This is a genomic window from Amycolatopsis sp. La24 (genome assembly GCF_029087445.1).
In the GTDB taxonomy this organism is placed as follows: Bacteria; Actinomycetota; Actinomycetes; order Mycobacteriales; family Pseudonocardiaceae; genus Amycolatopsis; species Amycolatopsis nivea.
Window position 1 is genome coordinate 113,251 of the sequence record NZ_JARACH010000012.1, and the last position, 43,750, is coordinate 157,000.

Genomic DNA, 43,750 nt, shown 5'->3' on the forward strand with positions numbered 1-43,750 from the left:
CGGATCCGGCGCACGTCAAGGATTTGGCCGCTTTGCTGGCGGTCCCGGAGGAAACCGTTGAGCCGTTGCTCGAGTATTCGGTCAGCGACAAGCTGATCCGCCGGGACAACGACACCGTCGCGGCGCTTCCCCGCCCACCACTGCGGCATGAGCCAGTGCCCCTCGTCCGAATGGTTCGCGAAGAGGAACCTCCGACTGTGGCCGGTCCTCCGCCGCGAGCCGGGTTCGTTTCCGGCGACGGCACGGTCGGCGTATGGCGCGGGGGAGAACTGGCGATCCTCGGCCGGGTCGAGAGTGACTATCGGTATCGCGCGTTCGAGACCCTGGCCGGGATTTACGTCGCCGCATCCGGCGGGCAGGGACAGCTGATCGACTGGTCGGGCACGGCCCGGCAGCTTCCGGTGGACCTGGACATCCGGCCCGTCCGCAGTGCGGACGGACGCTACCTGGCGGGCGTGCAGACCCATATCGGCCGACGGACGTGGGACCAGGTGCATTTGTACGATGTGACCACGGAAGAAGCGTGGAGCCTTCCCCCATCGCCTGAGATGACCCGGAGCGTCCTGGGCATCCACGACGGTGCTGTCTACTTCACGACGGATTCGGGAGCCCTCGTCGCTTTCCGCTGGACACCGGGTGCGGAACCGGTGGACCTCGCCTCACCTGTCCATCGGCTCGATCCGTTGTCCGGGGCGCAATTGCGCGAAGAAGCCGGGGGACTGGCGGTATTCACCGCGTCCGGGGAACGGCGGGAAGTCCCGGAACCCCACCGCTGGCGGTTCGTGCCGGGCGGCACGCGGATGTGTTCGTTCGGGTACGACCCGCCCGTCGCGCAGCTGCTCGACCTTGCCACCAGGACCATCGGCGAACACCCGCTTCCCGACGGCTGCGAGTCCGGCGAAGCCGTGCCGTCCGCGCCGGTCTGGGAAACCCCCGACACCCTGGTCTTCTCCCAGCCGCACCGCGGACTGACTCGCCGCGTCGTCCGATGGCACGTGCGGCGCAACGAGTTCGAGCATTTCGACCTGCCCGACCTCGCGGGACACCGCCCGTTCCTGATCGAACCGATTCTCGCCGGAGAGCCGGACGCTCCGGGCCGCCGTCTTAGCGACGGCGACCCGGAGCGGGTGCCCGGTCCTGGCGCTGGAAGTCAGGGTCAGCGATGAGCCGCCGCGACCGCCAGCTTCCACACCGCGTAGCCGATCGCGTCGGAGTTCTTCTCCAGCGGCGTGTCCGGGATGTTCGACGTCGTGTCGCAGGCGCGGTGGTAGCAGTTGTCGAACGCCGCGCCCGGCGTGCCGCCCCACTTCTCGGCCTGTTCGTAGCTCTTGATGTCGCCGGCGCCCGTCGCGAGGCCGCCGACCGGGATGCCCGCGCGCTTGAACGACGCGTGGTCGGACCGTCCGTCGCCTTCGGTGTCGCCCTCGGTCTCGATGTTGATGGAGGCGAAGTACTCGTCGAACACGGCCTTGACGGAAGCGACGTCGTCGTAGACGAAGTAGCCCCAGTTCTTCGAGCCGATCATGTCGAAGTTGAGGTAGGTGGTGATCTTCGCGCGCTCGGCGCTCGACAGCGTGCTCACGTAGTACCGCGAGCCGACCATGCCGGACTCCTCGTCGGCCCACCACGCGAACCGGACGCGCTTGGCCATCGCCGGGTTGGTGCGGGCCAGCGTCAGCGCGACCTCGAGGATCGACGCGCTGCCGGAACCGTTGTCGTTGATGCCGGGGCCTGCGCTCACCGAGTCGAGGTGCGCGCCGAGCATCAGAACCTGGTTCGCGTCGCCCTGCGGCCATTCCGCGATCAGGTTCTGCGACCGGCCGGTGCAGCTCGTGCAGGTCTGGCGCTTCGTGGTGTAGCCCGCGTTCTTGAGCAGGTTTTCCACATAGGACACCGACGCCGCGTATCCGCCGCCGCGCGGCGAGCGCGTGCCGCCGTTGTTGCGGGCGATGGCCTGGAACTGGTTGAGGTGGGTCTTGATGTTGGCCAGCGAGATGTCCGGGGCCGCGAGCGCCGAGGCGGGCGCGGCGGTGGCCGCGGGCACGCTGACGACGCCCAGTACCGCCACCAGGGCGGTGACCCCGGCGCCGATTCTTGTCTTCCACTTCATGACGGTGCGTTCCTTCGGTTGGGGTGGGGAGAGCGGGTGTTCTCGGGGGATTGGCCGGGCAGGCCGGGTCCCGTCGCGCGGCGGCGAGCGGGACCCGGCCGCGTCAGGTCAGCGCGTGGTGCGCGTCGTGCAGGTCGGCTCGCCGGACACCGCGGGGACGGAGACGGCGTTCCAAGCTGCCTTGGTGGCGTTGAACTCGGTGCAGCTGCCCGGGTAGAGCGCGATCGCGGCCTGGAGCGTCGCCTTGCGGGCCGCCTTGTGGTTCCACGACGAGGTCTTCTTCAGCAGGCCGTTGTAGAAGATCTTGGCGGCCTTCTGGATGCCGATCCCGGTGACGCTGCTGTTGTTGCAGGTCGGGCTGGCCGGCTTGCCGCCGCCCGGGTTCGAGCCCTCGGCGAGCAGGTAGAACCAGTGGTTCTGCGGACCGGCCGCGGCGTGCACCTCGGTGCTCGGGATCGACGACGAGTAGCAGTTCGGGTCGCCGACCTTCGACGGGTTGTACATGTAGCGGATCGGGCCCTGGCCGACCAGGTTGACGCCTTCGCCGACCTCGTAGTCGGGCCGGTCCTTCGCGTTGTTCGCGTATGCCTCGGTCATCGCGCCGAAGATGTCGCCGGTCGACTCGTTCAAGCCGCCGTTCTCGTTGCCGGAACCCGCGCCGCCCGGCGTGGTCTGGAAGATGCCGTGCCCGAACTCGTGGCCGACGACGTCCATCGACGTGGCCTGGCGCCGGTTGTCCTGAGAGTGCCCGAAGTGGGTCGAAGAGCCGTCCCAGTAAGCGTTGACGTCGTTCAGGCCGACGGACGCCGGGTAGCCGCGCCCGCTGCCGTTGATGCCGTTGCGGCCCAGCCAGTCCTTCAGCATCTTCCATTCGGTCTGGACGCTGAAAAGGGTGTCGACGCAGCCGGTCTCGAGGTTCGTCCCGGAACCGTTGCCCCAGCTGTTGTCCGGTCCACTGTAGACAGACCCGCCCTCGCGGCCGCAGCTGATGCCAGGGCGGCCCGGGTCGCGCATCGAGTACGAGCTGCCGGATCCGGTGGTGTCGATGGAGACGGTGCCGACGTAGTAGCTGTTGCCGGTGCCCGCCGCGTTCACCGCGTTCGGCCGCGCCTGGGACTTGGCCCCGGAGCTGAAGGTCTTGATGTCGTCCCGCTGGTCGAGCACCGCGCCGGTGGCGGCGTCGACGAACACGTGCAGCCTGCTCGGTGCCGTGGCCGTGCGCCCGGTGACGACGACCTCGTACGCCAGTTTCGGATTCGCCCCGGCCAGCACCACCTTTTCGGGCGTGCTCACACTGTCCACAGTGGGCAGTTGGGCGCGTGCCGTGGAAGCGGCCTTCGCGGCGTCGAGAACGGCTTGCGTCCCGACGGCGATGGGCGCGGTTTCCGCGGCGCTGGTGTCCCGGACGTTGCCGGCCCCGTCCGCGACGACGACCGCGTCCCCGCCGACGACCCGCAGGCCTTGGTAGGTGCGCTCGTAGGCGCTGTAGAAGAGCCCGGCGTCGCCCGCGGTCTGGCCGACGCGCCGGAACGCCTCCGCCGGGCCGCGGCTGAGTCCGCCGAGCCCGGAGGCGACCGCCTGGTCGGCAGCGCGAGCGGCGGCCACGTCCGGGGAAACGGGCTGGGCTGGGGAGGCCGCGCTCGCCGGGACCGACGGCAACGCGAGGGACAGGGCGAGACCGGCGGCGGCCGCCAGGCCCGTGGTGAGTCCGCGATGGGGCATCGAGGTCTTCCTTCCCTGAAGGCAGGACGATGGGTGCGGGGAGAGGGAACGCGCCCGGCTGCTCACGGTGGGTATGCGGCCGAGCACAGTCGAGTAAAGGATCGGCGCCCGGGAGCGTCAATGCTCCAAACGGACCAACGGAATGTTCCGGATTTAGCGGTCAATTCGTATATGCGTTGCCGGTGCTGGGATTTTTCGCGTTTTCGGGCCCTGGGCGACTTTCGTAGGGAATGTCCCGGGTGCCGTACGAATGTCGGAAGCGTCCGGACAGCGGAAAGGCCGGACCAGCGGGAGGTCGTTCCCCCGCGGGGACGGCGAGCGCGAGTGCGGCGCTGCCCGCCGCGGGTCGGCGAAGCATTGCTGCCAGGCGAACTCGACGCGTTCGCATGCCTCGGACCAGAGGCTGGGTTCGCGGCGGCGCGCTGCCGGACCAGAGAGCCGCCCGGCGTGGCCCGGTCGGGCTCGTTAGGGGCTGGACTTACGGCGCTGCGCTGCCGGGCCGGAGGTCCGCCTGGCTTGATCCGGACGGGCTCGTTACGGGCTGGGCTCGCGGCGGTGCGCTGCCAGGCCAGAGCGCCACCCGGCTTGATCCGGACGGGCTCGCCGATCGCGCCGTGTCGCCGCGCACCCGGCACGCCTCGGGTGCCCGGACCTCGCTGCCTCAGCGACGTCCGGAAAGGGATCCCTCCGGCCCGGTCATGGCCGCGCATACTTCGGCGGCCGCCGTCCACAGTCCTAAGTGGCCGGTCGCGACGGTCCGGCATTCCATGCCCAGCTTCCGAGCGCGGGCAGACATAACCGAGAAAGGAGAGTGCTCGCCGAAAAGAACGTAGCGGCCAGGCGGCCGCGTGGCCGAGGACGGCGGCAGGGGTTCTTCGTGGCTGGCGAGGTCGATCGGCCGCAGCCGGGACACCACGGCGGGGTCGGTGAATCCGAGCGCGTCGAGCCCGAACGGCGGAACGGCCCGGCCCGACGGGTCGTGAGACTGCGCCGCTTCGGTGAACAGCCGACGCAGAACCGGCATGAGGTCGAAGGCGGATTCGCCGGGCGAGGGAAGGAAAGCATCGAGATAGATCGCTTCGCGCACCTGCTCCGGATGCGCGTCCGCGAGCCCGGCGACGACCATCCCGCCGTAACTGTGGCCGACGAGGACGACCTGGTCTTCGAGCAGTTGCCCGACTTCGTCGAGGTGCTGCCGCAACCCGAGGCCGGTGAGCGTGGGCGCGGCGACAGTGTGCCCTTGCTCGGACAGCCGCGCCGCGATCCGGTCCCATATCCAGCCGCCGCACCACGAGCCGTGCACCAGGACGTAGTGGCTCATGGCGCGGGCACCTTCGCGACGACGTCGACCTCGACCAGCACGTCGGGGGCGAACAGCGCGGCCACTCCGACCAGGGTGCTCGCCGGAGCCGCGGGCACTCCTTCGCGCAGTGCGGCGAAGAGTCCGGAGATCAGCTCGGGGCGATAGTCCACGACGTAAACGGTTTCCTTGACGATGTCCTCGCGTCCGCAGCCGACGGCGGCGAGCGCGACGTCGAGGTTGTGCGCGATCCGCCGCATCTGGGTCGCGTGGTCGTCGCCGCAGAGGTTTCCGTGCTCGTCCCAGGCGACTTGCCCGGAAAGGAAAACGAGGTCGGCGACGCGCACGACCGGGGTGAAGGCCCCGGGGATGCGGTGCAGCCCGGGAGGCGTCAGGTACTCGGTCATCGCCGCGCCGCCGTTCCGGCCCAGGCGGTGATCGCGGCTTCCCGGAGCGCGGCGTCCGGCGGATCGGTTTCGCGGCGGACCCATGCGATGTGACCGTCCGGCCGGACGAGGAGTTCGCTGAGGTTCTCGGGTCGGGTGCCGGTCGCCGTGATCCGGTCTTTCCAGCCTTCGGCGACCTGCTCCACGCCGTCTCCGAAGTAGCCGAAAGTGCCGCCGTGCAACAGATTCGCGCCTTGCGACCCGAGCATCCGGCTGGGCACGCGGGTGCCGACGAGCGGGTCGTCGTCGGGTGCTGGATAGGACGTCGACAGGGCGGACACCAGACCGGCCAGCCGGGCGTTGACCTCGGGGATTTCGAGCAACGAATCCAGCAGTCCGCGCAGCGCGGCGACTGGGTGCTGGTAGTCGGGGACCAGGGTGAGTTCCAGCAGCAGTGTCTGGGCCTGGGTGTTGTCGGCGACCAGTTGTCCCACCGGGAAACGCTCCGCGTGGTAGGTGTCGAGCAGGCCCGGCGGTGCCCAGCCGTTGAGGTCGGCGGCGAGTTTCCAGCCGAGGTTCATCGCGTCCTGCAGGCCGGTGTTGAGGCCCTGGCCCGCCGCCGGGAAATGGATGTGCGCCGCGTGGCCCGCGAGGAAAACGCGGCCGGACCGGTAATTCTCGGCCAGCCGGGTGGCGTTGCCGAACCGCGAAAGCCAGCGCGGCTCCGCGATGCCGAAGGAGGTGCCCGTCAGCTCCACCAGGGTGGCGCGGAACTCCTCGAATGTCACGGGTTCCGTTGCCGGGACGCGCATGCGCTCCGGACTGGTGACGACGATGCGGGTCAGTCCTCCGGAAAGCGGGGCGATCAGCAGCGGAACGCGCCCGGCCGCCGCGATCGCCTCCTGGTCGACGACCGCGAAGTCGCCGAGCATCGAGCTCATCGTGCCGTCCGAGCCCGGGAATCCGATGCCCGCGGACTCCCGGACCCTGCTCCGGCCGCCGTCGCAGCCCACGAGATACGCGGCGCGAAGCCGGAAGTCCCCGTCCGGCCCGATGCCCGCGACGTCGACCCCGTCGTCGTCCTGGGCGAGCGACACGACTTCGTGTCCGTAGGAGATTTCGACGCCGAGTTCCCGTACGCGTTCTTCGAGCAGCTGCTCGGTCCGCGCCTGCTCCAGGAACAGCGTGTAGCCGTGCCGGGTGTCCAGCGCGGAGAAGTCGAGCTTCCGCGAGAGCCCGGCGAAATGCCAGCTCGGGACGGTGCGGCCCTGGGCGAGAAACCGGTCGGCGATGCCGCGCAGTTCGAGGATCTCGATGCTGCGCGGATGCAGCGTGAGCGCGCGGGACTGGCCGTGCCGCGCCTGCTGCCGTTCGAGGATCCGGACCCGCACCCCGGCCAGCGCCAGTTCCGCGCCGAGCAGCAGCCCCGTCGGGCCCGCCCCGCTGATCACGACCTCGGTGTCCACAACCGCCTCCTCTATTTTCCGAACAACGTTCATTTAAACCTGCCGCCAGTGTCCTGAGGAGGCGCGAAGCTGTCAAACACGCTGCTAGGCTGGCCACGCCATGACCGCGCACCAGCCCCGCACCCGAGGACGCCCGCCCGCCGCCGACCGGGCCCACGTCACCGCCGCCGCGCTCCGGCTGCTCGACGAAGAGGGCCTCGACGCGCTCACCATGCGGAAACTGGCCACCGCGGTCGGCGTCCAGGTGGGGACGCTTTACGGCTACTTCCCGACCAAAACGGCCTTGCTGACCGCCATGGCCGAGTCGATGCTGGACGGCTGCCGCGCCGCCGCCGACGGAATCGCCGAGCCGCGCGAACGGGTGCTGGCCCTGATGAGAAGCCTGCGCACCGCACTTCTGTCCTATCGCGACGGTGCGCGGGTGTACGCGGGCACGCACGCCGTCGGTCCGAACACCCTGGGCTTCGCCGAAGCCCTCAACGGCGCGCTGCGGGAAACCGGCCTCGACGCCGCGTCGGCGATGAAAACCGCGCTGCTGGTACTGCACTTCGCAACCGGCCACGCCCTCGAAGAACAAGCAGCAATCCAGTCCGGCCCGGACCTGCCCGCCGACATCGGCTACCTGCGCGAAGCAATCCAGGCCGGCGACTACCCGCACCTCGCCGAGGCCCAGGACCACCTGACCGGAACCGATCTGACCGACCTCTTCGAACAGGGCCTGCGCCTGCTCACCGCCGACCTGCCCTGACGGCCGGGTTTCACCGTGCGGCCAATGGCACCGGCGCGTTGCGGGCTGAGCGGTAAGCGCGCGGCGAGGTGCTCTGGCGGACGGGTTTCACCGTGCGTCCGGCGGCTTCGGCGCGCGGCGGCCTGCTCTGTCGGGCCGGGTTTTACTGTGCGGCCGATGGCACCGGCGCATCGCGGGCCAGGCGGTAAGCGAGTGGCGATCTGCTCTGGTGGGGAGGTCTCACCGTGAGGCCGACAGCTCCGGCGCGTTGCGGGCTGAGCGGCGAGCGAGCGGCGAGGTGCTCTGGCAGACCGGTTTCACCGTGCGGCCGATGGCTCCGGTGTGTTGCAGACACGGCAGTAGGCGAGTGGCGGCTCGCCCTGACGGACCGGTTTCACCGTGCGCCCAACGGTTCCGGTGCGTTATGCGCCCGTCGGTAAGCCAGCGGCGACATCCCCAGGTTCGCGTAGAAATGCTTCCGCAGCGCGACCGGATCGCCGAAACCGCAGGCAGTCGCGATTCGCGCGACCGGCAGGGCGGTCGACTCCAGCAGCAGGCGGGCGTGCGCAATCCGTTGCTGTGCAAGCCATTTCAGCGGACTGCTCCCGACCTCGCTGCGGAACCGCCGGGTGAAGGTGCGGGCACTCATGTGTGAATGCCGGGCCATGTCGTCGAGGGTGATCGGGTCGGCGAGCCGGTCCAGGGCCCACTGGCGGGTCGCCAACGTGGAGCGGTCGGTGTCGTGCGGGACCGGGTGTTCGATGAACTGTGCCTGCCCGCCCTCGCGCCACGGGGCCACCACGCATCGCCGGGCGGCGGCTGATGCGATTGCCGCGCCGTGGTCTCGGCGGACCAGGTGCAGGCATAAGTCGATACCGGCCGCTCCGCCGGCGGAGGTGAGGATGCGGCCGTTGTCGACGAACAGCACGTCTGGGTCGACTTCGACCTGGGGGAACAGCTGCGCCAGCGCGTCGCACAGTGCCCAGTGTGTGGTGGCTCGCTCGCCGTCCAGCAGGCCGGCTGCTGCGAGCAGGAACGCCGAGGTGCACAGGCTGACGATGCGGGTCCGCGGCCCGATCCGGTCCAGTGCGGCGGCGACGTCCCTGGGAAGTTCGCCGGTCGCCAGCAGGTGTGCGCCGGGTTCCTGGGTGGCGAGCACGACGGTGTCCGCGGTCTCCAGCGCCGATTCGTCGTGCTCGACAACGATCCGGTAGTCCTCGTGCGTGCGCACCGGGCGGCCGCCGAGCGAGCAGGTCGTGACCGAGTACAGCCGGGTCCCGTCCGGTTCGCAGGCCTCGTTGAACACCCGCGCCGGGATGCCCAGGTCCAGCGGCAGGACCCCGTCCAGGGCGAGAACGGCGACACGATGCGGCATGGCTGGAATAGTACGATAGGTGTCTTCCCGGCCACTCACTCCGCTCCGCGAACGCGGGCCACTCTGGTCTCGCGCCGCAGTCCCGGCGCGAGCAGAGCGAGACAAGGAATGAGCGAGAACACCATGAGCGAGCACATGCGGGCGGTCACCATCCGGGAGTTCGGCGGGCCGGAGGTGCTGACCGCCGAGCAGGTCGCGCGACCCGAGCCGCTGCCGACCGAGGTGCTGGTCCGCGTGCACGCCGCCGGGATCAACCCGGTGGACTGGAAGACCCGCGAAGGCCAGGGGATGGCGGGGATGCAGACGTTCCCGCTGGTCCTGGGCTGGGACGTCTCCGGCGTCGTCGAGGAGGTCGGCTTCGGCGTCACCACTCTCGCACCGGGCGACGAGGTCTATGCCATGCCCTGGTTCCCGCGCGCCGCGGGTGGTTACGCCGAGTACGTCACGGCCCCGGCCCGTCAGTGGGCTCGCAAGCCGGTCAGCCTTGACCACGTGCACGCGGCTGCCGTGCCGCTGGCGGCACTGACCGCGTGGCAAGCGCTGGTCGACACCGCCCACGTGCAGCCCGGACAGCGAGTCCTGATCACGGCCGCCGCCGGCGGGGTGGGCCACTTTGCGGTTCAGTTCGCGCGGCATCTCGGCGCCCACGTGCTCGCCACCGCCAGCGCTGCCCGGCACGCGTGGCTCAAGGAACTCGGTGCCGACGAGACCATCGACTACACCACGACCCGCTTCGAGGACGTCGCCACCGAGGTCGACGTGGTGATCGACCTGGTCGGCGACGCGCAGGACCAGACCAGCACCCGTTCGCTCAAGGCCTTGCGCCCCGGCGGCTTGCTGGTCGCCGTTCCCTCGGGTGTCTCGCCGGATCTGGCCGAAGCTGCCAAAGTCGCAGGTGCGCGCGTCACGCCGTTCCTCGTCGAGCCGGACGGCGCCGCGCTGACGACGATCGCGGGCCTGATCGACGCTGGTGAGGTCGCCGTCGAGGTGGAGGAGACCTTCCCGCTCGAGCAGGCAGCGGAGGCGCACGCCCGCGGTTCGGCCGGGCGTACCCGCGGCAAGCTCGTCCTCACTGTCCCGGAGTAGGGAATCCGGCGCTCGCTAGAGTTCGCGCATGGCGGTGCTGGAGATCTCCGATCTGGTGGCGGAGTGGGATCCGTCGACCGGGGAACGGCTTCCGGTCCTGCGGGCCGAGGCGGTCGCCACGCTGCGCGCGGCCGGGGACGAGCGGGCGGCCCGGATCGTGCAGCGGCTTCCGGTCGTCGGCGAGGTGCTGGACCCGGCGGCGGTGGATCGGCTGCTGATCCGGGTCCACACCGAGTTGCAGCGGCTCAACGAGGAAGTGCGCATGGCGCAGCGCTTCGCCGAACTGCTGGTGCCGATCCTCGCCGCGGTCCGGGCGCGGGGAACCCGCCCGCGGGTGGTGGACATCGGCTGCGGGCTGGGTTTCTGGTGCGCAGCCTGGCCAGTTCCGGCGTGCTCGGCCGCGACGTCGACCTGGTCGGCGTGGACTTCAACCGCGCGCTCGTGGCCGAAGCGAGCAGGTTGGCCGAGGACGAGGGGCTCCCGTGCACGTTCGTGTGCGGGGACGCTTTCTCGCTGTCGGAGGACGCCACCGTCTATCTGTCCAACGGGGTGCTGCACCATTTCCCGGCCGACGCGCTGCCGGAGTTCTTTCGCGCCCAAGACCGCGCGGGCACGGAGGCGTTCATCCACTACGACATCGCGGCGACCCGGCTGGCCCCGTTCAGCGCCTGGCTGTTCCACCGGGCCCGGATGCGGGAACCGCTGGGACGACACGACGGCGTCGCCTCCGCGCGGCGCGCTCACAGCGACGCAGCGCTGTCGGCCGCCGCGCAAGCCGCCGGGATGGAGACGTTTCTCTTTGAAGCGACCAGGTACACCAACCCGCTCTGCGCGGCGATGCGTCCGGTGGTCGGCCTCCGTCCGCAGTTGACCGGCGAAGTCCTTCGCGCGCTGGGACGCCGCGCTCGCGGGTTGGCCCCAACGAGATGACCGTGCTGGTTCCGCTCGTGCTGGGCACCCTCGCGCTCGTCGACGCCGCTCTCGCCGGTTTCCGCGCCGCGACCGGTCGCAATGCCCGGATCCGCAAGGGTCCCTACTACTTGGCAGCCTCCCGCCGGGGCCTGGCGAGCGGCGCCGCAGGCCTCGGCTTTCTGGCGGCGCTGATCGTGGCGGCTTTGGCGGCCTCAGCGGATCCCGGCGCCCGCTACGCCGAATTGGTCAAGGCGGGCACCCGGATGCTGCAGGTGCTGACCCCGTTCGCGGCGGTCGTGGTGGCTTCGCTGCTCGCGTACTGGCTGCTGCCGATGCGGGGAAGTACCTTCGTGATCCTGATCGGTCTCGGACCGTTCACGCTGGCAAGGCCGGTGGTCGTGCTCGCTGCCGTGGCGTGGTCGGTTGCGCCGTCGGACGACTGGCTCGCCTGGACGGTCGCACTCGCTGCCGCGGTCGTCGTGCTGGCTGTGGAGCCGATGGTCCATCGCCGCTGGTACCCGGATCCGGGATAGCGCCCGCCGCGTCTGTCCCACGACCCGGTGAACAAGGCTGGCGTGATCGAGTTTTCCGGCGAATAGTTCAACAGCAGCGGGAAATGCGCCGCACCGGACCGCGAAAGCTTGAGTCCTGGCAGGAAGTGCCGTCCGGCGGTGGGCGTCCTTGCGCTCCGCGAGGCGGAATCGGGATCCTGGGCTCACCGAAGCGCAGGGGAGGAGCCGGGCGATGGACGACGTGGAGCTGACGCATCGCGAATGCGTCCGGCTGCTCCGGTCACCCGAACGGGGCCGTCGCGGGATCGTTGCCATCGACGGGCTGACGCCTGCCCTGCGGGTCTGCCTTCTTCTCGACGCGGGCGACGTGCTGATCCCGACCGGGCCGGACAGCGGGCTCGTGCGCGTGGCGGCGCTGCGCCCGGTTTCGCTGGAGTTCACCGATCAGGACAAGGACGGGCGGCTGCGGTGGACCGTCCGCGGGATCGGGCTGGCCCGGCCGATGACCGGGCTGGACGTTCCGCGTCCGGTGCCGCGCAGCACCGTGCTCGCGGCGATGCCGGACGCGTTCCGCAACGGGGTCCGGGTCGTCGTGGCCCGCTACCGCGGCAACCGGCCCGCGGACGGGGTCGTGATTCCCGCGCCGCGCGTCGGCTGAGAAAGGCTCGAGTGCCTGTCTTGGTAACCGTTTGGCGACACCGTCGCTGAGCTCCATTCGGCGGGTTGTGGCCGGATACGATGGATTTGCCTGAAATCAGTTGTTCCCGCGTTTCGCCCGAGGCGAGCGACGCGGACGGCTGGGTGATCAGGAGGGGGAATGCCCGGGCAAAACCGGCGCTGCGCACCAGCAGCCGGGACGACCGGGCGGAGGCGTCATTCAGCCGCAAGGAACCATGAGTACCGCGAGAATCAATGTCAGGACCTTGACGGTCATCACGAGCTGGATCCTCATTGCCGGGGCTGTGCTGCTGGGCATGGGATTCGTCATGCTCATCACCGCGCCGCCGCACAGCGGCGCCAACATCGGCGCCGGAGGAGCCCTCCTCTTCGGCCTGGGCACGACCGGGGCGGGTCTGCTGATCGGAGCGGGGACAGCGGTGGCCGCGCTGCGGGTCCGGCTGCGCGAGGGGCGCGCTGAGGTCCCTGTGCTTGCCTGGGAGAAGCGTCTCCGGCGGTTGACCGCGGCCGCGGTCGGCCTGGTCGCGATCGGGGACCTCGTGCTGACCCGGGCAACCTTCGCCTTCAAGAATGCGCGCGCCGGAAGCGATGGCGTGGATTCTTACCCGATTTTCGTGACCGGCGTATGCATCGCCGGGTGCGGTCTCCTCTCCGGGGTCCCGCACGCGTTGTACTGGCTGTCGCGCCAGCGGACTCGCCGACATTTCGAGCGTCGCGCATAACCCTCACGCGGGCCGCATCGTGCGCATGGTGCGTTCGACCTCCCAGAAGGCGCGCACCGCAAGGATTTTCCCCGCCTCGTCGACCCGATAGACGAACACTCCTTCGGCCTCGAGCACCTGTCCGCCGTTCTCGCTGCGGACGTGGCCGGTGTAAGCGACCTCGTTCCCGCAGGCGAACGAGTCGTCGAAGAGGAACTCGATCGAGTCGTTCGGTGCGATGGCCCGGTCCCAGAACGCGGAAAGGGCGTCGCGGCCCCGGTGCCCGCTGCCGTCCGGGTCGAAATGGGAAGGGCCGACCGGGTCCTCCACCAGGGCGTCCGCGGCGAACAGCGCCAGCCAGGCCTCCTTGTCTCGCCTCCGGACGGCGGCGTGCAGGGCCTGGCTGGCGGTGCGGGCGGTGGTCATCGGGCCTCCTGGTGTTGATCGTCGCTAGCCTGGGAACCATGGTGTTCGACTCCACGCGGCTGGATCTCCAGCCGTACGCCGGGTTCGACATGGCGCGCTACGTCCGGCGCACGTATTGCAGCTGGGCGGACGCCGGCTGGGAGTCCTTGCTCGTGCAGCGGTTCGAGCACGTCCCCGTCGCCGAGGAAATGGCGTTGCCCGCCGCGGCGGATCTGCATTTGGTGTTGCCGGTCGGGCGGAGCGCGGTGATGGAGACGCGCCGGGGCGGCCGGTGGGGGCGCACTCCGTGGACGCCGGGGCGCGTCGAGCTGATGCTTCCGGATCAGCCCGCGGTGCGGCGTTACCGGGCCACGGGCGTGTTGGACAGCGTGCAGGTCCACATTCCGCGGGACACCGTCGACGCGACAGCCGCGCAGCTCGGCGGCGCCGCAGTGGACTTTGACGCGCTGGCTGCGTCGTTGACAGCGGGAGATCCGCTGGTCGAGGAGATCATCCGAGCCGTCGGCGGTGCGGGCGCGGCCGACGATCTGTACGCCGAATCCGCGGCGGCGTTCCTGACGATGCAACTGCTCACCCGGCACACGCGGCGGTCCGCCCGGGCCGCGCCGACGCGGGAGAACGCGAGGGTCCGGGCGGTCGTCGCGGCGATGCGCGAGCGGCTCGCCGAGCCGGTCACCTTGGCGGATCTCGCCGGCGAGGTTCATCTGAGCGTCTACCACCTGGTCCGGGTCTTCAAGGAAGCGACCGGGGAGACCCCGTACCGGTACCTGACCCGGTTGCGGATCGACGAGGCGAAACGGCTGCTGCGCGGCACCGAGCTGACCATCGCCCAGATCGCGGGGCGCTGCGGATTCGCTGACCCGGCCGCGCTGTCGACGGCGTTCCTGCGGCACACCGGGACGCGGCCCTCGGCGTACCGCGACTCCTGACGGGCCCGGCATCAGCGCTGGCGCCGGAACGCTTCCCGGATCTCGGACACCAGCAGCTCCGGCTGCTCCAGCCCCGGGAAGTGGCCGCCACGGTCGAGTTCGTGCCAGGAGCGCAGGTCGAGGTAGCGGCGTTCGGCCCAATGGCGCACGGCGGGCCAGGGGTCGGCCGGGAAGATCGAGCAGGCGGTCGGGACGGTCACCGGCTGCGCGTTCTCCTCTTCCGCGCTGCGGGCCACCCAGCGCATCGCCTCCCAGTACCACCGCGAGGAGGACGCGCCGGTGGCGGTCAGCCAGTACAGCGCGATGGTGTCGATCTGCTGCGAAATGCTTACGCCGCCACCGGATTCCGGCCGGGTGTCGGAGTAGGCGGCGAATTTCTCGCCCAGCCACGCGGCCAGCCCGGCGGGGGAGTCGAGCAGCGAATAGCCCAGGGTCTGCGGGCGGGTGCTCATTTGCAGCCCGAAGCCGTAGCCGTCGGCGAGGTGCCGGTTCCGCCGGTCCAGGACGCGTTGTTCGGCGGGGCTGGGCGCGAGCAGGTCGTCGGGAATGGGGGAGGCGATCGGCATCGTCAGGTGCAGGCCCGCGACGCGTTCGGGGACCAGGCGCGCGAGTTCGGTGCTCACGAACGCGCCCCAGTCGCCGCCGTGCGCGGCGAACCGCGGATAGCCGAGCACGCTCATCAACTGCGCCCACGCCCGCGCGGTACGGCCGGGATTCCAGCCCTGCTCCCGCGGCCGGTCGCTGAACCCGAACCCCGGCAGCGCCGGGATCACCAGGTGGAAGGCGTCGCGCGCGGAACCGCCGTGCGCGACCGGATCGGTCAGCGGGCCGATGACGTTCTCGAACTCGAGAACCGAACCGGGCCAGCCGTGCGTCAGCACCAGCGGAAGCGCGTCCGGCTCGGCGGAACGGACGTGCCAGAACGCGATCCCCAAGCCGTCCAGGACGACGCGGTAGTGCGGGATGGCGTTCCACCGCTCCTGCAGCGCGGACCAATCGTGCTCGCGCCAAGCGGTCAGCAGGGTCGACAGCTGCGCCAGCTGGATTCCCTGGGACGCGTCCGGCACGGTCTCGTGTTCGGGAAGCCGGACCCGGTCCAGCCTGGTCCGCAGATCGGCGAGGTCCGCGTCGTCGACGTCGATGGCGAAGCGTTCGGGGGAGGGGGTCTCGCCTGCAGAAATGTCAGCCACGCAAGGAACCGTAGGGCTGGGCCGGGCGCTGCCTCAATGTTCGGGATTGCGGTGTGCGAGTCAATTATTGCGGTGCGGAGTCCACAGAGGAGGCCCGCTCTAAGCTCGCTCCCGTGGACACGGGTGACTACCGGGCCGCGGTGACCGGGATCCTCGGCTCCGCGTCGCACGAAACTTCCGCCAGGCTCGAGCGGTTCTGGGCTGCGGCGCGCGGAGCCCGACGTTCCGCTGCGGCCGGGAGGGTGACGCGCGACGATCTCGAAGCCGCGGTCGCCGACGCGGTGACGGAGTGGATCACGCCGCTCATCCCGGCTGGGGCACCCGAGGGCTTCTGGCGCATCGAGGCCCCGGGCGGCTGCGGGTGAGCGCGGAAATGCCGGGAGCCGTATGTGTCCGAAGAGGACACTGGCCGGTTCGCGGTCGACGGATACGGCCGGACGCTCGGCACCTCCGGAGTGCGGGCGAGGATCGGCGCCGGGTACCGGTCGGGTCGGCTTGATCGCGGCGTTCGGGGGCCGGAACCCGTTCACGGCTCGCCGAGCGCCTTGCCCGCCTTGGCCCAGTTCCCGCGCAGAGTGTCCAAATAGGACTGTGCCTGCGCACCCGGTTTGGTCCCGCGGGCGAAGCTCTTCATCGCGCCCGGTCCCGCGTTGTAGCCGAGCGCGAGCAGTTCGTCGGAGGTGATCGAGCCGGACCGGTGCGCGGGCAGTTGCGCGGCCAGGTCGTGCAGGTACCAGGATTCGGCCTGGATCGCCAGGTCCGGGTCGTCCGGCAGTTGGTCCCACGAGCGTCCGGCGAACGCGCGGCCCTTCTTCGTCGCGTCGAAGGTCGCTTCGTGCATGTTCGCGACCCCGAACGCGGCTCCCGGCTTGAGCCGCTGCCAGGCGCGTTCGAGAGCCGGATCGTGCGGTTTGTACGACTCGTTGAAGAGAATCGCCATGACCAGCCGAGGGGACACCCCCGCCTCTTGAGCGCGGGTCCGGACCATGGGGGCGAACCGTGCCGGGTCGTAGCTCCCGCTGAGCGCGGAGGTGGTCGGAGTCGCCGGGGTCTTGGGTTCCGGCTGGCTGGCGGGACCGGTGCAGGCGGCGAGACACAGTCCCAGCATTGCCGCTGCCAGCCAACGCCACTCGCGCATCGTCCCGCCTTCCCTCTGCCTCCACCATGGCACAAACGGCCGCCGGTCGTGCACGGTGCACTGTCGTGTTCCGCCTGTTTCGTCGCTGTGCCCGAAGCGCCGGACCGGGTGCGGTTCCTAACGTCGAGCCCAACGTGGTGAACCAGCCCGCACGACAGGAGCCCGCCGATGACCCACCCGTCCCGCAGCCGGCTGGGAGTGCTGCTCGGCAGCACCACTCCGCCGGAACAGATCGGCGCACAGGCCGCGGCCGCGGAAGCCGCCGGTTTCGGGGAATTGTGGCTGCCCGAGGACTACTTCTTCCTCGGCGGCATCGCGGGCGCCGCGCTCGCGCTCGGAGCGACGTCCCGGGTCCCGGTCGGCATCGGGGTCGTGTCGTCGGTCGTCCGGCATCCGGCGTTGCTGGCCATGGAAATCAGCACGCTGGCCCGCGCTTATCCGGGCCGGCTGATGCCTGGGATCGGGCACGGCGTCCCCGCCTGGACCGCGCAAATGGGCTTGACTCAGCGGTCGCCGATGAGCGCCCTGCGCGAAACCCTCACCGCCGTCCGCGGGCTGTTGGGCGGCGAGACGATCGACGAGGAGGGCCGGTTCGCCGCCTTCCGCCAGGTCGCGATCACCCACCCGGTCGCCGAGCCGGTGCCGCTGTTCACCGGGGTGCTCGGGGACAAGGGGCTCGAGCTGACCGGCCGGATGGCGGACGGTCTGCTCGTCAGCGCGCTCGCACCGGTCGAATACGTACGGAGCGCGCGGCGCAAGCTGGACGAAGCCGCGCGCGCCGCCGGGCGGGACGAGCGCATCACGATCACCGTCCTCGCCGCGGCCAACGTCACGCGGGATCCGGGGCAGGCAGCCGCCACGAGGGAAGCGCTCAAAGCGGTTCTGGCCTTTTACCTCGCCGCGACTGGCCCTGGTCCGCTGTTCGGCGCGGTCGGCGCCAACGAGCAGTTGGCGAACATGCTCTCGCGGGGCGGTCCCGAGGTGGTCGCCGCGGAGATGCCGGACGAGTGGCTCGACGTCTTCGGCGTCGTGGGCGGGCAGGACACCGCGCGGGTCCGCCTCAAGGAATACCTCGACGCGGGCGCGGACAACGTCGCCATCGCGACCGTCGTCGCCGGCGGCGCGGAAGAAACTCTCGCCGCGGTCGGAGAACTGACCGGCGAATTCACCCACTGAAAGGGCACGACCATGAGCACTGATCTCGAGCGGATCCTCGAAGTGCACCAAGGCTGGTACGAGGCGAACATCGGCCTCGTCGCCGACCGGATGCTGCAGTACTTCCCCGAGGGCGACGGCTACCACCAGTTCAACCTCAACGGCCACACCTACCACGGCGTGCTGGACAAGCACCGGCTGTGGGTCAACGCCGCGAAGATCGGGCTGAGCATCACCGCGATCAAGGACACCGTCGGCCCGGACGTCCAGGTCTTCGGGGACGTCGCGCTGCTCACCGCCGAAGGAACCGCCGACGTGCTGGCGCCCGGCCAGCAGGACGCGGTCCCGACCCCGTTCCGCACCACCGAGTTCTTCCGCCGCGACGACGGCAAGGGCGGCCCGGACTGGCGGATCTGGCACATGCACGTCAGCGTCCAGGACCCGCAGATGCCCAAGCACGGCACGGAATGAGCAGGGGTTTGGACCGCGTCAGCGTCGAGGGCCCGGCCGGGAAGCTGTCAGTGCTGCGCACGGCGGACGACCGGCCCGGCGTCCCGCTCGTGCTCCTGCATCCGATCAACTCCGCGGCAGTGGTCTGGGAGGACGTCGCCGCCCGGCTCGACCGGCCGGTCGTGGCGCCGGACCTGCGCGGGCACGGGAACTCCGGGCAGACCGGCCCGTTCACCGTCGAAGACGGCTACGTGCCGGATGTTCTGGCGGTCCTCGACGCGCTCGGGCTGGACCAGGCGCATCTGGCCGGCGGGTCCCTGGGCGGCACGATCAGCGTCGCGCTGGCCGCGCTGCATCCCCGGCGGGTGCGCAGCGTCGCCGCGTTCGGTTCGACGCTGGGCACCGGTGTTCCGGACGAGGCGATCGCCGCGATGGTGCGCGAACTCGAGGCCGCCGGGACCGCCGGGTACTTCGCCGGTCAGGTGCCGGAGATAGTGGGCCGGAAGCACCGGGATTCCGCGCGGGTCCGGGAGGTGATGGCGGAAGCGGTCGGCGCCCGGCCGACGACGGTGGTCGCGGAGATCCTTTACGGAGCGTTCGGCGCGGACATCCGGCACCTGGCGGGAAAGGTTGCCACGTCGGGGATTCCGGTGCTGGCAGTGGCCGGAACCGAGGATCCGACGTGCCCGCCCGCGATGTCGCGCGAACTCGCCGAAGCCACCGGCGGCACCGCAGTGGAGCTGGACGGAACGGGTCACCTGCCGATGCTCGAGGAAACCGGCCAGGTTGCCGGCCTCCTCTGGAACCACCTCGCGCGGGCGGAGGAAGGAAGGCCGTGACGTACTCGATCGTCGCGCGCGATCCGGTCACCGGCTGCCTGGGGGTCGGCGCCCAGACCCATTTCTTCGGCGTCGGCACGTTGCTGCCGTGGGCCGAGGCGGGCGTCGGCGCGGTAGCGACCCAGGCGTTCGTCAACGTCGACTACGGACCTCGCGGCCTGGAGCTGTTGCGGGCAGGCGTACCCGCACCGTCTACTGTGGACTTGCTGGTGGCCGAGGACCCGGATTCTGCTTATCGCCAGCTGGGAATCGTCGACGCACGGGGGTCGGTGGGCACGCACACCGGCGGCTCGTGCGCGCCGCACGCCGGTTCCGCGCGCGGGCATCAGGTGACGGTGCAAGGGAACATGCTGGCTGCCCCGGACGTGTGCCAGGCCGCGCTGTCCGCCTTCGAGACCGCGGGCGGCGACCTCGCCGACCGTATCCTCGCCGGGCTCCAAGCCGCGGACGGTGCCGGGGGAGACGTGCGTGGCGCCCAGTCGGCGGCACTGCTGGTCGTCTCCGGCCGACGGAGTCCGACGCCGTGGAACGAGGTGGTGGTCGATCTGCGGGTCGACGACCATCCGGATCCGCTCGCCGAACTGTCCCGGCTCCTCCCGCGCTCGCGGGCCTTCGGCGCGGTCGGCGGGGTGATGTTCGCGCGCGGCTTGACGCTCGGGCCGTTCGAGGGTGTCACGCCGGACGAGTTGGACGCGCGGCTGAACGATCTCGCGTCGGCGGCGGAGGTGATCGGGCCGGACAACCGCGAGGCCGACTTCTGGCGCGCGGTCCTGCTCGCCCGCGCCGGCCGGCCTCGGGAGGCCGCCGACCTCTTCGCGGAGGTGGCGGCGTTCCGTCCTGCGTTGGCCGGATTCGCGAAAGGGCTTGCGCCGCTGGGTTTTCTCGACGCCGAAGCCCTTGCCGCGTTGACTGCACACCTTGAGGAGTCTTCATGAACGCCGCTGCCGCCGTCCAAGCTACGAGGGTGACCGACCTGGCGGCGGACTTGATCCGGTGCGACACACAAAACCCGCCCGGCGGGGAACGGCCGGTGGTCGAGCCGCTGTATCAGGTCTTGGCGGAGCTGGGTGCCGAGGTCGAGGTTTTCGAGCCCGAACCGGGCCGTCCGTCGATCCTGGGCCGCATCGGGTCCGGCGACGGGCCGACGCTGCTGGTCAACGGGCACGTGGACGTCGTGCCAGTGTCCGAAGAGGACTGGACGGTGCCGCCATTCGGCGGGCTGGTCCGGGACGGGCTGCTCTACGGTCGCGGCGCCTGCGACATGAAGGGCGGGATCGCCGCGGCGCTCGAAGGGATGCGCGCCTGCCGTGACGCCGGAATCTTGCCGCCCGCGAACATCGTCTTCCATCTCGTGGCGGACGAGGAGACCGGCGGCCGGGCCGGGACCGAGGCGCTGGTCGCCGCCGGGCTGGTGCACGCCGACGCGGCCGTCGTGCCCGAGCCCAGCGAACTGCGGGTCGGGGTGGCCGAGCGCGGCTCGCTGATGGTGGAGATCGTGGTGCGCGGGCGGGCCGGGCACGGCAGTGATCCGGCCGCCGGGCACTCCGCCGTCGCCGACGCCGCACGGATCGTCTCGGCGCTCCACCTCGCCGACTTCGGCGATAAAGCGCATCCGCTCCTGGGCGCCCCGACCGCGAACGCGGGAACCATCGCGGGCGGCACCGCCGTCAACATCGTGGCCGCCGAATGCCGGCTGCGGATCGACCGGCGCGTACTGCCCGGCCAGACGCGGGACGAGGCGCTGGCCACCGTCACCGGACTGATCGACGCGGCGGGCAAGTTCGACTACGACGCGGACGTCCTCGCCTTCGCCGAGGGCTCCGAACTGGACCCGGAGCACCCGTTCGTGACCGAGGTCCGGGAGGCGGCGGACGACGTACCGGTCCGCGGGCTGAAACTCGGCACGGACGCGCGGTTCCTGCGCAATCAGCTCGGCATCCCGACGGTCGTGTACGGGCCCGGGTCGATGACGGTCGCGCACACCGCCGACGAGTACGTGCCGGTCGCCGAGCTGACCGCCGCCGCCCGCGCGTTCGCTCGGCTGTATGCCGGTTTCCGGGGTGTCGCCACCGCCTGAGCAGCCACGACGCCGGTTAAGGTTTGCGCATGGAGCACGTCGCCGAGTCCGCGATCGACGACGTGGTGCGCGGTGCCGGGCACTTCGGGAGCGGAGGCGGCGGCGACCCGTACCTGGCGCAGCAGCTCCTGCTCGCGGCCCTCCGGCGGCACGGACCGATCCCGCTCGTCACGGCGGGCGAACTGGACCCGGACGCGCTCGTCCTCCCCGTGGTGTCCGGCGGAACCCCGCACACGCTCGTCGAGAAGGCGCACAGCACCGTCGAGGCGGAGACTCTCCGGAAGGCGGTGGAAGCGCGGGCCGGGCGCGAGTGCGCGGCGGTCCTGCCGATCCAGCTCGGCAGCGTGAACGTGGCCGTTCCGCTCGCGGTCGCGGCCGAACTCGGGCTGCCGTGCCTCGACCTCGACCTGATGCGCCGCACGCTGCCCTCGATCGACCTGACGCTGCTGCGGCTGGCCGGGTTTTCCGCCTCGCCGATCACCGTCGTCGGAGGCTCCGGCATCGTCGCCGAGTTCAGCCAAGGCACCGACGCCGTGCTCGGCGAGCTGGTGCGGGCCGTGCTGCCGCCGCTGGGTCTCGTGGCGCTGATCAGCGCGTATCGGGTGACCGCCGGGGACTGTGCGCGGCTCGGCGCGGCCGGGTCGATCAGCGAATGCGCCCGGATCGGGGCAGCGCTCGCCGAAGACGGACACGACCCGTACCTGCGTGCCTGCGGCGGACGCCTGGTGTGTACCGGAACCGTCGCGGAGGTCCTGCAGCATTCCTCGGACGGCTGGCCGCGCGGCGTGGTTTCCCTCGACACCCCAGACGGTTTCGTGCGGATCGACTTCCAGAACGAGAACCTGATCGTCAGCCGGGAAGGCACGGTGCTGGCCACGGCCCCGGACCTGATCGGCGTCGCGGACGCGGACACGGGCGCGTTGACGCAGACCGTCGACCTCGCCGCCGGCCAGGAAGTGCACGTGATCGCCAGCCCGGTCGACGAGCGGTGGCACACGCCCGAAGGACACGCGGCGGCCGGGCCGCGCGCGTTCGGGTACGCCGTCGATCCAGTGCGGTTCGACGGTTCGCCGCCTCTGGCTGGTGTCCGATGAGCCGGTTGCGAGTGGGCCTCGACGCCGTCGCCGCCCGAGCCGTGGCACTGGACACGGCGAACCGAATCGTGGCGTCCCACCGGGGGGTTCCCGGCACCGATTCGCCGTCGAGACTGCTCGGCGCGCTGCTCGCGGAGGTCGATGCCGAAGCGGTCGATCGGGTCGTGGCGATCCTGCCGGAGCCCGTGCCTGCCGAGGCGGGATCTCCGGTCGGGGTGCTGCGCATCGGCGGTGCGACCGCGCTTCCGCCGCTTGTGGGCTGGCCGGTCGAGCTGTCCAGTGCGCTCGCCGGACCCGTCGCGATGGTGCGGGGCGGGCACGAATACGACGGCACGGCGTCCGCGCCGCTGGACCTCGCCGCGGTGGCCGAATTCGCCCGCCGGTGCGCCGGAACCGTCCGCGCGGTCGCGGTCGCCGGAGTCCACGGGCTGGAGAATCCCGACCACGAACAGCAGGCCGCGGCCGTCCTCGCCGACGTGCTCGGGCCGGACGTCCCGGTGCGCAAAGGCAGCGAGACCGAGGCGATCGGGCTGCTGGAGCGGGAGAACACCGCCGTGCTCGACGCCGCTCTGGCCGAATTCGCCCGCGCCCGGATCGACGAACTGGGCGCCGCGGTTCGGAAGCACAATCCCGATGCGGAGCTGTATGTGGTTCGCGGGGACGGAACCGTGCTGCCCGAACTCGCCGCGCAGCGCCATGCCACGGCTTGTCTCGGGGCAGCCCAGGCGGCGTTGCTGCACGGTGCCGCCCGGCTGGCCGGAGTGTCCGCGGCGGTGGTGGTGGAAGCGACCGGCAACCAGGCTGTGGTCGGGACGACGCGGGGTGGGTTGCTGCCTGAATCGGGCGCGCACCGGGAATTCGGCGGCGTCCGGATCGGCTCGCGTCTTCCGCGGTTGACCGTGGTGGATCGCTCGATGTCCGTCGCCGCAGCGGTCGCCCGCGCGCGGTACGGCTACGACGATCTCCCGGTCGTGCTCGTCGGAGACCGGTCCCAGCCCGACGCGATTCGGCCGCCGCACGGCGATCTCGCAGCCGCCGTGGGAGCGGCGACCGCGGAAGCGGCGGGCTCGGTCGACCGGATCTTCTGGCAGGGCGCCGGCGGACGGGAAGATTCGGCGGCCCGCGCCCGGCAACTGGCCCGGGACGCCGCGGTCCGGGCCGGCGCCGATCCCCGCACCCTGCGGGAAACCCCGGTGAAGGAGGCGCTGATGACCTACGTTCCGGTGCCGGCCGCGCGCCTCCAGGCGACCGCGGTGGGGCCGATCCTGGAACCGGCGGCGCCATGACGGTCACCCTCGCCCAGCTGCTGGACCTCGACCTGATCGAGCACTACGAGGTGCTCGCGGGCGAGACCGGGCTGAAGCGGCCCGTCGGGGCGGTCGTCGCGGGATCCGCGGTGCACGAGATTTCCGAACTCGCCCCGCGCAGCGTCGTGGTGTTCGGCCGTGAACAGCTGGTCCTCGACGATCTCGCGGCGGACCTCGCGATCCGGCTGGCGGGCAGCGCGGGCCTGTCCGGGATCATCGCGGCCCGCCCGCACCGGCCGGTGCCCTTCGCCACCCGCAGGCTCGCCGACCGGCTGGCGCTGCCGCTCATCGGCGTCGAGGACAGCACTCCGACCGGGGTGATCACGGCGTTCGACCCTTACGTCAGCGCCCCGGAGATCGCGGGCCTGCGGGTGCTCGGCGACGCGTCCCGCCGCTTCCAGCGTCCGCCCGCCGACGCGAACGCGCTCACCTCGCAGCTCTCGGCGACGCTCGGCGAACCGGTAGCGCTCGTCGACGCAGAGGCCCGTTTCGTGGCCGGTGATCCGGAGGTGCACGCGCTGCTCGGCAGGTGTGCTGATCCCGCCTTGCTGGCCGATTCGCGGCCGGTCGCCCTGACTGTCGGGGCGGACGGCGAACTGATGCTGCACCCGGTCCAGGTCGTCACGACCGGTCCCGCGGTCTACTGGATCGCGGTGCGGCGGCCCCGGTTCGCGGCCGGCGTGCTGCTCGAACCGGTCCGGCGCGCGATCGCGATCGCCGCGCTGTCGTTCGCGGTGCACGTCGCCGGAGAGGCGGTCCGCGACGAACGCGAACACCGGCGCCGTTCGCTCCTGCTCAGCGAAATCCTCGAACAGCCCGGCGAACCGGGACGCCGCACCGTCGAACGGGCCACCGCACTCGGCTGGCGGCTCGCCGGACGGCATACCGCGGTCCAGGTGCAGGCGGCAGCCGCCCCGCCCGCGCTCCGGATGTCCGCGCTGGGTACGGAATTGGAAGCACAACTGGCCGAACACGGCGTCGCCGCGAGGCTTGTCGAACGCGCCGAAGGATGGCTGTTCTGGCTGACTTCCGACGCGCAAGCCGAGGATCCCGGCCCGTTGCTGGACCGGCTTGCCAGGACACTCGCGGCCGTCGAAGCGGAGCATCCCGGCCTGCGGCTGTGCGCCGGAGTAGGCCGCGCCCACACCGGTGCCGCGGGCATCGGCCGCTCTGCCGAACAGGCCCGCCGCGCGGCGTTGCTCGCCCACACCGCACACCGCCGGGCGGTCGTCGAGCACATCGACGCGGGCAACGCCCGAAAGCTGATCGCGGGTTGGTACGGCTCCGCACCTTTGCGTGGCGCGGCGGCCGACCTGCTCGCTCCGCTGGAGGAGGCGGATCCCTCCGGTGGTTTGGTTCGGACTTTGCGGTGTTATCTGGATTTCCAGTCTTCGGCGAAGGCGGCGGGGGAGGCGCTGGGGGTGCATCGGAATACGGTGATGCAGCGGATGGAGCGGATTGCCGAGTTGCTGCCTGTGGATCTGGGCGATCCGGATGACCGGTTGGCGGTGCATCTGGCGACGCGGGCGGCCGGGGTGGATTGGGACGAGCCCGGCTGACGTCGCGCACAAGGCAGCGGGCTGGAGTTCGTCCGCCGTGCACGATGACCCCGCGCCGCCAGCCGGGTTGAGTGTCCGGAATGGACACACGCACCGCGGGAATCACCGTCGGCTACAAGGCATCCGCCGAGCAGTTCGGGCCGCGCCACCTGGTCGACCTGGCCGTCCTCGCCGAAGAGCGGGGCTTCGACTCAGTGCTGGTGAGCGATCACTACCAGCCCTGGCGGCACCGGCACGGGCACGCGCCGTTCTCGATGGCCTGGCTCGCCGCGGCGGGGGAGCGGACCGAACGGGTCCGGCTCGGCACCAGCGTGCTCACCGCGACCTTCCGCTACCACCCGGCCGTGGTCGCGCAGGCCTTCGGCACGCTCGGCGCGCTGTACCCCGGACGCGTCCTGCTCGGTCTCGGCACCGGCGAAGCGCTCAACGAGGTCGCAGTCGCCCGCCTGGAGTGGCCCGGCTTCAAGGAACGCTTCGCCCGCCTGCGCGAGGCGATCGACCTCATCCGTCGCTTGTGGACAGAGGAACGGGTGAGTTTCGACGGCGAGTACTACCAAACCGAGAACGCGACCGTCTACGACCGACCGGCCCACCCGGTGCAGATTTACGTCGCGGCAGGCGGCCCCGTGGTGGCGAAATACGCAGGCCGGACGGCGGACGGCTTCATCTGCACCAGCGGCAAGGGCATGGAGCTCTACACGGACAAGCTCCAGCCCGCTGTCGACGCCGGAGCCGAACAGTCCGGCCGCAAGCCCGCGGACGTCGCGCGCTCGATCGAGATCAAGCTTTCCTACGACACCGACGCCGAGGCCGCCGTCGCGAACACCCGGTTCTGGGCACCGCTGTCCCTGACCGCCGAACAGAAACACGGCATCTCCGACCCCGTCGCCATGGAGCGTGTCGCCGACGAACTCCCGATGTCCCAGATCGCGTCCCGGTGGATCGTTTCCGCCGATCCCGACGAGGTCGTCGAACGGATCCGCCCGTACGTGGACGCGGGCTTCACCGACCTGGTCCTGCACGCGCCCGGCGACGACCAAGCCCGCTTCCTCGACCTGGCGCGGCGGGATCTGCTGCCCCGGTTGCGGCGGCTGGGCGGATAGCCCTGCCGAGCGGTCTTCGCAGTGCGCTGAGCCCACTGACGGCGCTCCGGGCGCTGTTTAGCCTTCCCCCGACGCAGCGTGGCGTGGACGGAAGGAGCGGCCCGATGACGGCAGTCGACACCCGGCCAGGAGAACCGATCGCCGCCGATCTCCCTCCGCCGGACGGGACGATCCGGCTTCCGCTCCTGGTCAGCGCGCGACGCGGCTGGTTCAGCGTGGCGGCCCCCGCTTCGGGCCTGAACCGTCCGCTGGCCGGGGCGACGCCGTGGGATCCCGCCCGGCTGCCGGGGCGGCACCAGCTGGTGCCGCTGACGAAGCCCCGCGCGACCGCCGACGAACTAGCGCAAGCCCTGACCGCTGCTGGCCGCGCGGGAGCCGCAGCGCTAGTCGTACGCGAGGGCGCTCTGCCACCGGAACTCGACCTCGCCACTGCTGCCGTGCCCGTGCTCGTGGTCGCCAGACAGGTCGAATGGGCCGAGATCGGCACAGTGCTGCACTCCCTGCTGTCCGGTGCCCGATTCGGCGGTGTGACAGCGACCCCGGCTGGTCTCTACGATCTCGCCGAAAGCGCGGCCCTGGCCCTCGACGGTGCCGTGGTGGTCGCCGACGCGTCCTTCCGCGTACTCGCCTTCGGTTGCGGCGAAGTGATGGACGCACTGACCAGCGAAATGGTGTTAGCCCGGCGAATCCCGTCAGAGTTGCGGAAGCGCCTCGGCCAGGTCCGAAGCGTCGCCCGCGTTGACCTCCCGGACGGGGATGTGCGCTGGGCCGCCCCGATCCGCTCCGGCACCACCATCGGCGGCTACGTCCTCGGCGCGCCGCGCCGGGAGACGTCCGTGGCACGGGTGCTGAGCGAGGTGTCGACGGCCGCCGCTGCCTGGTTCATCGACGGGCCCGCCGGGCGAGACGACGAAGACGCGATCCGCGCGGAGCTCCTGCGCGGACTCCTCATCGGTTCGGGATCACTGGAAGCACTGACCGAACGACTCGGCACTTCGCAGCGATGGCGTCTCGTCGCTCTGGGCGAGGTCGCCCCCGATCGCGAGGGCGCCCTGGCCCGCTGCGCCCGAATGCTGAACCCTCGCACGGCCACGGCAACGCTGGGTTCCCTCCTGTTCGTCCTGTTCCCGTCGATGCCTGACCCAGGACCCGCCGATTTCACCGAACGCCTGCGCCTGCGCGCGTCGACCACCGCGCCGCTGGTGGCGTGTCTCGGCCGCCCCTGCGCCACCGCGTCCGAAATCCGAGCCGAACTAGGCCCGCTCCGGCACGCGTCGCGGGTCCTGACGGCACCAGCGACCGCTCACCTGACGGACCTGCTGCCGCACGTCCTGATCTCCGAACTCGCGGAACTAGCCGCCGAACACCCGGCCCTGCTCGACGGCTCCCTCGACGTCCTCCGCCGAGACCCTTCCCCGCGCGGTGCCGAATACCTGAACACCCTCCGCTGCTGGTTCGACGCAGGCGGCGACGCCACCCGCGCGGCGGCGGCACTTCGCATACACCGCAACACCTTTCGGTACCGGCTGCAACGGATCGAAGAACTGTGCGCGGTCGACCTCGATGATCCCGTGCAGCGCTTCACGATCGAACTGCAGACGCGGCTCTTGGTGTCGCCGCTCATCCAGGTCCGGCCGTGACCGAAGCGGCCGGATGCCTCCGGCTTATGGCGCGAACCAGTGTCGTATCGCGCTGACTTTCGACTTTCGCCGTCGCGTCGCGGCGAAGGCGGGGCAGTATTCGGTGGGGTTCGAGGCCGCGGTGCACGCACTCAACTCGTGGGGCGAGCGGCGGCTGACGCCGGGGATGGTCGAGGAGTTAGCCGAGATGGTCGTTCGTGCCGTCGACCCAGCCGATGTAGCGTTCCGCTGAACGACGCACCGCGGCCTTCGCGTCAGTCGGCACGGTGGCCCCGGTGAGCGCGTACAGCCGGTCGAACGCGTACGGCTCCAGCCGGTCCACCAGACGTCGGACAAGCCCGGCGGCACCCGGGAAATGCCCGCCCGCTTCCACGAGGGTGACGCCGGGCAGGATCCGTTCGGTGCCTTGCCATTCGCGGATCACCGGGTCTTCCGCTGCACCCACTGGCTGGCCGGGGGGGCAGCGGCCACGGGACACTCCCGGCCCGAACGGCAAAACCTCGCGTCCCGGCCGGGCGACGACTCGGCTGGCCGCGCGCTGGCAGGTCGGCGGAGTTCGTGCCGAGCGGTGCGGAGCGCAGGGTCCCGTCACTCCCGCGAGCCAACGGATGAGGCTCCCCGGCGAAGGAACGAAGCCGCTCACCCCATCCGTGCCGCCAGCCGTGCGCGGTCGAGTTTCCCGTGCGGGTTCAACGGGAGTTCGTCGGTCGCGAAGATCCGGTCCGGGACCATGTACCCCGGCAGGCTGCGGCCCAGCTCCAAGCGCAGAGCGGCCTCGTCGGTCGCGTCGGTTTCCACGAACAAGGCCAGCACAGTGTCGCCGTGGACCCCGGGCACGGGAGTCGCGGCAGTGCGCACACCGCCGAGGAGACGGGTCGCCGCGTGTTCGATCTCGGCGAGTTCCACGCGGTGGCCGCGGATCTTGACCTGTCCGTCCAACCGGCCGCGATGGTGCAGCAGCCCGTCGTGCCACTCCGCCAGGTCGCCCGTGCGATACCAGCGCCGCCTGTCGCGGCTGACCAGTTTTCCCCGGTCCAGCAACGGATCCGAGTAGCCTGCGAACACCTGCGGGCCCGCGACGAGCAGTTCTCCGTCGGCGTCGAGGCTCAGCTCGGCACCGGTGGTCGGGGTGCCGATGGGCAGGATCGCGTGGCCGGGGATCGGGTCGGCGGGAGCCAGCCGGTAGGTGCTGACCCACACCGTCGTCTCGGTCGGCCCGTACACGTTGTCGATGATCGCCTCCGGAGCGGCGGCGCGGGCGAGCGCGACGGTCTCGCGCCGCAGCGGTTCGCCGCCGATCACCACATGCCGCAGTCCGGACAGCGATCCTGGCGCCAGATTCCCCGCGGCGGCGGCTGCTTCGAGCAGGCTCGGCGTGCAGGCCCACACCGTGACGCTGTGCCGGGCGATCGTCCCCGCCGGGTTGAGCGCGTGCACGCGGGGCACGGCGGCGAGCGCGCTGCCGCTGCTCCACGCGCCCCACATCTCGAACACCGAGAAGTCGAACGTCAGCCCGTGGCACTGGGAGAACACTTCCCCCGGCCCGGTCCGGAACGACGGCAGCGCGGCGGCCAGGAACGCTTCCACGTTCCCGTGGGTGATCCGCACGCCCTTCGGCCGCCCGGTCGAGCCGGAGGTGAACAGCAGGTACGCGGGGCTGTCGCCGGTGACCGGAGCGGCGGCCCGCGCCGCTGGGCCGGGAGGTGCCGCGTCGTGGATGTCCACCACCGGGATCCCGGCCATCGCGGACAGCTGTGCCTCCAGCGGTTCTTCGCCGCGCAGATCGGTGTGCACGACGCAGCGCGCGCCGGCCTGGCGGACGATGTCGGCGTTGCGCTCCGGCGGAAAGTCCATCGACAGCGGCACAATCGCGGCGCCCGCGTACAGCACCCCGAGGTAAGCGCAGTACGTTGCGATCTCCCGCTCGCCGAGCACGGCGACCACGCCGCCCGCGCCGATGGTTTCGGCGAGCGCGGCGGCGTGGGCCGCGGTTTCCGCGTACGTCAGTGCACCGGCGTTGTCGACCAGGCACGGCTCGTCGGCGAACCGGGCGGCTGTCTCGGCGAACCGCGCGGCCAATCCTTCGGCGGGCGCGCGCCAGGCGGCCGTTTCCGCGTCTCCGCTTGCCAAAGCGCCAGTGGTGCCTTCGACGAGTTTCCACAGCGAACGCGGCGTACGGAACGCGCGCTCGTCGAAGGCGGGCAGCTCGATGCCGTACCGCGTAACCAGTTTGCTGCTCAACGCCAACGTGCTCAGCGACGTGAGACCGTAGTGCAGCAACGGAGTGTCGGGTTCCAGCGAAGACGTGTCGTCGCACAAGGCCAGCTCGCTGCGAAGCAGTTCCTCGAACTCCGCGCTCCACGGCTTCACCTGCTCAGCGGCCGACATGCGGCACCGCCCAACGCGGCTGGTCGAACGTTCCCGGCGCGGTCGCGGTGTCGTCGCGCAATGCTTCGCGATAACGCGCGAGCGCTTGCAGGGCATAGCCGTTCGCGGTGTGGTCGTGCCGGTACAGCAGTTCGAGGAAGTACACGCCGAGCAGACTGGGTTGCCACAGACCGTCCGCGTCGCGATGGTCGACGAGCCACCGCGCGCCGCGGGCCGCCATCGGCGCGGTCGGTGTCACGCCGGACGCGCACAGGCCCAGCAAGGCCATCGCCGTCTCCTCGACCGTGGAGTGTCCCCGGCCGAGCGCGTCGCCCCAGCCGCCGTCTTCGTTTTGGTTGAGCCGCAACCACGAGACGCAGCGCCGCGCGACCGTGCTCGAACCCAGACCGGCGTCGCCCAGCGCGCGAAGCACGGAGCCCGTTCCGCACACCTGCCCGACGTACCACTTGTTCTCGATGGCACCGTCCGCCCGCTGCACCTTCGCGAACCACGCGTACGCGTTGCGCAACGGTTCGTCGTCCGGGCGGCAGCGTCCGGACAACGCCAGCGCGGAGAACGCTTCGGCGGACATCACCGCGCAGGGGCCGTACAGCACCTTCGGCGACCGCGCCTTGCCGACCATGGCGAACGACGGGTCCATGCTCGCGATCCGGCCGACCTGCGCGAAGCAGCTCCACGAACCGTCGTAGTTCTGTTGGCGGAGCAGCCATTCGGTGCCGCGCCGCACCTGCGGGTCGCTCACGTCCGCGCCGTCGCCGGACAGCGCGATGACCGCGTCGCCGGTGTTGCCGCTGTTCGGCCAGCCGGACGGCAGTCCCCAGCCCCAGCCTCCGGGCGGGGCTCCGGTCCAGATGAAGTCCTCGTCCCGTTGCGCGGAGCGGATCCAGCCGACCGCCTTGGTCACCCGCGCGTCGTCGCCGAGCCCGGCGTGCTGGAGACCGGTGGTGATGAAGTTGGTCGCGTCCACCTCGAGGTCGCGGGTGACCGCCCAGCCGCCTTCGGGCTTGATGGTGGCGCGGAAGTAGTCGAGGCAGTGGCGCACGATGTCCGGGCGCTGTTTCGCGATGGTGAGCCCGATGCAGACGTTGGCCGACATCATCGGCGACTCGACGAAACCGCCTTCCGGGCCTTCGAACCCGACCAGCCCTTCGAGATATTCGATGGCCTTCGGCGTTGCGGCTTTGTTGAGCGCGGTGCGGACCCGGCCGCCGGGCATCAGCTCGGCGCACATCAGGCCCCACGACAGCGCGGTGGGCATCGCGAAGGTCAGCTTGCGGCGCAACGGGGCGGGCAGCAGGGCCAGTTCGATCGGGCAGCGCAGCAGGCCCTCGTCGCTCATCAGCCCGGCCAGCACCAGGTAGAAGTGCACCAGGACGGTGAGCGAGCACTGTTCCACGTCGCGGATCGCCGCGGTGCCGCCGAATTCCTCGACGCGCGCCCAGCCGCGGCGGATCTGCCCGGCGGCCTCGTCCGGGATCACCAGCGCCAGCGCGGCCACCGACAGCGCGGTGCCGTTCAGCGTCGGCTCGGTGTCCACGTCGTCGCCCCAGCCGCCGTCCAGGCCCTGGTTGGCCAGCAGGAAGTCCAGGCCCCGGCGGATCAGGTCGCGGCAGCCTTCCGGATCCGCCAGGTGCATGGCGATCACGACGTCGGCGGTGGAACCGGGGCTGGCCGACAGCCTGCCTTCCCAGCTGCCGTCGGAGCGCTGGAGGGCGAACAGCGCGTCGGCGGTGCGGGCCAGCGCGCGGTCCAGCTCCGCGGGCGGGAGGATCGGGTCGAGGCTCATGGTCGCTCGCTTTCGGACCTGGCGTGGAAAAGGGAATCGCGGCCGGAACGCCCGGGAAAAGGACACAGGCGTGGCGCGATCAGTGTGACACGGCCGAGTTCGCGCGGTCAACCGCGCGGCGGCCGCGTTGACGGGTTCCCGGGGCCGTGTCACGCTGTTCGCGGGGGATTCTTCTGTGCACTCGCGGTGCTATTTTCGCGCGTCTTCCGGAGCAGAACGGTAAATGGTGTGAGCGATTACGACATTGTCATATGCGGGGCCGGGGCAGGCGGGCTCACCGCGGCGATTCTTCTCGGCAGGCAAGGACGCCGGGTGCTGCTGGTCGACAAACTCACCGACACGGTGGAAACGTTCAAGGGCGAGCTCCTCCAGCCCGGTTCGCTGGCCACTTTGGACTCGATCGGCGCGCTGGAAACCCTGCGCCGCGCGGGCGGGCGCCGGATCGACCGGCTGGTCTGCGCGGGCGACGACGGCGCGGAGCTGTGCGCGATGGACTACCGGTGGCTGCCGAGCGCCTACGACCACTGCCTCACCCACACCTACAAAGGCATCCTGGACAACCTGATCCAGGCGCTGCCCGCGACGGTCGAGTTCCGCCGCGGGGTCTCGGTCGAGCGCGCGGTGCGGGACGGATCCGGCCGCGTCGCCGGGGTCGTGCTGCGCGAGCGCGGCGCCCGCGCCGAGGTGTCCGCGGACCTGGTCGTCGCGGCCGACGGGCACGCGTCCAAGCTGCGCGGCCAGGTCGGGATCGAAGTGGACACCACGCCCTACGACCACCAGGTGGTCGCGATCGACCTGGCCGGCGTGCCGGAGCTGGCGCACCAGGCGACCACCACGATCACCCGCGACGGGATGCGCGTGATGTACCCGATGCCCGGCGGCGGCGGGCGGCTGTACCTGCAGGTCGAACGCGGGCTGGTGAACCGGATCGGCAAGGCCGGGCTGGCCGGCTGGGTGGACGAGGCGGTCGCCGCGTGCCCGAGCGTGGCGCCGATCGCCGAGTCCGTGCGCGCCGGGGTGCCGACCTGCCGGGTGCTGTCCGCGCGGCGGTTCGTCGCGCCGGTCTTCCACGGCGCCGGGATGCCGCTGATCGGCGACGCGGCGCACGCCGTGCACCCGATGGCCGGGCAGGGCATGAACGCGGCGATCGCGGACGCGGTGCGGCTGGCCGGCGCGTTCCGGGACGTCTCCACCGCCGGATCCGGCGCGGTCGACGCCGCGCTCGCCGAATACGACCGGGTGCGCCGCCCGGAGCTCAAAACCATTTCCGAATTCAGTCACCGGTTCGCGGAAATGTTCACCACCGCGGTCGGGAATTTCGGGTACGCGCGCAGCAAGTACATTCTTTCCTGCCACGGCCGGAATCGCCGGTTGTGCTACAAGATCATGCACAACATCTCCGGTCTCGGTTATCGGAAATTCTCCGTTCTCGACCGGTTGCAGCAACTCGGCTGGCCGGACCGCGCGGCCGATGAGTTGCCTCCGCGTCGAGCGGGCGTGGACGGCGTCGTTGAGGCCACCTTGGACCCGCGTTGAGGAATCTCGTGCGCTCCGCCGCTCCCCGCTTACGGTCGCGGCCATGAAACAGGTGTTGCTGGCGAGCCCGCGCGGGTACTGCGCCGGGGTGGATCGCGCCGTACGCGCTGTCGAGGCCGCACTGCAGCGCCACGGCGCCCCGGTCTACGTGCGCAAGCAGATCGTGCATAACACGCATGTGGTGCGCCGTCTCGAGCGTCTTGGCGCGGTGTTCGTCGACGAGGTGAGCGAAGTGCCGCCTGGCTCGGTCACGGTGTTCTCGGCGCACGGCGTCGCCCCCGCGGTGCACGAAGCCGCTGCGGGACGCTCGTTGCGCACTATCGACGCGACGTGCCCGCTGGTGACGAAGGTGCACCGCGAGGCCGTGCGTGCCGCCGCGCGCGGCGACCAGATCCTGTTGATCGGCCACCACGGGCACGAAGAGGTCGAAGGAACCAGCGGCGAGGCACCGGCGGACACCATCGTGGTGGACGGCCCGGACGCGGTCGCGGGCTTGGAAGTGCGCGATCCGGCCAAAGTGACCTGGTTGTCCCAAACCACCCTTTCGGTCGCGGAGACCGAACAGACCGTCCGCCGGCTGCGCGAACGGTTCCCGCTGCTGTCCGACCCGCCCAGCGACGACATCTGCTACGCCACCCAGAACCGGCAGGAAGCGGTCGCCGAGCTGGCCGCCGAGGCCGGTCTGGTGCTCGTCGTCGGTTCCGCCAACTCGTCCAATTCGGTGCGGCTCGTGGAAGTCGCGCTGGACGGCGGCGCTTCCGCGGCGTACCTGGTCGAGGACGCCGCCGCGGTCGATCCCGCGTGGCTCGACGGGGTGACGACGGTCGGGGTCACCAGCGGGGCGTCGGTGCCGGAGGATCTGGTCGAGCAGGTGCTCGAACTGCTGGCCGGACACGGTTTCGGGGACGTGCGCGAGGTGCGCACCGCCGAAGAGAAGCTGAGTTTCGCCCCACCGCGCGAGTTGCGGTCGTAACCCGCGGCCGCGCCTGCGGTTAACCTGCCAGGCATGGACGAGGCGAGGAGGACCGTACGGGCCGCGGTGTCCGGCGAAGGACGGTCCGAAGCGCTCGCCGTGGCCGCGCGCTGGGCGGTGCGCGTGGGCCTGATGGTGGTGCTGGCCTACACCGTCGCGGTGGCCTCGCCGGGGATCGGGACGCACGGCCTGCCCGGGCTCAACCTGCTCGGCCTGCTCGTCGGCGCGGCGGGCTGGTTCGGCTGGGGCCTGCTGCGCGACCGGGAGGGCCTGCTGCGGCTGATCGCGCTGCTGGTCGGCGTGGTCGGTGGCGCACTGCTCGTACCCGGCACCTCCGGTTCGGACGTCGGCGTGATCCTGGTCTGCCTGATGGTGCTCGCCGCCGCCAGCGTGGTGGAGCCGGGCCCGGCCGGGGTGGTCGCCGTCTTCGCGATGGCGGCGGTCGGAATCGCCGAGCGGTTCTGGGAGAACCTGCTGCCCGGCGGATTCGCGGTGCTCGCCGCGGCGGCCTCGTATCTGGCCGGGATCGTGCGCAGGCAGCGCCTGCTGCACATCGCGCAGACCGAGATGCTGCTGGTGGAAACCCAGGTCGCGAAGGAGGAACAGGCCCGTTCCGCGGCGCTGGCCGAGCGCGCCCGGATCGCCCGCGAGATCCACGACGTGCTGGCGCACTCGATGGGCGGTTTGATCGTGCAGCTGGAGGCCGCGGACGCGCTCCTGGAGACGGTGCCGGGCGCGGACCGGGCGCGGGCCTGCGTGATCCGCGCGCGCGGTCTGGCCGGGGAAGGCCTGGCCGAGACCCGCCGTGCGATCGGCGCGCTGCGCGGGGACAAACGCTCGCTGCCGGAGTTCCTGAGCGCGCTGGTCGAGGACTACCAGGCCGACTATCCCGACGTGCCGGTGTCTTTCGAGGAGCCGGCCGAACAGTCGGAGCTGCGCCCGGAAGTGACGCTGGCGTTGCAGCGTCTCGGCCAGGAAGCACTGACGAACGTGCGGCGGCACGCGCCGGGCGCGCCGGTGACCGTCTCGCTGGCGGTGGACGAGGAGCAGGTCGAACTGGTCGTGCGGAACGGCGCACCGAGCGAGGCCGAACGCACCACGACTGGCGGCGGCTACGGGCTCATCGGGATGCGGGAACGGATCGAGCAGTTGGAAGGCACGCTGCACGCGGCGGCCGAAGGACCGGGCTGGACCGTGCGGGCGCGGGTGCCGCGCACGGGAACCGAGGGGGACTGATGGACGGGCCGTTGCGGGTGCTGGTCGCCGACGACCAGACGGCGGTGCGCGAGGGATTGGTGACCCTGCTGGAGACCTTCCCCGGCACGACGGTGGTCGGCGCCGCCGCGAACGGGGACGCGGTGCTGGAGATGGTCGCCGCGGATCCGCCGGACGTGGTCCTGATGGACCTGCGGATGCCGGTCCGGGACGGGGTCAGCACCACCGCCCGGCTGCGCGCGGAGCACCCGGCGGTGAAGGTCGTCGTGCTGACCACTTATGCCGACGACAGTTCGGTGCGGGAAGCGTTGCGGGCGGGTGCGTTGGGGTTTCTCACGAAGGACGCTGGCCGCGCGGACATCGCCCGTGCGCTGGCGGCCGCCGCGTCCGGCCAGTCGGTGATGGACGCCGAGGTGCAGCGGCGTCTGCTCGCCGGGATGAGCGAGCCTGCCGAGCCGCCGGTGCGTTCCGCGGCGGACGGGGTGCTGAGCGGTCGCGAGGTCGAGGTGCTGCGGCTGGTGGCCGGCGGACTGTCCAATCGCGAGATCGCCGGGCGGCTGTTCATCGGGGAGGCGACGGTGAAGAGCCATATCAACCGGATCTTCGCGAAGATCGGCGTGCGGGACCGGGCGCAGGCGGTGCGGTATGCGTTCCGGCACGGGTTGACGGGGGAGTGAGGTTCAGCCCGTGGTTTCGAGGGATCCCCACAGCTTCGTGTAGTGGCCCTGTGCCGCCACAAGCTCGGCATGGGTGCCGAGTTCGGCGAGCCGTCCGTCCTCCAGCACCGCGATGCGGTCGGCGTGTGCGGCGGTGGACAGGCGGTGCGCGACGAGTATCACCGTGCGTCCGGCGCACGCTGCGGCGGTTGCGGCTTGGCACCGTGCTTCGGTGCGCGGGTCCAGGTTCGCGGTGGCTTCGTCCAGGACAAGAATCGTGGGTGCCAGCCGGGCCCTCGCGAGCGAGACGAGCTGGCGTTGGCCGGCCGACAGCGCGGAGCCGCCGACGCCGACCGTAGTGGCGTAGCCGTCCGACAGGGCTTCGAACACTTCATGCGCGCCTACCGCGCGGGCGGCGGCGATGGCGTCGCGCGGGCTGGCATCCGGGCAGCCGTAACGGATGTTGTCGAGCACGCTGCGTCCGAAGAGGTATGGCTCCTGCGGCACGAAGCCGATTTGCCTGCGTAGCAAGCGTAAGTCGTAGCTGCGAAGGTCGACGCCGTCCACCAGAACCTGCCCCTGGCACGGATCGTGGAACCGGAGAAGCAGCTTCAGCAGCGTGGACTTGCCCGCGCCGCTGGCTCCGACCACGGCCAGCGTGCTGCCCGCCGGCACCTCGAGCGAAATGTCGGACAGGGCGTCGCGCGGTGCACCGGGGTAGCGCATGCGTACCTGGTTGAACCGCACTGAGCCTCGGGCCTGGGGCGGGGCGATCGGCTGTCGCGGCGACGGTACGGCCGGTTCGGTGCGGAGGAAGGCGCGAAGGCGTCGTACAGCGACAGCGGCCTGTGCGTAGCCGTCGTAGGCCTGGGCGAACTGTTGCACGGGCGCGAAAAGCGAGTCGAGGTACAGCACGAAGGCGACCAGTACGCCCGCGGTGAGCGTGCCGTCTTCGATACGCGCTGCTCCGGCCGCAAGCACTACCGCCGCGGTCACGGCGCCTACCAACTCGACGAACGGGAAGTACAGCGCGGTCCACAGATGCGTGCGTACGCGGGTGTCGCGGTACCGGCGGTCGTGCGCACCCAGTTCGGCGACGCTGTCTGTGCGGCGGCCGTGAAGCTGCACGACGGTGAGCCTGCTGATCGTTTCGCGGAGCGCGGTGGTGAAAGCGGCCAGGCTCTCCCGTGCGAGGGTGTAAAGCGGGGTGGAACGGCGTCGGAACCACATCGTGGCCAGCACTACCAACGGAACTCCCGCCAGCGCGAGCAGCAGCAGGTCACCGTCCATCAAGGACAGTGCGGTGATCGCGCCGATCGTGGTGACCGCGCTGACCAACGCTCCGGGCAGGTCGTTGCGCAGAAAATGGGACAGTGCCTCGATGTCGGCGGTGAGCAGGGTGATCAACCGGCCGCGGTCCCGTTCCGCGGGGCCGAGCGCCAGTGCGTGCTGCGCGGTGCGCCTGCGCAAGCCGAACAGCACCCGCTCGCAGGTACGGCCGGTCACCACGGTTTCGCCCGCGGTGCTCAGCGCGTTGAGTGCGACCAAACCCGCACCGGCGGCGACCCATGCCAGCAGTACGCCGAGCTGTCCGGCGTTCACGCCCGAGTCGACTCCGCGGCCCATGGCCAGCGGCAGCAGCACATCGGTGGCCGTGCCGGCGGCGAGCAGCGACAAACCGGCGAGGAATCCCTTGCGGTGCGCGCGAAACAGTCCGTGCTGGCGAGGCGGGACAGTGACGGGTGCCGCCAGCACTTGCGAAAAGGCGGGTTTCGGCGGCGGTGGCGCGGGCTCCGTTTCGCCGAGGAGAGCCCGGTAGGCGGGAGAGCGGGCTTGCAGTTCCTCGTGGGTCCCAATGTCCGCCACGCGGCCGGACTCCAGCAGCACCACCCGGTCGGCGGTACGGAGGAGATTCGGGCGACTGGTCGCCACGACCCGCGTGGTGGCCAGGCCGCGCAGGTGACGGTGGATGGCGCGCTCGGTCACCGCGTCCACTGCGGTCGTCGGGTCGTCGAGCAACAGCAGCTTCGGGTCCGGGAGCAACGCCCGGGCGAGCGCGATGCGTTGTCGTTGCCCGCCGGACAACTCGGCGTCGCTGATCCTGGTCTGGTAGCCGTCTGGGCTTGCCATGATGAAGTCGTGCACCCCGGCCGCGCGAGCAGCCGCGACGATTCGTGCATGGTTGGCGTTGGGTTCGCCGTAAGCGATGTTCGTCTGGAAGGAGCCGGGCATCAGCTGCGGTTCTTCGGTGAGCACTCCGACCGCGCGATGCAATGCTTCGCCGTTCAGTGCGCGGACGTCCACACCACCGACGCGTACGCAGCCAGCGGTCGCGTCGTAGCGGCGACTCAACAGCCGTAGCAAGGTGGACTTCCCAGAACCAGGTGCCCCAGCTACGGCTACGTACTCGCCCGGCGCGATCGTGAGCGACACATCGCGGAGTACCGGCTCGTCGTGGTAGCCGAAATGCACGTCACGCAATTCGACTCCGAGCGCGGCTTGAGGCAGCTCGCGCGAGCCGTCCTGCAGTGCTGGCTGGGTGTCGATCAGCGCGAAGCAGCGCTCCAGCCCGGCGCGCGCTTCCTGTGCGTACCCGACCAAACCGGCCAGTGCGCGCACGGGACCGACCAACTGCGCCAAGTAGCTCACGAAGGCGACGAAGGTGCCGAGGCTGATGTCGTGCCGCAACGCCAGCCAGCCGCCGATGCCCAGCACGCCGACCTGCCCGGCCAGTGGCACGGCGCTCATCAACGGCAGGACCGCGGCGGAGACCCGAGCGGTGCGGATCCGAGCGGTGCGCACCGCGGCGGCGTCCCGTTCGATGGCGGCCAGTTCGTGCTCCTGGCGGCCGAACGCGGTCACCACGTGCAGTCCGTCCAGCACCTCGGACACCCGGCCGGTCAGCTCCGCCGACCGTTGCTGCGCGGCCAGCCCCGCCGGGAAGATCCGGCTGCGGGCCAGGTGGACAGCCAGCACCAGCAGCGGGCACACCGCGAGCACCAGCCCGGTCAGCACCGGGGAAAGCAGCACCATCGCGGTCGCCGACGCCGCCAGCAGCGCGAGGTTGCCGATCGCGGCGGGCAGCGGATCGAGCAGGCCCTGTGCGTAGCAGACGTCGCCGGTCGCGCGGCCGAGCAATTGTCCGGCGCCGAACCCGATGCGCTGGCTCTCGTCGAGCCGATGCACCGCAGCCACCACGTCGGCCCGCAGTTCGCGTTGCACGTCCAGGGCAGTCCGGCCGCCCCAGTACTGCCGGACGGCGGTGGCCGCGAACCGGCCGAATGCGAAAGCCAGCAATACCACCAGATACGGCGCGATCGGGTCAGTGTGCGTGACGACGGTGCGGTCGATCAGCCGTTGCTGCACCAGCGGCAGCGCCGCGGCGAAACCGGTGGCGGCCAACGCAGCCAGTGCCGCCAGCGCGCTGGCACCGCGATGCCCGCGCAGGTAGCGCGCCAGCCTGCGCAACGGTGGTGCCATCACACCACGCCGGTGGGCGCGGCCAGCGCCGCCGCCCTCGGCTGCCCGGCCGGGGCCGGGTGGAGGACGTCGCGCGCCATGGCCAGCCACCGCACCGCGAACGCGTCGTGCACGAATCCCGCGCCCAGCAACAGGTCCACGTGCGTGTCGTGGGCGACGACGGTGGCCGGGAACCCGTGCCCGGCGGCGGTCGGCTCGTCGGCGACCACCTCGGCCTGCCCGGGATCGAACGCGAGCCAGCACTGGCTCGCCCCGCTTTTCCAGCCGCGCCAGAGTTCCCCGCCGACCGCGCTGACCGCTTCCTTGCCGCCGAGCAGCGCTTCCAGGTAGTCCGGCACGATCAGGTTCTCGATCCGCCGACCCGGCGTCGCGGTGTGGATGCAGGCCAGCAGCGCCGGGACGCCGTGCCGGAGCGCGTACCGGCGTACTTCGGTCGCGGAGCCGTCTACCGGGCGGAGGTCGACCGCCACCGCGGAAGCGTCCTGTGCGGACACCCACGGGAGCCAGGCGCGGTGGGCGGTCTCGCGGTCGGCCAGTGCGCCGGGATGCGCGGCGGGCACCTCCATGTAGCGGTGCAGTTCCTCCTGGAAATTCCAGTGGTCGGCCGGATTTCCGACGATCAGCGCCGGACCGTCCTCGCCGGAACCGCGCGGGCGGCGGTGCGCGAGCAGGGTCACCCGCGCGCCCTCCCGCGGGGAAACCAGGCACCACACGTCGTCGCTCACCAGTATGAGCTCCCCGTCGCCGTCGCGGTCGATGTCGTGCAGACCGGCGGACGGCGCGTAGCGGCCGCCTGCCGCCCAGCGCGCCGCGGACAGCAGCGGCCGGGCCAGGCGCGCGTGCGAGGCGGTGGCGCGCACCCACGGGGCCAGCGCGCGGCCCCGGCCGTCCTCCGTGCAGTCGTGCCAGCCCAGTTCGTGCTGGCCCAGCAGGAGCATCCGCTCGGCGACCGCCTGCAGCCGCGGTTCGACGGCACTGCCCGCTTCCCGCAGTTCGGCTTCGACGGAGTCCAGCAATTCCCCGTACGACCACCATTCCTGGGTGTCGGTCCAGCCGCGGTACGACGGCCCGGCGGACCAGTCGACCTCCAGTTCGTAGTAGGTCCCCGCCGGCACGTCGGCGGGCGCGGGCTGAGGGCGTCCGTCCAGCCAGGAATCCAGGCTGACCGGTTCGGCCGCCCCGGATTCGGCCAGGAACCGCAGCAGCCGCTCGTAGTGTTCCAGCGCGGGTTCCCAGCCGCCGACGCCTGCCGCGCGCTCCATGTCGTCGGCGTACACGAGGATTTCCTCGCCGGTCTGCCGCTCCCCGACGTCGGCGAGGAACGCCTCCAGAAAGGTCAAATGCGCGTCCGTCCGGGGCGGGAATAGGTACCGCAGGTAGGAACAGATCGGGAGCACGGTCAGGTCGCCGGTCACCGCGCGCGGGCGCAGCAGGCGCAGATCGGCGAGCCCGGGGCGGAACGGTGGCGGCTGCTCGGCGTCCCAGTGGAACGGTCCGTGCAGGTCGGCGTGCGCGCGGGAGTCCGCGGGGTAGCCGTCCTCGGGGACCGGCTTCGCGAGCAGCCGGTCGTCCACCAGGACCCGGCGGATGCCCGCCTCGGCGAGCACCCCGGCCAGCTCCGGCGCCCACACCCGCTCCGGCAGCCAGGCGGTCGGCGGCTGGCCGCCGGGCACGCCGAAATGCCGCCGGTGCAGGTCCGCGGCGGCGGCCAGCTGGCGGCGGTTCGACCACTCCGAGCACGCGGGCATGATCGGCTCGGAGTAGGTGCCGCCGAGCAGCGAGACGGTGCCGTCGGCGATCCGTTCGCGGACCAGGCCGACGAAATCCGGACGGTGCCAGAGCGCGGCTTCGAGCAGCGTGCCGGACAGGTGCAGGCCGGTCGGGATCCGGTAGCGGCGGTGCAGGTCGAGCACCTCGGCGTAGCCGTCGCAGATCCGCCCGATGCCGTCCCGGTTGTCGTAGCCGTCGGTGATGTTCAGCTGGTTCGCGTGGTGCACGAAGGCGAGTGGCGCGCCCGACATGACAATCCTCCCGGCTCCGGTGGCTCTTCCGCGGGACCCCGCGACGACCGCTGCCGCCGACGGTAGGAGCCCGGCCCGGCGGGCGTCGTCCACCGCTGGTTGGGTTCGCGGGTGGGTTGGCCGGTTCCACCCGTGGGTGCAACGCCCGGGTCAACGGAGGCTCAACGGCCGCGCAACCGGGACCCGCGGCGCACGGGCGCGGGGAAAAATCCCCTCGGCGGGCGGGGCGGCGGAGACCGGCGCCGGACGAAAGGTAAATACAGATTAAATAGCGATATCCATATTTTGCCCGACCCTGACTTTCGCGGGGGCCTGCTGGGGTTTTTCCTTACTTCCGGAAAGTGCCATGCAGTCCGCGCGGTTGTGCATTACCCGGCTTGGCCGCGGTGTCGGTGGACAGTGCCGAACCCGTGTGGCAAGCTGCGCCCAGCGGCTCTGGCGGGAGAAAAAGAAATACCGCGCGACGCGGTCCGGGAACTCCGGATACCGGCGGCGCGGACCCCGCGAAGCGCCGTTACTGGGTGCGGTACAAGCGGTACAAACTGGCTGGTGCGGAGAGGGCGGGTCGCCCGGGCCTCTTCGCGCGGTGATTCCTGGGGGAAAGCCGTGGATTTCAAGCTTTTGGGCCCGTTGCGGGTCGAATGCGGGGACGCGGAAGTACGCATGCCGAAGGCGCCGAAGGTGCGGCAGCTGCTCGCGTTGTTGTTGTTCTACCACAATCAGATCGTGAGCACGGACCAGATCGTGGACGAACTGTGGGGCGAGGAATCGCCGCGCCAGGCCGCGCTGACCGTGCGCACGTATGTCTGCCATATCCGGAAAGCCATGGACGGCCCCGGCGGCGGGCACGGCTTGCGCACGGTCTCCTCCGGCTACCAGCTTTCGCTGAGCAGCGACCAGCTCGACGTCAGCCGGTTTTCCGCGTTTTACCACTCGGGCCGGGCGCATTACGAGGCCGGCGAACATGAAAAGGCCTCGGAAAGTTTCCGGCGCGCGCTGGAGGTATTCCGCGGGCGCGTGCTCGCCGACGTGGAGACCGGGGCGATTCTGCGGCCGTTCAAGGCCCGGCTCGAGGAAGAGCGCACCGCGGCGCAGGCGCTGCGAATCCAGACCGACCTGGCGCTGGGCCGGTACCTGCAGCTGATCGGGGAACTGCGGTCGCTGACCATCAGCCAGCCGCTGAACGAATGGGCGCACGCGAGGCTGATGGAGGCGCTGACGCATTCCGGCCGCCGCAGCGACGCGCTGAACGTGTACCGCACGCTGCGGCGCACGCTCGACCAGGAACTGGGCATCGCGCCCGCGCCGGAGCTGCAGCGGCTGCTGCAACGGATCCTCGCCATCGGTCAGCCCACCTGATCGCCTCAGCCCACCGTCACGGTGGGCGTGCCCGGAGTGTCGACGGTGTCGGCGATGCGCATGGCTTCTTCGATGAGGGTTTCCACGATGGCGTGTTCGGGGACGGTTTTGATGACTTCGCCTTTGACGAAGATCTGGCCTTTGCCGTTGCCGGAGGCGACGCCGAGGTCGGCTTCGCGGGCTTCGCCGGGGCCGTTGACGACGCAGCCCATGACCGCGACGCGCAGCGGGATTTCCATGCCTTCGAGGCCGGCGGTGACCTGGTCGGCGAGGGTGTAGACGTCGACCTGGGCGCGTCCGCAGGAGGGGCAGGACACGATCTCGAGTTTGCGGGGGCGCAGGTTGAGCGACTGCAGGATCTGGGTGCCGACCTTGACCTCTTCGACCGGCGGGGCGGACAGGGAGACCCGGATGGTGTCGCCGATGCCCTGGCGCAGCAGCGCGCCGAACGCGA

The 43,750-nt window shown here is 71.0% G+C and carries 39 protein-coding genes (1 of these 39 cut by a window edge); 24 read left to right on the forward strand and 15 right to left on the reverse strand.

What is annotated here, in order from left to right:
• Positions 1-1,166, forward strand: partial view of a hypothetical protein gene (locus tag PUT80_RS14970; protein ID WP_275292293.1) — the 3' portion only. The gene continues 862 nt to the left of window position 1, outside the view; only the last 1,166 of its 2,028 coding nucleotides appear in the window; its start codon lies beyond the left edge, outside the window; it ends in the stop codon at positions 1,164-1,166.
• On the opposite strand, the gene PUT80_RS14975 is transcribed toward PUT80_RS14970, so the two are convergent.
• The 5 genes from PUT80_RS14975 to PUT80_RS14995 all read right to left on the reverse strand — a co-directional run bounded on the left by PUT80_RS14975 (position 1,157) and on the right by PUT80_RS14995 (position 6,984).
• The gene (locus PUT80_RS14975) at positions 1,157-2,110 is read right to left on the reverse strand and encodes a M28 family metallopeptidase (RefSeq protein WP_134729981.1); all 954 of its coding nucleotides are present in this window, start codon (positions 2,108-2,110) and stop codon (positions 1,157-1,159) included. The genes PUT80_RS14970 and PUT80_RS14975 overlap by 10 nt on opposite strands.
• Positions 2,111-2,218: 108 nt before the next feature.
• Positions 2,219-3,832: a M4 family metallopeptidase gene (locus PUT80_RS14980; protein WP_134729979.1), complete on the reverse strand. Its 1,614-nt coding sequence runs from the start codon at positions 3,830-3,832 to the stop codon at positions 2,219-2,221.
• A 661-nt stretch (positions 3,833-4,493) separates the two neighbouring features.
• A complete protein-coding gene (locus PUT80_RS14985; protein ID WP_275292294.1) occupies positions 4,494-5,153 on the reverse strand; it encodes an alpha/beta hydrolase family protein in 660 nt (219 codons plus the stop codon).
• On the reverse strand, positions 5,150-5,539 hold the full coding sequence (locus PUT80_RS14990; protein ID WP_275292295.1) for a RidA family protein: 390 nt from the start codon (positions 5,537-5,539) through the stop codon (positions 5,150-5,152). Before PUT80_RS14990 ends, PUT80_RS14985 begins: the two co-directional genes overlap by 4 nt.
• Positions 5,536-6,984 (reverse strand): FAD-dependent monooxygenase, encoded by a 1,449-nt coding sequence (locus tag PUT80_RS14995; RefSeq protein WP_275292296.1) that lies wholly within the window; start codon positions 6,982-6,984, stop codon positions 5,536-5,538. Before PUT80_RS14995 ends, PUT80_RS14990 begins: the two co-directional genes overlap by 4 nt.
• 100 nt (positions 6,985-7,084) lie before the next feature.
• Here PUT80_RS14995 and PUT80_RS15000 point away from each other — a divergent pair, with 100 nt between their 5' ends.
• Positions 7,085-7,732, forward strand: a complete 648-nt coding sequence (locus PUT80_RS15000; protein WP_275292297.1) for a TetR/AcrR family transcriptional regulator — start codon at positions 7,085-7,087, stop codon at positions 7,730-7,732.
• 373 nt (positions 7,733-8,105) lie between these two features.
• Here PUT80_RS15000 and PUT80_RS15005 read toward each other — a convergent pair whose 3' ends face one another.
• The gene (locus PUT80_RS15005) at positions 8,106-9,086 is read right to left on the reverse strand and encodes a helix-turn-helix domain-containing protein (RefSeq protein WP_275292298.1); all 981 of its coding nucleotides are present in this window, start codon (positions 9,084-9,086) and stop codon (positions 8,106-8,108) included.
• Positions 9,087-9,221: 135 nt separating this feature from the next.
• On the opposite strand from PUT80_RS15005, the gene PUT80_RS15010 reads away from it, so the two are divergent.
• From PUT80_RS15010 to PUT80_RS15030, 5 genes are all read left to right on the forward strand, one after another.
• Positions 9,222-10,172, forward strand: a complete 951-nt coding sequence (locus PUT80_RS15010) for an NADP-dependent oxidoreductase (protein WP_275292327.1) — start codon at positions 9,222-9,224, stop codon at positions 10,170-10,172.
• Between the two features lie 366 nt (positions 10,173-10,538).
• A complete protein-coding gene (locus PUT80_RS15015) occupies positions 10,539-11,102 on the forward strand; it encodes a class I SAM-dependent methyltransferase (protein ID WP_275292299.1) in 564 nt (187 codons plus the stop codon).
• Positions 11,099-11,617: an oxidoreductase gene (locus tag PUT80_RS15020; RefSeq protein WP_275292300.1), complete on the forward strand. Its 519-nt coding sequence runs from the start codon at positions 11,099-11,101 to the stop codon at positions 11,615-11,617. The genes PUT80_RS15015 and PUT80_RS15020 overlap by 4 nt, the downstream gene beginning before the upstream one ends.
• Positions 11,618-11,828: 211 nt before the next feature.
• Entirely contained in the window at positions 11,829-12,254 is a 426-nt protein-coding gene (locus PUT80_RS15025; RefSeq protein WP_043828369.1) for a hypothetical protein, read from the forward strand.
• Between the two features lie 265 nt (positions 12,255-12,519).
• Entirely contained in the window at positions 12,520-12,996 is a 477-nt protein-coding gene (locus PUT80_RS15030) for a hypothetical protein (protein WP_275292301.1), read from the forward strand.
• 3 nt (positions 12,997-12,999) lie between these two features.
• Here PUT80_RS15030 and PUT80_RS15035 read toward each other — a convergent pair whose 3' ends face one another.
• Complete coding sequence (locus PUT80_RS15035) at positions 13,000-13,401, reverse strand: nuclear transport factor 2 family protein (RefSeq protein ID WP_275292302.1); 402 nt, start codon at positions 13,399-13,401, stop codon at positions 13,000-13,002.
• A gap of 38 nt (positions 13,402-13,439) precedes the next feature.
• Between PUT80_RS15035 and PUT80_RS15040 the strand changes: the two genes are divergently transcribed.
• Positions 13,440-14,330 (forward strand): AraC family transcriptional regulator, encoded by an 891-nt coding sequence (locus PUT80_RS15040; protein ID WP_037819648.1) that lies wholly within the window; start codon positions 13,440-13,442, stop codon positions 14,328-14,330.
• Between the two features lie 11 nt (positions 14,331-14,341).
• Here PUT80_RS15040 and PUT80_RS15045 read toward each other — a convergent pair whose 3' ends face one another.
• Positions 14,342-15,520, reverse strand: a complete 1,179-nt coding sequence (locus PUT80_RS15045) for an epoxide hydrolase family protein (RefSeq protein ID WP_275292303.1) — start codon at positions 15,518-15,520, stop codon at positions 14,342-14,344.
• A gap of 113 nt (positions 15,521-15,633) precedes the next feature.
• On the opposite strand from PUT80_RS15045, the gene PUT80_RS15050 reads away from it, so the two are divergent.
• The gene (locus PUT80_RS15050; RefSeq protein WP_275292304.1) at positions 15,634-15,885 is read left to right on the forward strand and encodes a hypothetical protein; all 252 of its coding nucleotides are present in this window, start codon (positions 15,634-15,636) and stop codon (positions 15,883-15,885) included.
• A 161-nt stretch (positions 15,886-16,046) separates the two neighbouring features.
• On the opposite strand, the gene PUT80_RS15055 is transcribed toward PUT80_RS15050, so the two are convergent.
• Entirely contained in the window at positions 16,047-16,658 is a 612-nt protein-coding gene (locus tag PUT80_RS15055) for a transglycosylase SLT domain-containing protein (RefSeq protein WP_275292305.1), read from the reverse strand.
• Between the two features lie 168 nt (positions 16,659-16,826).
• Here PUT80_RS15055 and PUT80_RS15060 point away from each other — a divergent pair, with 168 nt between their 5' ends.
• The 10 genes from PUT80_RS15060 (at position 16,827) to PUT80_RS15105 (ending at position 27,882) form a co-directional block, all read left to right on the forward strand.
• Positions 16,827-17,834 carry an LLM class flavin-dependent oxidoreductase gene (locus PUT80_RS15060; protein ID WP_275292306.1) on the forward strand — a complete coding sequence of 336 codons (1,008 nt, stop codon included), beginning with the start codon at positions 16,827-16,829 and terminating at the stop codon, positions 17,832-17,834.
• 12 nt (positions 17,835-17,846) lie between these two features.
• A complete protein-coding gene (locus PUT80_RS15065; RefSeq protein ID WP_037819610.1) occupies positions 17,847-18,284 on the forward strand; it encodes a nuclear transport factor 2 family protein in 438 nt (145 codons plus the stop codon).
• Complete coding sequence (locus PUT80_RS15070) at positions 18,281-19,102, forward strand: alpha/beta fold hydrolase (RefSeq protein WP_275292307.1); 822 nt, start codon at positions 18,281-18,283, stop codon at positions 19,100-19,102. Before PUT80_RS15065 ends, PUT80_RS15070 begins: the two co-directional genes overlap by 4 nt.
• Entirely contained in the window at positions 19,099-20,037 is a 939-nt protein-coding gene (locus tag PUT80_RS15075) for a DUF1028 domain-containing protein (protein WP_275292308.1), read from the forward strand. Before PUT80_RS15070 ends, PUT80_RS15075 begins: the two co-directional genes overlap by 4 nt.
• Entirely contained in the window at positions 20,034-21,179 is a 1,146-nt protein-coding gene (locus tag PUT80_RS15080) for a M20 family metallopeptidase (protein ID WP_275292309.1), read from the forward strand. The genes PUT80_RS15075 and PUT80_RS15080 overlap by 4 nt, the downstream gene beginning before the upstream one ends.
• A 29-nt stretch (positions 21,180-21,208) precedes the next feature.
• The gene (locus PUT80_RS15085) at positions 21,209-22,273 is read left to right on the forward strand and encodes a DUF917 domain-containing protein (RefSeq protein ID WP_275292310.1); all 1,065 of its coding nucleotides are present in this window, start codon (positions 21,209-21,211) and stop codon (positions 22,271-22,273) included.
• Complete coding sequence (locus tag PUT80_RS15090) at positions 22,270-23,559, forward strand: hydantoinase/oxoprolinase N-terminal domain-containing protein (RefSeq protein ID WP_275292311.1); 1,290 nt, start codon at positions 22,270-22,272, stop codon at positions 23,557-23,559. The genes PUT80_RS15085 and PUT80_RS15090 overlap by 4 nt, the downstream gene beginning before the upstream one ends.
• Positions 23,556-25,139: a PucR family transcriptional regulator gene (locus tag PUT80_RS15095; RefSeq protein WP_275292312.1), complete on the forward strand. Its 1,584-nt coding sequence runs from the start codon at positions 23,556-23,558 to the stop codon at positions 25,137-25,139. Before PUT80_RS15090 ends, PUT80_RS15095 begins: the two co-directional genes overlap by 4 nt.
• Before the next feature lie 80 nt (positions 25,140-25,219).
• Positions 25,220-26,242: a glucose-6-phosphate dehydrogenase (coenzyme-F420) gene (fgd, locus tag PUT80_RS15100; protein ID WP_275292313.1), complete on the forward strand. Its 1,023-nt coding sequence runs from the start codon at positions 25,220-25,222 to the stop codon at positions 26,240-26,242.
• A gap of 104 nt (positions 26,243-26,346) precedes the next feature.
• Positions 26,347-27,882, forward strand: a complete 1,536-nt coding sequence (locus tag PUT80_RS15105; RefSeq protein ID WP_275292314.1) for a helix-turn-helix domain-containing protein — start codon at positions 26,347-26,349, stop codon at positions 27,880-27,882.
• Between the two features lie 178 nt (positions 27,883-28,060).
• Here PUT80_RS15105 and PUT80_RS15110 read toward each other — a convergent pair whose 3' ends face one another.
• The 3 genes from PUT80_RS15110 to PUT80_RS15120 form a co-directional block, all read right to left on the reverse strand.
• Entirely contained in the window at positions 28,061-28,306 is a 246-nt protein-coding gene (locus PUT80_RS15110; protein WP_275292315.1) for a hypothetical protein, read from the reverse strand.
• 215 nt (positions 28,307-28,521) lie between these two features.
• A complete protein-coding gene (locus tag PUT80_RS15115) occupies positions 28,522-30,270 on the reverse strand; it encodes an AMP-binding protein (RefSeq protein WP_275292316.1) in 1,749 nt (582 codons plus the stop codon).
• Positions 30,257-32,056 (reverse strand): prenyltransferase/squalene oxidase repeat-containing protein, encoded by a 1,800-nt coding sequence (locus PUT80_RS15120; RefSeq protein WP_275292317.1) that lies wholly within the window; start codon positions 32,054-32,056, stop codon positions 30,257-30,259. The genes PUT80_RS15115 and PUT80_RS15120 overlap by 14 nt, the downstream gene beginning before the upstream one ends.
• A 228-nt stretch (positions 32,057-32,284) precedes the next feature.
• Between PUT80_RS15120 and PUT80_RS15125 the strand changes: the two genes are divergently transcribed.
• Genes PUT80_RS15125 through PUT80_RS15140 form a run of 4 tightly spaced genes read left to right on the forward strand, consistent with a single transcriptional unit; the run spans position 32,285 to position 36,457 of the window.
• Positions 32,285-33,592, forward strand: a complete 1,308-nt coding sequence (locus PUT80_RS15125) for an NAD(P)/FAD-dependent oxidoreductase (RefSeq protein WP_275292318.1) — start codon at positions 32,285-32,287, stop codon at positions 33,590-33,592.
• A gap of 43 nt (positions 33,593-33,635) precedes the next feature.
• A complete protein-coding gene (locus tag PUT80_RS15130) occupies positions 33,636-34,565 on the forward strand; it encodes a 4-hydroxy-3-methylbut-2-enyl diphosphate reductase (protein WP_037819633.1) in 930 nt (309 codons plus the stop codon).
• A 33-nt stretch (positions 34,566-34,598) separates the two neighbouring features.
• Positions 34,599-35,801, forward strand: a complete 1,203-nt coding sequence (locus PUT80_RS15135; RefSeq protein ID WP_275292319.1) for a histidine kinase — start codon at positions 34,599-34,601, stop codon at positions 35,799-35,801.
• Entirely contained in the window at positions 35,801-36,457 is a 657-nt protein-coding gene (locus tag PUT80_RS15140; protein WP_275292320.1) for a response regulator transcription factor, read from the forward strand. The genes PUT80_RS15135 and PUT80_RS15140 overlap by 1 nt, the downstream gene beginning before the upstream one ends.
• A gap of 3 nt (positions 36,458-36,460) precedes the next feature.
• Here PUT80_RS15140 and PUT80_RS15145 read toward each other — a convergent pair whose 3' ends face one another.
• The gene (locus PUT80_RS15145; RefSeq protein ID WP_275292321.1) at positions 36,461-39,916 is read right to left on the reverse strand and encodes an ABC transporter ATP-binding protein; all 3,456 of its coding nucleotides are present in this window, start codon (positions 39,914-39,916) and stop codon (positions 36,461-36,463) included.
• On the reverse strand, positions 39,916-41,937 hold the full coding sequence (locus PUT80_RS15150; protein ID WP_275292322.1) for a hypothetical protein: 2,022 nt from the start codon (positions 41,935-41,937) through the stop codon (positions 39,916-39,918). The genes PUT80_RS15145 and PUT80_RS15150 overlap by 1 nt, the downstream gene beginning before the upstream one ends.
• A 606-nt stretch (positions 41,938-42,543) precedes the next feature.
• On the opposite strand from PUT80_RS15150, the gene PUT80_RS15155 reads away from it, so the two are divergent.
• Positions 42,544-43,296 (forward strand): AfsR/SARP family transcriptional regulator, encoded by a 753-nt coding sequence (locus PUT80_RS15155; protein ID WP_275292323.1) that lies wholly within the window; start codon positions 42,544-42,546, stop codon positions 43,294-43,296.
• Positions 43,297-43,301: 5 nt separating this feature from the next.
• Here the strand turns inward: PUT80_RS15155 and PUT80_RS15160 are convergent.
• On the reverse strand, positions 43,302-43,750 hold a 449-nt coding region (locus PUT80_RS15160), incomplete at its 5' end, for a flavodoxin-dependent (E)-4-hydroxy-3-methylbut-2-enyl-diphosphate synthase (protein WP_275292324.1).

Coding starts and splice junctions, on each gene's coding strand:
- PUT80_RS15095 (WP_275292312.1), top strand. CDS start 23,556: ATGACGGTCACCCTCGCCCAGCTGCTGGACCTCGACCTGATCGAGCAC.
- PUT80_RS14980 (WP_134729979.1), bottom strand. CDS start 3,832: ATGCCCCATCGCGGACTCACCACGGGCCTGGCGGCCGCCGCCGGTCTC.
- PUT80_RS15090 (WP_275292311.1), top strand. CDS start 22,270: ATGAGCCGGTTGCGAGTGGGCCTCGACGCCGTCGCCGCCCGAGCCGTG.
- fgd (WP_275292313.1), top strand. CDS start 25,220: ATGGACACACGCACCGCGGGAATCACCGTCGGCTACAAGGCATCCGCC.
- PUT80_RS15140 (WP_275292320.1), top strand. CDS start 35,801: ATGGACGGGCCGTTGCGGGTGCTGGTCGCCGACGACCAGACGGCGGTG.
- PUT80_RS15005 (WP_275292298.1), bottom strand. CDS start 9,086: ATGCCGCATCGTGTCGCCGTTCTCGCCCTGGACGGGGTCCTGCCGCTG.
- PUT80_RS15120 (WP_275292317.1), bottom strand. CDS start 32,056: ATGAGCCTCGACCCGATCCTCCCGCCCGCGGAGCTGGACCGCGCGCTG.
- PUT80_RS15000 (WP_275292297.1), top strand. CDS start 7,085: ATGACCGCGCACCAGCCCCGCACCCGAGGACGCCCGCCCGCCGCCGAC.
- PUT80_RS14990 (WP_275292295.1), bottom strand. CDS start 5,539: ATGACCGAGTACCTGACGCCTCCCGGGCTGCACCGCATCCCCGGGGCC.
- PUT80_RS15115 (WP_275292316.1), bottom strand. CDS start 30,270: ATGTCGGCCGCTGAGCAGGTGAAGCCGTGGAGCGCGGAGTTCGAGGAA.
- PUT80_RS15070 (WP_275292307.1), top strand. CDS start 18,281: ATGAGCAGGGGTTTGGACCGCGTCAGCGTCGAGGGCCCGGCCGGGAAG.
- PUT80_RS15145 (WP_275292321.1), bottom strand. CDS start 39,916: ATGGCACCACCGTTGCGCAGGCTGGCGCGCTACCTGCGCGGGCATCGC.
- PUT80_RS15025 (WP_043828369.1), top strand. CDS start 11,829: ATGGACGACGTGGAGCTGACGCATCGCGAATGCGTCCGGCTGCTCCGG.
- PUT80_RS15105 (WP_275292314.1), top strand. CDS start 26,347: ATGACGGCAGTCGACACCCGGCCAGGAGAACCGATCGCCGCCGATCTC.
- PUT80_RS15010 (WP_275292327.1), top strand. CDS start 9,222: ATGCGGGCGGTCACCATCCGGGAGTTCGGCGGGCCGGAGGTGCTGACC.
- PUT80_RS14975 (WP_134729981.1), bottom strand. CDS start 2,110: ATGAAGTGGAAGACAAGAATCGGCGCCGGGGTCACCGCCCTGGTGGCG.
- PUT80_RS15035 (WP_275292302.1), bottom strand. CDS start 13,401: ATGACCACCGCCCGCACCGCCAGCCAGGCCCTGCACGCCGCCGTCCGG.
- PUT80_RS15085 (WP_275292310.1), top strand. CDS start 21,209: ATGGAGCACGTCGCCGAGTCCGCGATCGACGACGTGGTGCGCGGTGCC.
- PUT80_RS15040 (WP_037819648.1), top strand. CDS start 13,440: ATGGTGTTCGACTCCACGCGGCTGGATCTCCAGCCGTACGCCGGGTTC.
- PUT80_RS15080 (WP_275292309.1), top strand. CDS start 20,034: ATGAACGCCGCTGCCGCCGTCCAAGCTACGAGGGTGACCGACCTGGCG.
- PUT80_RS15060 (WP_275292306.1), top strand. CDS start 16,827: ATGACCCACCCGTCCCGCAGCCGGCTGGGAGTGCTGCTCGGCAGCACC.
- PUT80_RS15055 (WP_275292305.1), bottom strand. CDS start 16,658: ATGCGCGAGTGGCGTTGGCTGGCAGCGGCAATGCTGGGACTGTGTCTC.
- PUT80_RS15020 (WP_275292300.1), top strand. CDS start 11,099: ATGACCGTGCTGGTTCCGCTCGTGCTGGGCACCCTCGCGCTCGTCGAC.
- PUT80_RS14985 (WP_275292294.1), bottom strand. CDS start 5,153: ATGAGCCACTACGTCCTGGTGCACGGCTCGTGGTGCGGCGGCTGGATA.
- PUT80_RS15130 (WP_037819633.1), top strand. CDS start 33,636: ATGAAACAGGTGTTGCTGGCGAGCCCGCGCGGGTACTGCGCCGGGGTG.
- PUT80_RS15065 (WP_037819610.1), top strand. CDS start 17,847: ATGAGCACTGATCTCGAGCGGATCCTCGAAGTGCACCAAGGCTGGTAC.
- PUT80_RS15135 (WP_275292319.1), top strand. CDS start 34,599: ATGGACGAGGCGAGGAGGACCGTACGGGCCGCGGTGTCCGGCGAAGGA.
- PUT80_RS15150 (WP_275292322.1), bottom strand. CDS start 41,937: ATGTCGGGCGCGCCACTCGCCTTCGTGCACCACGCGAACCAGCTGAAC.